Origin of the sequence: Staphylococcus sp. HMSC36A10, from assembly GCF_001838845.1 — a bacterium.
Lineage (GTDB): Bacteria > Bacillota > Bacilli > Staphylococcales > Staphylococcaceae > Staphylococcus > Staphylococcus aureus.
Genome location: NZ_KV839130.1, coordinates 92,289 through 149,959, shown reverse-complemented (window position 1 = coordinate 149,959; position 57,671 = coordinate 92,289). Strand labels below are relative to the sequence as shown.

Below are 57,671 nucleotides of genomic sequence, written 5' to 3'. Positions count from 1 at the left end.
CTTTTTTATTAACAATTGCATATCCACGCAACATTGTATTAGTTGGACTTAAATTGTTTAAGTTTTCTACTTTATTTTTCAAATCATTTTTATAACTTAATATCTTAGAATTCAATAATTTAACAAGTTGGTTTGTCAATTGAAGATTATTTTGTTGTTCTTGATTAACACTACTTAGTAATGCTTTTAAATTATAACGTTGTTGCAACAGCATTAATCGATGTCTCTGTTGTTCAAAAGTTGCCTGAATTTGTTGTTTCAGTCTCTTTTCTAAATCATCTCGACGTTGTATCTGTTGATCATACAATAAAGTTGGTTGTTTAAACTTGTAATACGATGACAAATGTTCAACATGTTTACGTTGTTGTTCTAAATGTTTCTTGATGAAACGAGTCAATGTAAACTGATATTGCTGTATTTGTTGCAGCAATTCATATTGGTCTGGTGTTGCAATAACAGCAGCTTGAGTTGGAGTCGCAGCTCTGATGTCTGCAGCAAAATCACTTAATGTAAAGTCTGTTTCATGACCTACTGCTGATATAATCGGTGTCTTACAATTATATATTGCACGGACGACAGCTTCTTCGTTAAAATTCCATAAATCTTCTATGGATCCACCGCCTCGACCTACAATAATGGTATCTACACCTAAACTATCTGCATATTCAATTTTTTCAATAATGTCGTCCTTTGCTTTTTCACCTTGAACCAAAGTACTAATTTGTATTTGTTCAGCTAATGGAAAACGACTATTTATCGTTGAATGGATATCTCGAATTGCGGCACCTGTACTCGCTGTTAAAACTGCAATTTTTTTAGGAAACTTAGGTATTGATTTCTTATTCGCTTTATCAAAACAACCTTCTTCAGTTAATTTTTTCTTTAATGCTTCTAATTTTTGATATAAGTTCCCTATACCATCTAATTGCATTTTATTTACATAAATTTGATAGTTTCCACGACGTTCAAAAACAGAAACACGTGCTTCTAATAAGACTTCATCTCCTTCTTTAGGTTCGAAGTTTAATTTAGAAGCACTACCTTTGAACATCATGGCACTTATAACGCTTTCTTTATCTTTCACATTAAAGTATAAATGACCACTTGAATGCTTTTTGAAATTTGAAAGCTCACCTTTAATCAATACAGATTGGAGATGTGGATCTTGATCAAATTTATATTTAATATATTTCGTTAAAGCTGAAACACTTAAATAATCTGACATATAACATCACTCAATTTTATTTTTTTATATTACTCAATACACCATTTATAAATTTATAATGATCATCATCACTAAATTGTTTTGTTAATTCAACTGCTTCATTCATTACGACTTTAGCAGGTGTATCACTGTGTAATATTTCATATGTTGCCATTCTTAAAATAATACGATCCGTTTTTAATAAACGTGCAATAGTCCAATCTTTTAAATAAGGACTAATTGTCTCGTCTAATACAGGTTCGTGATCTTTAACGCCAGAAACTAGCCAATGAATAAATTCGAAGTCTAAATCTGGATTATCGTCTTTAATAAAGCTTATCGCTTCATTTATCGTTAAATCACTGTCCTTCATTTCTAATTGAAATAAAGTTTGAAAAGCTTGCACTCGGGATTCTTTACGACTCATTTTTAACTCCTTCAAACGTTTGTATTTTTCTTTATTTAATTACTGAATTAGGTATGACATTACTTTTCAATAACGATTTGTGTAATGTGAATATTAATTTGCTTAGGTTCTATCGCTGTCATATTAGAAATTGAATTAAAAATTGACGTTTGAATTTTGTTTGCAGTTTTTGAAATATTAACACCATGTTTTAATGCACAATATACATCTATATATATGCCATCTTCTTTACTCTCGATTTTTAAATCACGGCTTAAATTTTTACGACTAACTTTTTCTAAATTTGTTTCTTTTAATTCAGCAAAATGGCCAGTGATGCCTTCGACTTCCGAAGTAGCTATACTTGCAATAACAGATAGCACTTCTGGCGCTATTTCTACTTTACCTAATTTTGAATTTGAATAATCAGTTACTTTGACCATGGATTGACCTCCTATTAACCTTCATCATTCATAATGCTATTTTGCTCTAAAAAGTTTGTATTAAATTTACCGCTTCTAAATATATCGTTATTCAATAATTTAATATGGAATGGAATAGTTGTATCAATACCAAGAACCACAAATTCACTTAATGCACGAATGCCAGCCATAATCGCTTCATCTCGTGTCGGTTCATGTATGATTAATTTCGCTACCATCGAATCATAATATGGCGGTATCGTATAATTAGTATAACATGCTGACTCTATTCGAACACCATATCCACCTGGTGCAAGATATTGCTCAATTTTACCTGGTGATGGCATAAAGTTCTTGTAAGGATTTTCAGCATTAATTCTAAATTCAATTGCGTGTCCTGTTAATTTAATATCTTCTTGTTTATACGGTAACACGTCACCCATAGCAACCTGTAATTGTAATTTAACTAAATCAATTCCTGTTACCATTTCAGTTACAGGATGTTCTACTTGAATACGTGTATTCATTTCCATAAAATAAAATTTATTATCATTTAAATCATATATAAACTCAATTGTTCCCGCATTTTCATAATTTACAGCTTTCGCTGCACGCACTGCGGCATTTCCCATTTCACGACGTGTTTCATCATCTAAAATTGGGGAAGGTGCTTCTTCCACTAATTTCTGCATACGTCTTTGAATTGTACAATCACGTTCTCCTAAATGAATTACATTACCATAGCTGTCCCCAACAATTTGGATTTCAATATGGCGGAAGTTTTCGATGAATTTCTCCATATAAAGTCCACCATTACCAAATGCAGTTTGAGCTTCTTGTTCTGTCATTCGGAAGCCAGTTTCAAGTTCTTTTTCATCACGAGCAACACGAATACCTTTTCCGCCACCACCAGCAGTAGCTTTAATGATGACCGGATAGCCAATTTTTTTAGCGATTTTCTTAGCTTCTGAGACGTCTTTCATTAAACCATCACTACCAGGAACAACTGGAACATTGGCTTTGATCATTTCTGCCTTAGCAACATCTTTGATACCCATTTTTTGGATAGATTGATAACTTGGTCCAATGAACTTCAATTGGCATGCTTCGCATAATTCTGCAAAGTCAGCATTTTCAGCTAAAAAGCCATAACCCGGATGAACGCCATCACAACCTGTAGAAGTTGCAATAGATAAGATGTTCGGAATATTTAAATATGAATCTTTAGACAAAGTGGGACCTACGCAATATGCTTCATCAGCAATTTGAGTATGTAGCGCATCTTTATCCCCTTCAGAATAGATTGCAACAGTTTGGATGCCTAAATCACGACAAGCGCGAATAATCCTAACTGCGATTTCACCGCGGTTTGCAATTAAAACCTTTTTCATTATTTCACCTTAAATAACGGTTGGCCATACTCTACCATTTGTCCGTCTTCTACTAAGATTTCAACAATTTCACCTGAAATTTCTGCTTGAATTTCATTAAATAGTTTCATTGCCTCTAAAATACACACTGTTGTTTCATTTGAAACAGTGTCCCCAACTTGCACATATGCTTCTTCGTCTGGAGATGGCGATTTGTAAAATGTACCTACCATAGGTGCATTAATTGTTTTGTGATTATCTGAAGTTGGCTTTGGAGCTTCAGTTTTATTGCTATCAGTTGATTGTACTTGAGGCATAGGCATTGCCGCAGCTTCAACTGGCATTTGTGAGATTTGTGGCGTGATAATCTCAGTTTCTTTTTCTTTCTTAAGCGTCACTTTGCCTTTAGTATCTTCAATATTGATTTCCGTTAAAGTTGATTTATCCAGAATTTCAATTAATTCTTTGATTTCTTTAAAGTTCATTATTACTGACTCCTTCAGTTTGTTTTCATCTACCCGTCTATTTTACTTGAGACAACTCTTCAATTCAAGCATGTTCATATTGCTGGCGACATTATAAGTCTATCCCAAAGATATAATAAAAACACATTTTAAATTAAAAACACTTGTGTATTTATTACTTAACATTGACTCATCTTAACTCTTGATTAAAAATTTTATGCATTCAGTTAAACATATCAATGTTATTTTTATTAGCTATTATGTTTAATCCTCAACAATATGATATGTAGATATATACCTTTACTCATGTCTATGTTTTTTCACTACCAATTAGACGATTCGTTTTATATTTTAAAAATTATTTTAAAAATAAAAAGCCTCATATCAGCATATAACCTATAATCATTTTAGGCAATAGCTTTATGAGACTTATTTAGAATATCTTACGTTAAATCAGTATAGTGAATACAAGCTATTTGTTAACAAATTAGAGATTATCCTCTTGAAATGTAGCTTCCATCACCAGTGTTGATAATTAAAACGTCACCTTCGTTTACAAATAAAGGTACATTTAATGTATAACCAGTTTCAACAGTTGCCGATTTAGTAGCACCAGTTGCAGTATCACCTTTAATACCAGGTTCTGTTTCAGTTACTGTTAATTCAACAGTTTTAGGTAATTCAACACCGATAGTTTCACCTTCGTATGTTTGAATTTGTACTTCCATACCTTCTTTTAAGTAATTCAATTCTTCTTTTAAGTAATCACTTGAAAGTTCTGTTTGTTCAAAGCTTTCATTATCCATAAATACATGATTATCTCCGTCAGCATATAAATATTGCATGCGACGATTTTCAATCATTGCTGGTTCAACTTTTTCACCAGCTCTAAACGTTTTCTCTTGAATTGCACCAGTTCTTAAATTACGTAATTTTGAACGAACGAATGCTGAACCTTTACCAGGCTTTACATGTTGGAAGTCTATAACTTTCCAAATAGCGTTATCAACAGAAATTGTTAAACCTGTTTTAAAATCATTAACCGAAATCATTCAGTTTCCTCCTCATTTTACACGCTTATGTTAAAACTATAAGGTCTTTTGTGCATTTAGTAAAGACTTGACAACCATTTTCTGTAATTAAAATATCATCTTCTATTCTTATACCGCCCAAACCTTCTATATAAACACCAGGTTCTACTGTAACACAGTTGTTAACTTGAAGTTTATCTTGTATCGTACGAGCCAGCATTGGCCCTTCATGGATTTCTAAACCAATACCATGTCCTAGTGAATGTCCAAATTCTTTTCCATACCCTTTTGACTCTAAATAGTTTCTTGAAATGGCATCAGCTTCTGCACCAGTCATGCCAGGTCTAATCTCATTAATTGCTTTCATTTGAGATTCAAGTACTATTTGATATATTTCTTTCAGTTTAGGATCTGGTTCTCCAATAGCAAATGTTCTAGTAATATCTGAACAATAGCCGTTATAATACGCGCCAAAATCTAATGTAATCATGTCGCCTTTTTCAATAATTTTGTCACTTGCAACACCATGTGGTAATGCACCTCTATGACCAGATGCTACAATCGTATCGAATGATGGTCCATCTGCTCCTAATTCTAGCATTTTACTTTCTAATATTGCCTTTAATTCTTTTTCAGTCATACCTGCTTTTACAACAGTTAAAATATATTCATATGTTTCATCAACAATATTAGCTGCTTTTTGAATTAAAGCAATTTCCTCAGCATCTTTGACGTCTCTAATTTTATCTACAGTATTAGAAATGCTTATTAATGATATACGGCTTTTATTTAATTCAAGGTATGTATCATAACTTACATGGTGCCCCTCAAAACCTACATTTTCAAAATTTTCTTGGTGTAGCAATTCTTTAATCTCACCAATAATAGTAGATTTACGATTAATAATTTCATAATTTGGCGCTTGCTTAGTTGCTTGATCAATATATCTAAAGTCTGTTATCAAATATTGTTTATCTTTAGATATGATAAGTGCTCCACTGGTACCAGTAAAACCTGATAAATATCTTCTATTGTAATCCGAAAGAATGATAATCGCATCTAAATGTTTTTGTTCTAAAATACGATGCACTTGTGTTATTCTGCTCATCTTATTACCTCCTAGTGAAACGTTTGTGCATTTCAACTTTATACATTAAAATAATATCATAATGAGGATAAAAAATAATAGATATTGATTTTAGGGAGATAGTAATGAAAAAATTGGTTTCAATTGTTGGCGCAACATTATTGTTAGCTGGATGTGGATCACAAAATTTAGCACCATTAGAAGAAAAAACAACAGATTTAAGAGAAGATAATCATCAACTCAAACTAGATATTCAAGAACTTAATCAACAAATTAGTGATTCTAAATCTAAAATTAAAGGGCTTGAAAAGGATAAAGAAAACAGTAAAAAAACTGCATCTAATAATACGAAAATTAAATTGATGAATGTTACATCAACATACTACGACAAAGTTGCTAAAGCTTTGAAATCCTATAACGATATTGAGAAAGATGTAAGTAAAAACAAAGGCGATAAGAATGTTCAATCGAAATTAAATCAAATTTCTAATGATATTCAAAGTGCTCACACTTCATACAAAGATGCTATCGATGGTTTATCACTTAGTGATGATGATAAAAAAACGTCTAAAAATATCGATAAATTAAACTCTGATTTGAATCATGCATTTGATGATATTAAAAATGGCTATCAAAATAAAGATAAAAAACAACTTACAAAAGGACAACAAGCGTTGTCAAAATTAAACTTAAATGCAAAATCATGATAGGAGTCTTTTAATGCGTAATATAATATTTTATCTTGTACTTATTATTGCTGCGATTGGATTAGTAATGAATCTAGATGCCTTTATTTTTTCAATCGTCAGAATGTTAGTCAGCTTTGCTGTAATAGCTGGTATTATTTATCTGATTTATTATTTCTTCATCTTAACTGAAGACCAACGCAAATATCGCAAAGCGATGCGTAAGTATAAAAGAAATCAAAGAAGAAAATAGATAAAAAAATGGAAGCACTTGTAGGTAAAATAGTCTACGTGCTTCCATTTTTTATTCTAAAAACTACTTTCTAAACATCCATTCATCTGAACGATATTTTTCAGTTAATTCTTCCACTTCTGCCAATTGAGCTTCTGTTAATTCAAGTGGCTTTAATTCTATATTTAAACCTTTCTTAAAACCTTTCTCGAAAGCTTCTTCCATTTGACTAATAGTAATGTGTTTATCTGAAATATCATTGATGGCAACTGCTTTTTCAACGAATGCCTCTTTCATTTTTAATTTTAATCTTTCATTTTTATAAATAAACATATCAAACAGTTCATCAATATCAATATCTTGTAAAATCGAACCGTGTTGGAGGATTACGCCCTTTTGTCTCGTTTGAGCACTCCCAGCAATCTTACGGCCTTCAACAACTAGCTCATACCAACTTGGTGCATCAAAACACACTGAACTTCGAGGTTGTTTTAATTTTTGACGCTCTTCAGGCGTTTTAGGTACCGCAAAATAAGTATTAAATCCTAAGTTTTTAAATCCTTCTAATAATCCTTGTGAAATCACTCTGTACGCTTCTGTAACTGTAGAAGGCATATTCGGATGCGATTCAGGCACAATCACACTGTAAGTTAACTCTTTATCATGTAGCACCCCACGGCCACCAGTTTGACGCCTTACGAGACCAAAACCTTTCTCTTTAACCTTATCAATATCAATTTCTTTTTGTAGCCTTTGGAAATACCCTATTGATAATGTTGCAGGATTCCATGTGTAAAAACGTATAACTGGATCAATTTCACCTCTAGAGACAAAATTTAATAACGCTTCATCCATTGCCATATTATAATATGGGTCTTTACTTCCTGTATTAATAAAATTCCAAGTTTCAGTCATATTCAAGAACTCCTATCAGCAAAATGTATAATATTTGATTCGCTAATTAATCAATTTAACTAAATGAATAATAATTGTAATTCTTTAGTGAAATATTTTGATAATTTGACCTAACAGTCTTATAATTATATTATCGTTTAATTAGGGAGGATGCAAGATGAGTGCTAGTTTGTACATCGCAATAATTTTAGTTATAGCAATTATTGCTTATATGATTGTTCAACAAATTCTTAACAAGCGAGCTGTTAAAGAATTAGATCAAAATGAATTCCATAATGGGATTAGAAAAGCTCAAGTCATCGATGTTAGAGAGAAAGTTGACTATGACTACGGTCACATTAATGGGTCTCGCAATATTCCTATGACAATGTTCAGGCAACGATTCCAAGGATTAAGAAAAGACCAACCGGTATACTTATGTGATGCCAATGGGATTGCTAGCTATAGAGCCGCTCGTATTTTGAAAAAGAATGGATATACAGATATCTATATGTTAAAAGGCGGCTATAAAAAATGGACTGGAAAAATAAAGTCTAAAAAATAGTTTTTGTAAATTTAATATACGATTTAATAAAATCTGAGTGTTAATTGATCATCAATAACAATACTCAGATTTTAATTTTTTAACAAAGTCTGTTACTATATTTCTCTAGCTTCACTGATCATTAAACTTAGTTTCAGCATAATAAAGAAAGTTCAGCTCATTTTCAATACGATTCAATTACCGCAATCTAAAAAATGAAAAGACAATTTCTATGAAAGAATAATACCAAACCCTAAGAGTTATTACTTCGGTTTAGTTTTCTTGTTTAAATAGAAATTGTCTTTTTCAATTGATTTTGAAACCATTATCCTTAAATCTTCATACAAAGTTAGAATAATAATTCTCGGAATATGTGTTTAATACTTTATTTTTCCTGTTTAAGATTTTCAAACTTTAATATTGGTTTACGAGCAGCTGTAGCTTCGTCTAATCGATCAATCACAGTTGTATGTGGTGCTTCTAGCACTTTATCAGGATCATTTTTAGCTTCTTCAGCAATACTAATTAATGTATCGATAAAATAATCAAGTGTTTCTTTAGACTCTGTCTCAGTCGGTTCAATCATCATACCTTCTTCAACATTTAATGGGAAGTATATTGTTGGTGGATGTACACCGAAATCTAATAATCGCTTAGCCATGTCTAAAGTACGTACACCAAATTCTTTTTGACGCACACCACTTAACACAAACTCGTGTTTACAATATTGTTTATAAGGTATCTCAAAGTGTTTAGATAAACGTGCTTTAATATAATTCGCATTAAGAACCGCTGCTTCAGAAACCTCTTTAAGTCCAGTTGCTCCCATAGTTCGAATATACGTATAAGCTCTTAAGTAAATACCAAAGTTACCATAAAATGGTTTTACACGTCCGATAGAATTTTTAATGTCATTATCATATTTAAATTTGTCGCCATCTTTAATAACCATTGGCTTTGGTAAGTAACTTGCTAGTTCTTTTACTACACCGACTGGACCTGAACCAGGACCGCCACCACCATGTGGACCAGTAAATGTTTTATGCAAGTTTAAATGAACAGCATCAAATCCCATATCTCCTGGGCGAACTTTGTCCATAATAGCGTTTAAATTCGCACCATCATAATATAATAGACCCCCAGCATTATGGACGATTTCACGGATTTCCATAATATTTTTTTCGAAAATACCTAAAGTGTTTGGATTAGTTAACATAATAGCTGCTGTATTTTCATTTACAACACGTTTCAAGTCATCAATATCAACTTCGCCACGTTCGTTTGATTTTACAGTAACTGATTTAAATCCTGCAAATGAAGCTGAGGCTGGATTCGTACCATGCGCAGAATCTGGCACAATGACTTCATCACGATGACCTTCACCATTATTCTCATGATAAGCTTTAAATATCATCAATGCAGTCCATTCACCATGTGCGCCAGCAGCTGGTTGTAATGTCACCTCATCCATACCAGTAATTTCTTTTAATTCTTCTTGCAAACTATAAATAATTTCTAATGAACCTTGAACTTGGTCTTCATCTTGTAATGGATGTGATTCACTAAATCCTGGTATTCTAGCAACCTTTTCATTAATTTTAGGGTTATACTTCATCGTACATGAACCTAATGGATAAAATCCGTTGTCTACACCGAAATTTTTATTTGAAAGTTCAGTATAATGACGTACTAAGTCTAGTTCAGCAACTTCAGGAAACTCCGCTTTGTTTTTACGAATAAATTTATCATCTAACAATGACTCAACAGAATTTGTTTTAATATCACTTTTTGGTAATGAATATGCATATCTGCCTTCACGAGATCTTTCAAAAATTAATGGACTTGATTTACTAGTCATTTAACTCACCAGCCTTTTCTACAAATGTATCGATTTCATCTTTTGTTCTTAATTCAGTTACAGCTATTAACATGTGATTTTTAAAGTCGTCTGAAACAACACCTAAATCAAAACCACCGATAATATTGTACTTCACTAATTCCTCGTTAACTTGTTGAATTGGTTTGTCAAATTTGACTACAAACTCATTGAAAGATGTACCATCTAATACTTCAAAACCTTTTTTAATAAATTGCTGTTTAGCATAGTTAGCATGTTCTATATTTTGAACTGCAATATCATAGATACCTTGTTTACCAAGTGCTGACATTGCAATTGATGACGCTAGAGCATTTAATGCTTGGTTAGAACAAATATTAGATGTCGCTTTATCACGTCGAATATGTTGTTCACGTGCTTGTAATGTTAATACAAAGCCACGATTACCTTCATCATCTTGTGTTTGACCGACTAATCTACCTGGCACTTTACGCATTAACTTTTTCGTCGTTGCAAAATATCCACAATGTGGCCCACCGAATTGAGCAGGAATTCCGAATGGCTGAGTATCACCTACAACAATATCTGCACCAAATGAACCTGGAGGTGTAAGTAATCCCAATGCTAATGGATTTGCATATACGATAAATAATGCTTTTTTATCTTCAATAAAGCTATGAATCTTTTCAAGATCTTCAATTGAACCGTAGAAGTTTGGATATTGTACTGCAACAGCTGCTGTTTCATCATCCACTGCTGCTTCTAATTTTTTCAAATCTGTAACAGTGCCATCTAAATCGATTTCCACTACTTCGAATTCCTTACGCGTCTTAGCATAAGTATGAAGTACTTGTAATGCTTGATAATGTAAACCTTTTGAGACTACAATTTTATTTTTCTTTGTTTGACTAAATGCTAAGATACATGCTTCAGCAAAGCTAGTCATCCCATCATACATAGAAGAATTTGCTACATCCATATCTGTTAATTCACAAATTAAAGTTTGGAACTCAAAAATGGCTTGTAATTCACCTTGAGAAATTTCCGGTTGATATGGCGTATATGCTGTGTAAAATTCTGATCTTGAAATCATAGCATCCACAACTGATGGCGCGTAATGATCATAAACACCAGCACCCAAAAATGATGTATGCGTTTCTTTAGTGATATTCTTGCTTGCAATGCGATTTAATCTTCTAAGTAACGTTGTTTCCGCTTCGCCTTCAGCAATATTTAAATCTCTATTTAATAAAATGTCACTTGGTACATCACCGAATAATTCTCCTATAGATTTTGCACCAATTGTTTGTAACATTTCTTGCTTGTCTTTTTCAGTTAAAGGTATATAACGATGACTCACAATGCACACCCCTTTTTAATTATTTATCAATTTGATTTTTCTTAACAATTTTCGCTTTTAATTGACGCTTACGAACTTGAACAAGCAACTCTCTACCCATTTCAAACTCATCTCTTTTTATCATTGCAAGTGCAATTGATTTTCCTGATGATGGAGACTGTGTTCCTGAAGTTACTTCTCCAATAATATTTCCATCTAAATCCATAACTTCATAACCAGTTCTTGCAATTCCTTTTTCAAGTAATTCTAATCCCACTGTTCTTCTTGGTGCACCATTTTCTTTTTGATCTTTTAATACAGATTTACCAATAAAATCAGCATCAATTAATGGTTTACTTGCAAAAGCGATACCACCTTCATATGGTGTAATTGATTCAGTTAAATCTTGTCCATGTAATGGCAATCCAGCCTCTAATCTTAATGTATCACGAGCGCCTAACCCACATGGCATAACATTATACTCTAATAAACCATCCCAAATTTTTTCAGTATCATCGATATTACAATAAATTTCAAACCCATCTTCACCTGTGTAACCTGACTGAGATAAAATGACGTTTGCTCCAAATAATTTGACACCCTGTTTAAATTCAAACATTTTCATTTCAGTTACATCTTCATCAACTAATTGATTAATTAAATCTCTAGCTTTTGGTCCTTGTATTGCTAATTGACCATATTGGTTTGATACATTTTGTACTTCAACATCAAATTTCTCTTTGTGTTTTAAAATCCAATTAAAATCTTTTTCAGTATTAGCAGCATTAACAACTAATAAATAATTGTCGTCAGCTAATTTATATATTACTAAATCATCAATAATACCGCCTTCTTCATTACATAAAGCAGTATATAATGCTTTTGAAGTAGTTAAATTATCAGTATCATTTGATAATAAATATTGCACAAACTGACTAGCATCTTTACCTGTTACTTCAATTTCACCCATATGACTAACATCAAACAGGCCAATTTCGTATCGAACAGCATTATGCTCCTCTTTAATACTTGAAAATTGAACAGGCATCGCCCATCCTCCGAATTCCACAATTTTTGCACCTCTATCAACATAATTTTGATATAAAGGTGTTTGTTTTAAATCACTTGACATTGAAATACCCCCTTAAAATTATAAAAACAGGATAGCAATCGCTACCCTGTTTATAAATCACCAATTCAGGAACGCGTTACAGTATTATCCTTTTGCCTGAGAGTTTCGTAATAAATTACTTGCACCTTCGGCGATAGAGTCTTAACGCTCTATTCTCTCTAATACTGATCACTCGCTTTTATTAAATTTAGCAATTCATAATATATTTCTGAAATTGATAGCAAATGACTATCAAATTTCTTGAATGCGATTTCATTATATCTTAAAATCCGTGAGCAATACAAGTCATTTAACTGCGTGATTGTCTTATTATTTGCATTAGGTCGATGTGGGTCATCATTGATTCGACTATATATAATATCAATATTACAATCTAACCAAATAATGTTTTTTTGATTTTTCAAAAAATTAAATGCCTCTTCACTTTCAATAATACCACCACCAGTAGCAATTATATCTGCAGTGTTAATACATTCTTGCAAACATGTGAACTCTAAATTCCTGAAATGTTGTTCACCATGTTTACTAAATATTTCTGGTATTGTTAACTTATACTTTTCTTCGATATATGAATCTATATCAATAAATGATAAATTTTGCTCATCTGCAACGTATTTACCAATCGTAGATTTACCGGTACCCATGAAACCAATTAAAATTATTGGTGATTTATCATGATTCATGCGTTTTCCCTTCTTTCAATAACAAAACAATCTTATAGTTATAGTCAGTTTCTATATTATATAATGTCTTTAATTTTAAACTATATTGACTGATATAAAAAGTGAAAATGGAAAAATAAATTGCTGTTAGCATCAATAAGAACGGCGTAACATATCCTTTTTCTTTATATAAATCAAAATTAATAAATTATTTCACATCCTTTTTAATAGTACTCATTTAAATACTAGTAAGTTATACATAAATAGTTTTAGTCTGCACATTTGTACCGACTTTAACTGTTATCGTTATTTTAATAATGGATTTATAGTAGATATTTGCAGTAAATGCTGTAACATTATTAATCATTGTTATATTTCCTCTGTCATTTACAACTTTAATAATTTTATTATTTATTAATTTGTATTCGATCATTTCTTCACCTTTATGTAAAATGATACGCTGTTGCCTAATTTCAATATCGTTTCTATCTACTCCTTTAAAATCCTCTAGAATATCTCTTGAGAAAAATTCGAAATCTACATTTGTTAATTCCCTACTTTCAATTAGAAAAGTTTTGCTAAGTCTAATTAAGTCTGGAACAATTAGTAAAGTTATACTTATAACCATCATCGCTACTAACATTTCAATGAGCGAAAAAGCTTTGACATTAATACTGTATACATGTCTTTTGATAAGAAGTGGTATTTTTTGAAATAGCACAAATTTGTTGGTCACTTTGCTTAATATCATACTTCCCTATAGTTACCCCCTTCTTAAGTTCTTCTTTATTAATTTTAGATACAGTCGTCAAAATTACTTTAGAAGCATCAATTGTTTGTAGTTTATGGTTTATACTCGCTTGCATTTGATTCATCATTGGTATCAATAGTAATGTAATCAATCCAATTAGCAAAAATCCAGCCATACTATCTATTAAGAATGATCCTTTACACTTATAGCTTTTCATAACGAATTCTTCCTTTTTCAATATGGAATATTATTCTATAAATTGAATTGTTATTGTCAATTGTTATACTACCAAATTTATTGATATTCCCTTTTTTATCAAAGGCAATAATATCAACTTTTGCAACATTAATTATTTTGCCTACTTTTAATTTTAGAAATCGTATTTTATTATTCTCTATTACTTTAATAGTGTCACTGTTTTCATAAAATCTAACATTGATATATCCTTGATTTGCTATAGCTTGCGACTTAATATAATTCAATTCAGTAATAAAAGAAATGATATTTGCCTCATCATCTATTACTCTAAGATTGCTTAATCCTTTAGATGTCATTGTCAAAAGTAGAAATATACTGATTAACATCATTACCACAAGCATCTCAATCATAGTAAATGCTGACTGCTTTCTAATTTGCAACTGCTTCTCCATTACTAATTGTTATTGTCTCTCCTGATTTACATGTCTTTTGTGCTTCTTTTATAAAACCATCTGCAATTAAGTCTTCAATAGACGATGGATTTCTATTATGTTTCAATGCATACGCTTCAATTTGACTATTAACCATTTTTACCTGTGCATTACAACCTGTTGATTGTATGTGAGCAGTTTGTTTAGCAATATTTGGAATGATTAAAATTAATAATAAACTGATGATTAATAACACTAATAGCATCTCTATCAATGTAAACGCTTGAGTTTTCTTAAGAAATTTAAACATATATTAACCTCCATTATTTTATACTTTGCATCATTTGAAACATTGGTAACATAATTACTAAATAAATTGCGACAATAAATAAACCTAAAATCAAAAATAAAATAGGCTGTAAAAACTGAGTCTGTTTTATCGCTTTATCTTCTATTTGTTTTACTAATATTTGCGAATATAACTTTAGTTCTACTTCTAGCTTCCCTCTCTTTTCACCTTGTAGCACAAACTTAATTAATTGAGGCTTAAAGCATTTTAGTTTTTCTAAAATTTGAGGCAAACCATATCCCATTTCTGAATAAGTTAATAAGTATTTACCTAGAAACTGTCTAAATGGATCACTACTATGGTTAATATAAACGTCTACTATTGATTGAAGTGTAATACCATTTTTATAAAACAACACTAATTCATTAGTTACAAAATAAGTTTTAAATAATTGGAAATAGCCTGATATTAGCGGTAGTTTCATCACAAAGTTTATCTTATTGAGCATATTTAAATTGTTATAAATTAATTTCATAATAATAGCCAACATAGATACTATTATGAGCATTACTACAATTATAGTAGGTAAGCTGGTAATGAAAAAAGACAATGTTTTTTGAAAAGAAGATAGTTGAATATTCATAGAAGTATATAATTGTTGAAACTGTGGAATTACTGTGAGGTTTAATATAATAATCATAGCAATAAAGATAGAAACTAGTATTAAGGGGTATTGCAGTGTCTTTAACAATCGTTGTTCTGACTTTCTATTCACTTTCATATAATTTACGGTTTCTTCTAGAACGTCTATAATATTGCCAAATCTTTCTGCCAAATATACTTGCATGACGATAGTATCGCTATAACCTATCAGTGATAATATTTGATTGCATGGTGCACCATTTGAAATTTCACTTAGAATGGTGGTACCTAATTGCTTATTTTTATATGTCATTTGAAGATTTAAAAATTGAAAACTTTGATACAGAGTGAAACCATATTTCAACAAATTACATAAATTTGAAAGTAAGTCGATTTGTTGGGCCTTACTTAATTGTCGCTTCTTAGAATGTAGTTTAAATGTATTTATCCATTGTAGTTTCACAAATGACACCTGCTTTTGTCATATCATCAAGTTTATCTTCTAAGTTCTTAAATGATGATGGTAATGAATGATTATGGGAAAAGAAATATCGGAGTTGTTGCTGAGATAGAATTTCACATACTAATTGTCGCTGTTGCTTAATAGTAGTTACAAGTCGTTGGTTTATAATTAAGTTAGTTGCCTGTATCAATTCTTGTACAGAAATGCCCATTTCTAATAGCCTTAAAATAGCACCTTTACAATCAGTTGCATGCAATGTAGTCAGAACAAGGTGACCACTTAAACTAGCCTGTATAACACACTTGGCAACATCTTTATCTCTGATTTCACCTATTAAAATAACATCAGGATCACATCTTAAAATAGCTTTAAACGAATTTACATAGTTAATGCCAGCTTTATCATTCACATTAATTTGGACGATACCAGGAATTTGCATCTCTACAGGATCCTCTATAGAAATTACATTTAAATTCAAGGCTTTATTCGCGTATGAGACCATTTGATACATTAATGTACTCTTTCCTGAACCAGTTGGCCCACTAAACAATAGTAATCCTTGTTTCTTATTCATGAGGTGTTTAAAATCATTGAATTTATAAGTTGATTTCTGTTGTTGAAAAAATTGAGGTACAATTCTGATAACACAACTTTCTTGGCCAAGTGACAATGGTAAAGTTGATATTCTCAAAAAATATATTTTATTGAAATGGTAACTATATCGACCGCTCTGTGCGACTTGCTGTGTAGAAACATCAAGCCCAGCTTGAAACTTCATATAAACTAATAACTTTTGATAAATGCTATTCCCAATTTGTTCATACTGCTCCAAGTTATCATTAATTCTAAATTTAATACTTACTTCATTTTTAACTGGAATAAAATGTACATCACTCGCTTTCATTTCTATCGCTTTATTAATTATTTCTTGAAATAGAATCTTCAAAAAAACACCTCCTACATATAATCACGTAGGAGGTGTTTTTATTACTTCAATTTAACCGTGTAAAAATGGATTTAATTGTTCATCATCAACCGTCGTATATGGACCATGTCCAGGGAATAAAGGTAAATCGCCTTCTAATTCAAATATTTTATCTTGAATAGAATCAACTAGCGTTTCATAATCACCTTTATATAAATCTGTACGTCCGATTCCATTATTAAATAATGTATCTCCAACAACTGCGAATTCATCGAACACATATGTTAAACTTCCTGGTGAATGTCCAGGTGTGTGTAACACATTAAACTTAAATCCTTCTATTTCTGTGTTACCTTCGTTTAACTTTTCAGGAGTTACCTTACTTGTAATAATTGGTAATCCATATTGCTTAAATTTATCTGCCCCATTTTTAACGGGATCTTTTAGAAAATCAAACTCTGCTTCATGCATATAAACCGGGACATCGAATCGATCAACTATATCATCGACTGCTCCGATATGATCAAAGTGTGCATGTGTTAATAAAATAGCTTTTAACGGTTTATTTATTTGGTTTAATTTTTTAATAATTTTTTCACTTTCACCTGAAGGGTCAATCAGAATAACAGCTTTGTCATTTTCGATGAAATACGTATTAGTATCAACTAAGCCTAAAGTTAAGCTTGAAATCCTCATAGGTTTTCACCACTATTTTCTAAATGTTTTTGTACTGATGTTAGTTTATCATTCATTTTTCTAGATTTGTCTCGTCGGTCATCAATACGGATATTTGTACAAACTCTACTTAAACCTTTATCAAAAGGTAATTCATGTATCACTTGCACAACTTCTAATACATCGCTTAATTCACCTTCAATTAGAGTATTCATTGGTGTTAATTGAAAATCAATTTTACCCATTGCTTTATATTCTTGAAGTTTTTTCTGAATATCTGCAATATATTTACTAACACTCGGACCTTCCGTTCCAACTGGAATAACAACCACATCAACAATAGCCATTATTTTACCCCCTCTTTATCTAATACATAGGTCTTGATTAATCCTGCTGCTCCTGTAATACCTGCATCATTACCTAATTTCGCTTGTACAATTTCAGTTTCAAATTGAGCAGGTGCAAATGTTAAATTATGATATTCTGTTTTAATATTTTCAATTAAAATAGGTCCTGCAGTAGACATTCCTCCACCTAGAACGATATATTTCGGATTACTTGTAACACTAATAATACTACATAAATATCCAATATAGTTTGCAACCTTTTCAGTAATGAAAATACAGAATTGGTCACCAGCTTTTGCCGCATCAAAAACAGCTTTTGCTGTAACCTTATTTTCTTTAATCAATTCTAATATAGAAGATCTAAACGTCAACTTCGGATAGTAGAAGTTAACTAAGTTAACAACGCCTGTCGCTGAAGCAACTGTTTCAATACATCCAGAACGACCACAATTACATTTAAATCGTTGATCGAAGTCTGCTCTAAAATGACCTATTTCTGCGCCAGAGCCATTATGACCATGTACGATTTCACCATTTGAAATAATTCCTCCACCTAGACCTGTACCAAGTGTGATGGCAACAACATCATCGGCACCTTCACCAGCACCTTTGTGTTTCTCCCCTAAAGCAGCTATGTTAGCATCATTATCTACATACACTGGACAATCAACGAATTGTTCAAAAATCTCACGTACATTAACTTTTTCTGGCCAATATAAGTTTACTGCTCCATTTACTGTACCTTTTTCAAAGTCAACAGGACCTGGTACACCAATACCTACGCCAAGTACATTTGAAAAATTATAATTATTTTCATTTACTTTTTCAACAAACGAATCATAAATTCCTTTCAAAAGTGTATATCCTGTACTATCAGATGTATCAGTGTGAATAGACCATTTATGTAATTGTTCTAATTCAGGTGTGAAAATACCTAATTTACAAGTCGTCCCGCCTACATCAGCTGCTAAAATAATTTTTGTCATTTCTGTTCATTCCTTCTCTGATTAATTATCAACGTACATTTCAAATATTCTTCCTTAGATAACAGTTCATATTGATACAATGATGAAATCTCCTGTTGAATCATTTCGTACATATCTTCTGGATTTTTAAAATATATTAGAAATCCGTAACTTTTCAATAACTGTTGTACATCATAAAAGTTATTTATTTTTCGACTCATTTGATTTAGTCAACTCTTTTTCTAAGTTAATATAATCTGTATTTTTAGGGTCTGCATTTAATGCTTTACGCACATATTTTAATGCTTTTTCATCATCATTTAATGAACGATTTGCTATCGCTAACTCAAAATTTAATAAACCTGATTTAGGAAACATTCTAAGTCCTCGCTCCCATTCTGTCATACCTTCAGACTTAGAATTGATAGTAGCCATAATCATACCACTTAAATAATATGTTTGATCATCGGCATAATTTTTATTTATTGTCTGCTTCACAATATTTTGAGCATTATCATAATTACCACTAGTCATATCATCTTTGATCAATTTATTATAAATATTATCTTCTTTAATTGTAAAAATTCTAATTTGAAGTGCAATAAATATAACAAGCATACCAATTAGTAAAATCCAAAAAATATTACGATTCACTTTATAGTAATAGCCAATTAAAGTTATTAATAAACCACCAATGAATCCTCCAATATGCGCCACAATATTTATATTTGACATAAACAGAGAAACACCAACTAATATCACTAATGCAATTAATAACTGTCCCAACATTTTTTTGTTAAATGTTTTTGAAACATACATCATCGCAAAAATTGATCCAATCAGACCAAATATAGCACCACTAGCCCCAACTGAAATTGTAGTCGTATTAAATGATAGTGATACAAAGTTTCCAAACAACCCTGCAATAAAGTATACAGTTAACATCCGCCATGAACCAATAATTGCTTCGACTATTTTACCAAAAATAAATAATGAAAGCATATTCATAAGTATATGTTCAAAACTAAAATGTAAAAACATCGATGTAACAATTCGATACCATTCACCATGTACGACATTAAAATGCACTAACCCGCCAACATCTAATAATTTTACATCCGAAAAATTATTTAAATATAAAATCATACATAACCATATTAAGACATTTACAAATATTATTGTGTATGTTGCCGGTGAAAATTTCTGCATATATTTATCTAAAAAGTTATCGGTTAATACTTTGCGTTTATAGAACATATATGTCTTTTTATCATTATCTTCTGAAATAAGTCTAGCCAAAAATATATTCGGCATATGCTTTATCAAATCTTTTGTGTGTCTTATAACATTGAATTTAATTCTAATTGGCGAAACTTCATTTAATTGTTCTTCTGAAAATTCCGATTCTGTAAAATAATAAAATTCAAAACTTTGTGGTTCGAAAGAAATAAAATTTGCTATTTCATCTTTGTGTTCAAGCACTTTCGCTTTGTCAAAACGTATTTCTTGGGTAGACTTGATATGTTGTTTAAAAATGACTACTTGTTTTTTTCTTTTATGGGCTAACCAAATTTCTTGGTCATCTTTTTCCCTACTGACAATATCAAAATTCAAGTACCTAATCCAATAATATATTGTTTTCCAAAATTGTTTGTCTATGTTCATTTAGTCCTCCACTATGCTGATTGATATATAATCAATTTATCGACTGGTTGATCGAATGATTCCGGTTCAAATGATGTTATTTGAAAATCGTATAATAAGCTTATTGTCTTTGTCTGATAATTAGCTAAAAACCTGTCGTAATAGCCACCACCATACCCAATTCTATATCCATCGTCTTGAAATCCAACACCAGGAACAACAATTAAATCTAGGTTATTCGTTGTTTCACCTTTTGAAGTTGGATAGTAAATCCCCTTATTATCGACATCAATATCTTTGAGATTAAATATTTCTTTAAAAGTCATTTGATGATTTAAATAATCCATTTTCGGTACAAAAATACGTTTATGATCCATTAAGGCTTGTTCAATAATAGAAAAAGTATCTACTTCATGATTAAAAGAAAGAACTAGCGCAATTGCGTTTGCTTCTTTGTATTCTTCAGTTGCAAAAAATTGATTTCTTAACCATGTGTCTGCTTTTCGCTTTTCAGCTTTATTAAAATTCTTCATTTTATGTAAAATGTATTTTCTAATCTCATTTTTAGTCACATTATCACCCACTTTATTCAATTCTATTATATCGTTAATAACAATACATGTCATTATGTTGTCATGATGAATTATGCGACAATTCTAAAATTTATTATTTCAATTGAAAATCTTTTATCATTTCATACGTGTGCATAATTAAAAAGGTGAAACCTCTTATTTTGAGATTTCACCTTTTTTATTGTTAATTTAAATTTAATTTTAATGATTATTTTGTTTCACGGTGTAAAGTTTGTTTGTTTTCACGTGAACAGAATTTCTTCATTTCAACACGTTCTGGATTATTTCTTTTGTTCTTAGTTGTAATGTAGTTTCTGTCACCACATTCCGTACAAGCTAAAGTTACGTTTACGCGCATGGTTATTCCTCCTTATCATTTCTAAATACGACTTTATTATTATACCAACATCTATAATATTTGCAAAGTTAAAATTTTACAACCATGCGCTACACAATCGTCAGGTTAAATTTTATTTGTCTTTGTCTTTATTTTTATCATCTTTACCTAACTGCTTAAAGTAGTAGTTAATTACATCTCTACCTAAGTCTCCACCTGTTAACCATGGTGGTGGTACAGGCTGATTTGTATATACAATTGAAAACGCTAATTTTGGATCATCAATTGGCGCGTATCCTATATAAGTAGAGTTAACTCTTGGCTCTCCGTTTTGGAACACTTCAGCGGTACCCGTTTTACCAGCAGTAGGTACTACTGTATCTTTAAAACTAACATATCCAGTACCATCTTTATCATTAAATGCCATTTTGAATCCTTCTTGAATTTGTTTGATTTCCTTTTCAGTATTATTAACCTTGTTCAAGACAGTGCCATTAATTTTCTTCTTGAGTGGACCAACCTCATCTTTATTAGTTGATTCATGAATCGTTAATCCAATGTGTGGCTGTATTCTATAACCATCATTCGCTATAGTTGAAACATATTGTGATAATTGTAATGGTGTATAGGTATCATATTGACCAATTGATAAATCTAGATAATTACCTGGATTATTTGTTAATGGTTCGATTTGACCTCTTGTTTCATTTGGTAAATCTATCCCTGTTTTCACACCTAAGCCTACTTGATTTAATCCTCTTCTAAGCTTTTGGGCAGGTGAACTTATATCTGAAGGTAAAGCCATACCAGAATAATAAGGGTCTCCCGCTAATTTTAATGCTGTTTTAAACATATATACGTTTGATGAATGCATCAAAGCTTGCTTATCATTAATAGATACATGCCCGTTTTTATTGAAGTATGATCGTTTTGTCAAACCACCTTGGAAATGTAATGGTTCATCGACCATTGTTTCTCCAACTTTGATAGCTTTATTCTGATAACCAGCTAATAATGTTCCACCTTTTACAGAAGATCCAACCGCAAATTGAGAAGTAAACGTACCAATGTCATAATCAGTCATTTTACCACTCTTATTAATCTGCTTTCCGGCAAGCGCAAGAATGTCTCCATTTTTAGGATTTTGTACAACCATCATAGCATTATCCATATCTTTTGCACCTTGGCTGCGAAGCTTCTTAATTTGTTTATCTAATAATGCTTCTACTTCTTTTTGAAGATCTATATCGATCGTTAATTTCAAATCTTGACCGCGAGCGCCAGGATTTAACACTTCTGAAGATGTAACTTTACCAGATTTGTCCGTTGTGTATTTCATTTCTTTCTTCTTACCACGCAATACATCTTCATATTGATATTCTAGGTAAGATTTTCCAACACGATCATTGCGTGAATATCCTTTGGATAAGTAATGTTCTGTCAATTCTTTTGGAATACCTTCAGCAGGTGTCGATACATCTCCGAATATACCTCTTAAAGTATCGCCATATGGATATTTTCTATCCCAATCCATAGACGTGTTAACACCTGGTAATTTGGAAAGTTGCTGAGAAACTGCTGCATACTCTTTTTCACTGACATCTTCATTTTTTATCATTTGTGGATCTAAAACTGTTCCTGCATTCATCTCTCGAAAAATAGCTAAAACTTGTAAATCTTTAGAAGACAATTCATCTAATTGTGATTTTCCGATTTTCGATAACAGTTGTTTATCATATTGATCTTGTTTAATACTTCCATCTGCTAACATAGCTTGTTCTTTTGTCATCATTGCTTTTGCTTTTTTAGGATGCAACTGAATCCAGAAATCTTTCTTATCACGTTCTGTAATTTTCTTAGTATCCATCTTGATTAGCTTTGATAACTTTTCAGCCGTATCCAACATTTCCGATTGTGTTGTTTTTCGACCCCTAGTATATGTAATAGCCATTTTAGAAGCATTATCAACTAAAACTTTCCCATTTCTGTCTAAAATACGACCTCTTGGCACAGACTCATTCACTGTAATGTTTTCATCATTTTTTATAATTTGTTTATAATGTGAGCCTTGTGCGATTTGTAAATAACCTAAACGTAGTACTAGTACTGCAAAAATAAATACAATCACACCAAATATAAAGTTAATTCTCTTGTTAATTGTATTTTGAACGATTTCATCATTTGATTTTTCTTTTAGTCTTTTTAACAAAACTACCTACCTCTATTCAAAGTCTTTCACTTTAAATCATATATGAATTTAGAAATTATTTCTATCTTTTTGACAAAAAAATAACGGTCTCATTTAAGAGACCGAACAAGTAATCATACTTTATTTTGTTGCATTATATAATTCGTCAACTTTTTCCCAGTTAACTACATTCCAAAATGCGCCAATGTAGTCAGGGCGTTTATTTTGATATTTTAGGTAATAAGCGTGTTCCCATACGTCTAAACCTAAAATAGGTGTTTTACCCTCAGTTAATGGATTATCTTGGTTTGGTGTAGTCACAATTTCTAACTGGCCATTGTTTACGACTAACCAAGCCCAACCTGAACCAAAGCGTGCAGCTGCTTTGTCAGCAAATTCTTTTTTAAATTCTTCTAAAGAACCCCATTGTTCTTTAATTTTTTCTACTACAGTACCTTTTTCTTCTGAGTTTGGTGAAAGTAACTCCCAGAATAATGAATGGTTTAAATGTCCACCGCCATTATTACGTACAGCAGTTTGGATGTTAGCTGGTACACTGTCTAAATTAGCAACAATTTCTTCAATAGATTTAGATTCTAAATCTGTACCTTCTACTGCAGCATTTAATTTCGTAACATACGTGTTATGATGTCTGTCATGGTGAATTTCCATAGTTTCTTTGTCAAAATGTGGTTCTAATGCATCAAATGCGTATGGTAATTTTGGTAATTCAAAAGCCATAAATAATCATCCTCCTAAAATGTCTGTAAGTAAATAATAACAAGCAGTGACTGGTTCAACAAAGAATTTGCTTAAATTCTACTACTTATTATTTTCTCTACTCATTTAATATAACTCAAATCAAAAATAATTAAACATTTTGTATATAAAAAGTTAACAGATTTGCCATAAAATCATACGAACGGAGTATGAAATGAACCATTATCTTCTATAATTTAAAAAATGAGATTTATGCATACATCTGACCAAATGTGCATAAATCTCATTTCTTTATATTAATCTTGGCAAGACTCACATACACCATAAACTTCAAGTTTGTGTTTGTGAATATTAACACCAGGTAGTGATAACTTTATCTGATCTATTGGACAATAATCTATTACCTTTGTATCTCCACACTTTTCACAGATAAAATGATGATGATGATGGTTTGTACAAGCGATTCTAAACTTCATTTCACCATCAAGTTCTGTATTTTCAATAATCCCTAAATCTTTAAATAAGTGCAGGTTTCTATATATTGTGTCGAATGAAATTCCAGGATAATTTTCATCCATAACTTGTTGTATATACTTTGCGTTTATATACTTATCTTCTTCGACAAAAATATCTAACATATCTTTACGTTTATCTGTATATTTTAAACCGTTCTCTTTTAAAATTTTAATAGCATCATTTGTATTCATTGATATTAGCTCCCTTTTTAAACTTCATTCGCATTTTCTGATAAGCCATTGTAATCATAAGTAAAATAACAAGTAGAACTACAATTACACCACCCGGAGAAATGTCCATATAGAAAGCTAGGACTAAGCCTAATATTACTGATAATTCACCTAAAAATACACTTAGTAATATCAATTGCTTAAAACTTTTTGTTATTCGCATACTTATTGCAATTGGTAACGTGATTAACGCACTTACTAACAGTATCCCTACAACACGCATTGAGGCAGAAATAACCATCGCTACAATAACAATAAATAAAAATTGAATCCATTTAGGAATGCCAATGACTTTACTATATTCCTCATCAAATGACAATATAAATAATTCTTTATAAAACAATGTAATAAACAGAACAACTATGATGGCAATGACAATAATCGTTGTTAAATCACTTATATTCACTGCGCTTATTGAGCCAAATAGCAATCCAACAATTTCTTGATTGAACCCATCAGCTAATGAAATGAAGATTGCACTCAAGGCGATACCAGCACTCATTATAATTGGAATAGCAATTTCTTGGTAAGCAGTGTATGACGTTCTTAATTTTTCAATTAGAAGCGCACCTACTATTGCGAATAAGATTCCAAACCACATTGGATTAATAAATACTAGTGTTGGCATAATAGTAAGTAAAAACATACCGAAGGATATACCACCTAAAGTTACATGACTTAGAGCATCAGCTATAAGTGATAGTCGTCTAACAACGATAAAAGCACCGATTAGAGGCGCAATAAAACCTATCAAGATACCACTAATTAAAGAGTACCTCATAAAATCAAAATTCAATAATGCATCTATCAATTGTGACACGCCTTTCCATTTTAAATAAACTCAAATCTTTATTAATTACAACATTCTCGATTATGCTGATGATCGACAAAACGTACAGGATGTCCATAAATTTTTGAAATTTCAACTTCATCAAGTGATTTAAACTCATCAGTTGTACCATGGAAATGCAAATGCTTATTTAAACATGCTACTTCAGTTGCAGTATCTGCTACAACACCGATATCATGAGTAACTAAGATAATGGTGATACCTTCTTGTTTTAATTGATCTAAAGTATTATAAAATTCACTTACATGTTTTGCATCAATACCATTCGTTGGTTCATCAAGTACTAATACTGCAGGTTCTGAAATCAATGCTCGAGCAATCATTACACGTTGTTGTTGACCACCTGATAATTCTGCTATATTTTTATGAATTAAATCACTTATATTCAGTCTTTCTAGTACTTTAATCACTTTTTCATTATCTTTGCTATTAAATGTTTGGAAAAGACGTTTTGTCTTTGTTAATCCGCTTAAAACAACTTCTTTAACACTTGCTGGGAAACCTGAATTAAAGGCATTTGCTTTTTGTGATACATAGCTTAATTTAATTGATGTTTTCTTATTTTTAAAATCAATACCTTCAACAAAAATCTCACCACTTTGTAAAGGTAATAACCCTAGAATCAACTTCAATAATGTTGATTTACCAGCACCATTTGGTCCAACAATTGCTAAAAATTCACCTTTATTTATTTTAATGTTTATATTTTCTAACACTTTTTTATGATCATAGTAGTAATTGACATTTTTCAATTCAAAGACTGGTGTCATCGTATTCTCACCTCGCATTCAACTATACAACTCCTAGTAACATATGTAAACAGTAATGTTTACGACTCAAAATTAGACAAAATAAAGAGATATGCCCCCTTCAAGTTTTATTTATCGCATTTCTTGAAGAGAGCATTATCATTTTATTGTTGCATAACCTTATTTTTTAATTCTGGGTCAAATTGCTGTTGTTTTAACATTTCAATTTCAAGTTTATATGGCGGTTTTTTATTTTTCTTATCTTCACCAACATAAGGTGTTTCTAAGATTTTCGGAATATCTTTAAAACTATCATGATGCACAATGTAATTTAATGCATCAAAACCAATGTAACCGAAGCCAATATTTTCATGTCGGTCTTTTTGAGCGCCACGGTCATTTTTAGAATCATTGACATGAACAACTTTGATTCTGTCGACTCCAATAATTTTATCAAATTCATTTAATACGCCATCAAAGTCCTCTTTCACATTATATCCAGCATCATGCGTATGACATGTATCAAAACATACTGATAAACGTTCGTTATTATGAACTCCATCAATAATACGTGCTAACTCTTCAAACGAGCGACCAATCTCTGTACCTTTACCTGCCATCGTTTCAAGCGCAATACGTACATTATTGTCATTCGTTAAAACTTCATTTAATCCTTCAATAATCTTATTAATTCCGGCATCAACACCAGCTCCAACATGCGCACCTGGATGTAATACAATATCTTTAGCGCCTATAGCTTGCGTTCTTTCAATTTCTTGTTGCAAGAAATCTACACCAAGATTAAACGTTTCTGGTTTGGTTGTATTTGCAATATTAATGATGTATGGTGCATGAACAACAATATTAGATAAGCCATATTTTTCCATCACTTCATGACCTTTAGTTATATTTAAATCTTCAATACTTTTACGGCGCGTGTTTTGAGGTGCACCAGTATAAATCATAAATGTTGTTTCACCATATTCATGCGCTTCTATAGCAGAACCTTCTAACATCTTTTTACCACTCATTGAAACATGTGATCCTAATAACATAAAACACACCTAACCTTTTTTGTTTTGCTTACGTTTTTGTCTATTTTGCTGCTTACTAAATTGCTTACGCTCTTGACGTTTCATTTTTTCAACTTCTTGTTTAAATTTCTTCTTATAACCTGGTTTAACTTTGTTTTTAATTTTACTTCGAACTTTGTTCTTCACTTGATTAGTTAAATGGTCATCTTTGCGCATTCTTGCTTGACGCTGATTGTGCGCTTTAACTTCTTTTAACTCACCATCTTTAATATCAACAGTATTGAATACAAAACCGCGATCTTCTATTAATGAAATATTGTGTTCTTCATCAGGACTATAAAGCGTAATTGCTACACCTTTATAATTCCCACGACCAGTTCGTCCGACTCTATGCGTAAAGAAGTCAATATCATTTGGCACATCAAAATTGATGACATGACTAACACCTTCAATATCAATACCACGAGATGCTAAATCGCTGGCAATAACGTATTGGAATTCTAAATTACGTATACGTTTCATTTGTTGTTTACGTTCACGTGGCGTTAAACCACCATGAATCATACCAACTTTAATACCAGCTTCATTTAGTGAACGTGCTAAATCATTTGCATTATCTCTACTATTGCAGAAAATAATACATAAGTATGGATTTAGTATATCAATTAAATTTAAAGTTTTTTCAACTTTAGCTGCACCTTTAGTAGGTATTAAAAAGAATTCGATGTTCTTTTTATTTTGTTTTTTACTGTCGACAGCTACATATTCTGGATGACTTAAATATTTATTTAAAAATGGTTGTAACTGTTGTGGAATTGTAGCACTAAACACCGCAATATTTGCATTATCTTCCAATCTTGCAGCAATGTAATCTACATCTTCAATTAATCCTAAGTCAATCATAAGATCCGCTTCATCAATAACTAAATATGATGCTAAGTGCACATGTAAATGTCCCGTTTTAGCTAAGTCATTAATTCTAGTAGGGGTGCCTATAATCAATTGTGGTTGTGCATTACAACGTTGTCTATCTTTCTCTATATCTGTACCACCAATAAAAACTTTAACTGAAACACCAGCTTTAAATTGGCTTAAATGGTTCGCTGCATCGTATAGTTGTTGTGCAAGTTCTCTTGTTGGTGCAACTACGATTGCTTGTGGTTCTTTTATTTCACTATCAATTAACTGCATTAATGGTAATAAAAATGCATGAGATTTCCCTGTACCCGTTTGAGATTGACCAATTAAATTTGTTCTCTTTAGTATTCTTGGAATAATTCGATTCTGAATTTCAGTTGGTTTTTCAAAATTAAGGTCTTTCACAGCGTCAATTAAACTAGATTCTAGATTAAATTGTTCGAATGGATGTTTTGCCATGATTTGGCCTCCTTATATGTTCATCTTTACTATTATAAAGTATAAATGTGCTATTTTAAATAAAAATATTAAAACCTCGAAATTTCAAAATTTAGAAATCCCGAGATTTTAGTTTAAATATATTGAAATGGATCTGTATTAATTGTAGATGCTTCAACATCTATATTTATTTTTTCTGTATTGAACCAATTCATTAGTAACGTTTTTAAACCTTCTTTCATCACATATTCGCTGTAATGATTAATATCAATTAAATTCACACCATGAATTTTAGCATCTAAGGCATCATGATGTTTAATATCACCTGTAACAAAGACATCTGCGCCTTGTTGGACAGCTTGATATTCATATCCAATACCTGAACCACCAATAATTGCAATACGTTTAATTTTCTGATTAGACTCACCAACAAAACGGACACTTGGGATATTTAATTTAGATTTAATATCAGCTGCGAAATCTTCCAATGTCATTTGATTATCCACTTCTGCCATAACGCCAAGTCCATAAAGGGATGTTTGTTTTATCTCAATAAAATCAAATACCGGTGTTTCATATGGATGGTATTGTTTAATTAATTGCTCAGCCCTTGACTTTTGATATGCATCTATCATAAATTCAATTTTAACTTCATCTACATATTCAATTTTATCAATTTGTCCTATTGTTGGATTAGCTTCACCAACTGGTTTGAATTGCCCTCTTCCTTCACTTTCAAAGAAACAATATTCATAATTACCTTCTTGCGCTAATCCATTTTCACTAAGCTTATCTTTAAATGGTCCAACATTATCCTTAGGTATATATGTTTGAACTTTATAGTATACATCTTGTTGATTATTTATTATTGAAATGTTCTTCAAACCCATCGCCTTCGCCAACATCATATTGACACCATACGGATTTACATCTAAATTTGTATGCATCGCTATTAAATTAATGTCATGTTGAATTAGTTTTCTAATGATCAAACCATAACCATTAGCTTTTAATGATGTTACGCCTTTAAAGATTAGAGGATGATGACTAATAATAGTATTATAACCTTTTTCGATTGCTTCATTTACTACTTCCAACGTGCAGTCTAATGCTGTTAAAACACCAGTAACTTCAACATCTTCATCACCTATTAACAATCCTACATTATCCCAAGATTCAGCAGTACTAAATGGCACATGATGATCTAACAATGTCATTAAATCAGCTATTTTCATTACTATAACACCCTTTCAATTACAGCAATTTCGTCATTAATTTGAGCTAAACGTTGATGATGTTGTTCAGTATTGAGTTTCGATTTAATATGATAAAGTGCTTCTAACTCTCTTTGCCATTTTTTTATAAAATATTCATTTTTGTTGTTCAGCAATTTTGGTCCGAATTTCAATTCATCAGATGATAGCTCTATTAATTGTGTAGAATATTCTGCTACAACAATTTCATAAATATGGCCTTTTTCTTCCATTATTATTTCATCAATTATTTCATAATTCAATTGTTGTAATGTTTGTCTTAAATTTTCAGTTTGGATATTACTTTGTAAAATCAACCTTGGATGTTGACTTAACTTATCTTGCCCATCTTTTAAAATTTTAGCAATAAGTGGTCCGCCCATACCACAAATTGTGATATTATCGATTACGTCCTCAGGATGAATAACACTTAAGCCATCCCCTAAACGTACATCAATTCTATCTACTAATTGGTTTGCAGCTACATTTTTCACAGCAGCTTGAAAAGGGCCTTGAATAACTTCTCCAGCAATACCGCATTCGCATAAATGGTTTTGAATTGCATAGATTGGCAAATAAGCATGATCTGAGCCAATATCCGCGATTGTACCTTGTTTTAAAAATCGACTTACCGTCGTTAATCGGTTATTTAACGAAATCATTTTATTCTCCTTTATGAAAAAAGAGGTTGAACATTATTCAATGTACCAACCTCACTCAAGTTAAATCTTAATCTAAAAATAAATAAGCGCTTATTCATGTCTTGGTATCAATCATTAAAATTGATATAAATTAATCCATAAAGTCTTTCAAACGTTTACTACGACTTGGATGTCTTAATTTTCTAAGTGCTTTTGCTTCGATTTGTCGAATACGTTCACGTGTAACACCGAAAACTTTACCAACTTCTTCAAGTGTTCTTGTTCTGCCGTCATCAAGACCAAATCTTAATCGTAATACATTTTCTTCTCTATCAGTTAATGTATCAAGCACATCTTCTAATTGCTCTTTTAATAATTCATAAGCTGCATGATCTGAAGGACTTTGTGCTTCCTGATCCTCAATAAAGTCTCCTAAATGACTATCATCTTCTTCACCAATTGGTGTTTCTAATGAAACAGGTTCTTGCGCAATTTTTAAAATTTCACGAACTTTTTCTGCTGGTAAATCCATTTCTTCACCAATTTCTTCTGGTGCTGGATCTCGACCTAAGTCCTGTAATAATTGACGTTGAACACGAATTAATTTATTAATTGTTTCTACCATATGCACAGGGATACGAATCGTACGTGCTTGGTCAGCAATTGCACGAGTGATTGCTTGTCTAATCCACCATGTTGCATATGTTGAAAACTTAAATCCTTTGTTAAAGTCAAATTTTTCAACAGCTTTAATAAGACCCATATTACCTTCTTGGATTAAATCAAGGAATAACATACCACGACCTACGTATCTTTTAGCAATACTTACAACTAAACGTAAGTTCGCTTCTGCAAGTCTTGATTTTGCTACTTCATCACCTTGTTCAATACGTTTGGCTAATTCGATTTCTTCTTGTGCACTTAATAAGTTAACACGCCCAATTTCTTTAAGGTACATACGAACTGGGTCATTTATTTTAACACCTGGAGGGGCACTAAGATCACTTGGATTCAGTTTCTCGTCAGTATCTGAACTATCTTTTTCATTAACTAGTGAAATATCATTATCATTTAATTGATCAAAGAAATCATCCATTTGATCAGAGTCGATATCAAAATTCTGAAGTTTTTCAGCAATTTCTTCATGACTTAAATGACCCTCTTTTTTACCTTTTTCAATTAATTGCTTCTTAACATCTTCTAATGTTAATGTCGGATCAATTGTTTGTTTTTTAATTTTAACTGTATTATCAGACATGAAACGGCCTCCCGATTTTAAATATGAACATTCGAAATTTATTCAATATTGCTATTTTAAACTAAATTCTTAATTAATTCATCCATATTTTTAATTTTATTTTACAAATTGGAACTAATCCCAATATTTATTTTTCAATAGTGTTGTTTAAATGCGGTAACTATCATTTACCCTTATACATTTTGACATAATCATTATTCGTATTATTCTTTAAAATCACATGCTACATGCGTTCTTTATTCTTAGCAACAATTTGCTGTAAATAGTATTTTTGTAATTCTACATCGCCAATCCTTGTAGCTTCCCTTAATTTATGATTCAATGACTCAATTGTTTCTTGTCCTTTTTCATTAATAACATTGACATAATCATCAATTTCATTTTCATATGGTTCGTCATTCAAATTATATTGTTCTAAGCTAATTAGTGTTTCTCTCAACTCATTTGAATTAACATACTGCACAGCATCACTGATATTATATTGATCATTTTCCGCATAAAAATCATGTAAGACTTCGAATACATATTTAAAATGCTGATTTGTGAAGTTATCCTTATCAACACTTTCATAATAATTTAAAAATGTATCTTTATCTCTCATTAAATGTTTTAAAAATGCTCGCTCCGCTTTTTCTTGACGGCTCAAATTGTCAAATTGTGCCATACCAATTGGCTCAGGTTCAATATAACCGCCATACTCATCTTCTGGATAATAATTGGCTGGTGCTTGATTGAATTGTATTTCGTTAGCTAATTGCTCAGGACTAACATTGAAAAATGGTGCAACATCATTTATAGCCTTTTGTTGCAAAATCGATGATTTCATAAGCGAAATATCATGACTTAGTTCTTTCAAATAACGTTCATATGAAAGGTCATTATGTGCAATTTCATCTTTTAATATACTCACTTTATAATGTGCAAATGACTTTTTGTCATTTTTTACAAAAGCAGTAAATGCGTCGTTGCCATACTTACCAATGTATTCATCAGGATCCATGCCAGATGGCAATTGTATAACAAATACATTTAGCCCTTGCTGTAATAAATGTTGACCTGTTTTAAGTGTTGCTTCACTACCCGCAAAATCCCCATCAAACATTAATGTTATATTTGATGTTAACTTTCGTATAAAGGTAATATGTTCATCTGACAACTGTGTACCCATTGTTGCAACAACGTTTTTCAAGCCAGCAGTATCCGATTTTATAACATCCATAAAACCTTCTAGTAATACAATTTCATCTAATTTTCTAATTGATTTACGTGCTTTATCTAAGTTATATAACAACTTTCTTTTTTGAAAGATAGGCGTTTCAGGACTATTTAGGTATTTTGGTTCTTGACCGGTATATGTTCGACCTGAATATCCAACAATTCTTCCTTGCGCATTTTTCAAAGGAAACATAATACGATTTCGAAATCTATCGTAATAACTGAAATTTTCTTCGTTACGTGATAATAATCCGGCTTCATATGCTAATTCAATATCGTAACCCTTTTTTTGAAGAAAATCATGACAAAAATGTGAGCTATCGGGTGCAAAGCCAATGCCTCGCTCTTTAATAAGCGCATCTGTAAAACCACGTTCTTGTAAGTATGTTAATGCTTGTTCGCCTTCGACTGTCTTTGTTAAAGCGTAATAATAAAATTCTTGTATTAACTCATGCATTTCAATCATTTGTAAATCATCAGAAGCAATTTGAACATTTGAGTTAGATTGTGTTGCCTCAATATCTACAGCAACATTAACTCTATCACCTAATTCTTTAACCGCTTCAACAAATGATATGTCTTTAATTTCTTGAGTAAATTGAAAAACATTGCCACCTTTTTTACAACCAAAACAATGACAAATTTGTTTATCTTCAGAAACTGTAAATGAAGGTGTCTTTTCATCATGAAAAGGACACAAACCTATATAATTGCGTCCTCTCTTTTCTAATTTTACATATTCACTTACCAAGTCTAAAATGTCGGTTTTATCTTTTATTTCATTAATAATCGATTGATCTATTCGCAAATTAAATCACCTATTAAGCATTAGTTATACTATTATACCTAATTTTCGACAAAAATGAAATCATTTCGATTTATTTTGTTCAATATAATGGATTATATCGTTTGCTGTTTCTTCGATTGCTTTTTGAGAAACATCAATGACAGGACATCCAATTTCACTTACGATTTCTTCAAAGTAATTCAATTCTTCTTGAATTCGTGCTTCTGTTGCATATCGAGCTGTGTCACCTAGTCCTAATTGTTTTAGTCGCTCTTTTCTAATGCGATTTAATTTTTCTTCACTTATTTTAAGTGCGATACATTTCTTTGGATCAATATCATATAAGCCATCTGGCGGTGTCACTTCTGGTACAATCGGTACATTCATAACTTTGTAACTCTTATGCGCTAAATACTGAGATAATGGTGTCTTTGAAGTTCTCGAAATACCAAGTAAAACAATATCAGCTTTAGGTAATCCTTTAGGATCTTTACCATCATCATATTTAACTGCAAACTCTATCGCATCAATTTTCTTGAAATATGCATCATCTAATCTATGAACGATACCTGGCTCATTATAAGGTTTTTCTTCAACCGAAGCTGATAATAAATCCATTAATGGCCCCATGATATCGACAGACTTCAATTGGAATTCTGCTACTTTCTCACTCATATATTGCTTCATTTCAGGTTTAATAAGTGTATAAACAATGATAGCATTTGTATCTTTTGCAACTTGAATCACTTCATCAACATCTTCAAAAGATTCAATATATGGATATCTTAATAATTCATTTTTACATTGCTTAGGATTGAATTGTGAAATACCTGCCCTAGCAACTAACTCTGCCGTTTCACCTATAGAATCTGAAGCTACGATAATTTTAATTTTTTCCATTACTTCTCACCTATTCTTTATATAATGCTACTAATAACTTAGCTATTGTTGTTTTGGAAATTCTTCCAATTACTTCATACTTTTGATTATCTTTTTTTCTTACAATTGGAATCGAATCAATTTCTTTTTCAATCATTCTATCTGCTGCGTATATGACTAATTCGCTTTCCTCTAAATAAGTGACATTAGGCATACGTGTCATATTTACACTGATAGGTACTGTATGAATATCTGCTCCAATCATTGAAGCTCTTAATAAATCTTTTCTTGAACACACACCAACAAAATCGTTATCTTCATTAATAATAAATAATGTACTTACATCTTCTAAAAAAATTGTACAAATAGCGTCATAAACTGTTGTATTCTCTCTTAGCACAACAGGTTGAGACATATAGTCCTTAACCTCAAATTGTCGAAGTTTTTCATTAAAAAATTTACCTTTTGATTTACCTGAATAATAATATCCAACTCGGGGACGCGCTTCTAAAAAACCTGACATTGTTAATATCGCTAAATCTGGTCTAAGCGTTGCTCTTGTTAAATTCAACTTATCTGCTATTTGTTCACCAGTAATGGGTCCTTTAGTTTTAACAATTTCGATGATTCGTTCTTGTCTTTGACTGAGTTCTATAGGTCTTCACCCCTTTTTTATTCACTTATTATTATACCGATATTTCTTTCATGTCACAAACACATTAATTTTACTTGCCTTTAAATAATCTATCAATTAGAATAAACGTACAGCGAGTTAAGGATAGTGTAAGCTTAACAATAAGATTGGCGCAACGAATCATTTTAAAATAAAAGCGAGTGACTACACTAATTTGGGTGGAACCGCGGGTTAAATACGTAACTTATTTTGTATTATATACAATTTAAAATATTAACTCGTCCCATGGAAGTAAAGCATATTTACTATGCTGTTATTTTCCATGGGGCGTTTTCATGTATGAGGAGAGGTAATTATGGCAAAAGATATGGATACAATTGTTTCATTAGCAAAACACAGAGGTTTTGTGTTCCCTGGTAGTGATATTTACGGTGGTTTATCAAACACATGGGATTATGGTCCTTTAGGTGTTGAATTAAAGAATAATGTTAAAAAAGCTTGGTGGCAAAAATTCATTACACAATCACCGTTTAACGTTGGTATCGATGCTGCAATCTTAATGAATCCAAAAGTATGGGAAGCTTCAGGACACTTAAACAACTTCAACGACCCAATGATTGATAATAAAGATAGTAAAATTCGATATCGCGCTGATAAATTAATTGAAGATTATATGCAAGATGTTAAAGGTGATGAAAACTTCATTGCCGATGGTTTAAGTTTTGAACAAATGAAAAAAATTATTGACGATGAAGGTATTGTTTGTCCTGTAAGTAAAACTGCTAACTGGACTGAAATTCGCCAATTCAATTTAATGTTTAAAACATTCCAAGGTGTAACTGAAGATTCTACAAATGAAATTTTCTTACGTCCTGAAACAGCACAAGGTATTTTTGTAAACTATAAAAACGTGCAACGTTCAATGCGTAAAAAATTACCATTTGGTATCGGTCAAATTGGTAAATCATTCCGTAATGAAATCACTCCAGGTAACTTCATTTTCAGAACAAGAGAATTTGAACAAATGGAACTTGAATTCTTCTGTAAACCTGGAGAAGAAATCGAATGGCAAAATTATTGGAAAACTTTTGCAAGTGACTGGTTAACAAGCTTAAATATGAGCAGTGAAAATATGCGTTTACGTGATCATGATGAAGATGAATTATCTCATTACTCAAATGCAACAACTGATATTGAATATAAATTCCCATTTGGTTGGGGTGAGTTATGGGGTATCGCAAGTCGTACAGACTTCGACTTACGTAAACATGCTGAACACTCTGGTGAAGATTTCAGATACCATGATCCAGAAACGAACGAAAAATATATTCCATATTGTATCGAGCCATCACTTGGTGCAGATCGTGTAACATTAGCTTTCTTATGTGATGCATATGATGAAGAAGGCGTTGAAGGTAGTAAAGATGCACGTACAGTTTTACACTTCCATCCTGCATTAGCACCATATAAAGCAGCGATTTTACCTTTAAGTAAGAAATTATCTGGCGAAGCGATTAAGATTTTTGAGCAATTAAGTTCTAAATTCTCAATCGATTTCGAGGAATCACAATCTATCGGTAAAAGATACCGTCGTCAAGATGAAATCGGTACACCTTATTGTGTAACATTCGACTTTGATTCATTAGAAGATAATCAAGTTACAGTACGTGACAGAGATTCAATGGAACAAGTTCGTATGCCAATCTCAGAGTTAGAAGCTTTCTTAACTGAAAAAACAAAATTCTAATTAAAAAGACTCTCCACCATATGTGGTGGCTATATAATTTATAAAAAGAGATACTGGTTAGTAAAATTGCCAGTATCTCTTTTCTATTCGAAAAAGGTATTCAAATAAACACATCTATGTGGCTACTTGAATACCTTTTATTATTTTATGTTATTGTTCCAATCTTTTTAATTGGTTGATTAGTTTCTGACTTTTAAAAAACATACCTGCATATTCACGATATAACATTAAAATGATATCTGACATTTCATCAATAATTTCTTGATGGATATTCAATGAATTCATTTTATCTATCGGTAATTTTTGTAATACATCTAATAAATATAGTGTTTTATTCGATAATATAACTGCATGTACATCTTTAGAAGCCTCTTGCCTTGAAATCGCACCGTCAAACTTAAAACTATAACCTATTAAATCTGCTTGTGTGTCATTACCACTCACAGCACAGCGATTAAATGATGCAGTAAAACCAAATCGTTTCATACACTTTAACATAACTACGACTGACATTAACTGTGCAGATGTACCTGATTCTATTTTTTCAAGAACAAATTGTAATAATTGATAGTTATATGGTGCAATGTCACCTTCATCCATTGAGCGCTCAATAGTTTCAGCTGCCAGAGACGCATAACTGCTTACGAAAAGGTCCATTTGTAATTTATAATGTTGACTAATAACATCTACAGAATTTAACGTTCCCATACCTCGCCACTGATTGTAAATAAACAAACCATAAACAAACAATTGCGTTTGCGCTTGTAAACCCGTCTTAACTTTTTTAGCACGCCTAGCCATAAGTGGTACTTTTGCACCATGCTCATTTAAAATCGTGATAATTTTATCAGATTCACCATAATCAACTGCTTTGATGATAATCCCTTTTTGGCGCATTAACAATTATCTTCACCACTTTTAAGATTAATCTTGGTCTTCAACATAACCAATTTGGCGAATAAAGTTAACTTTGTTTCGCCAGTCTCTTTGAACTTTGACCCATAATTCTAAGTAAACTTTAGAGCCTAGAAGCATTTCTATATCACGTCTCGCACGTTTCCCTACTTCTTTTAACTTTTTACCGCCTTTTCCAATGACAATTCCTTTTTGCGAATCTCTTTCAACATATATAGTTGCTTCGATATGAACACGATCTTCGCTTTCTTTAACCATACGGTCCACATTAACACCAATCGCATGAGGGATTTCTTCACTTGTAAGATGAAGGATTTTTTCACGAATGATTTCACCCACTACAAATTGTTCAGGATGGTCTGAAATTTGATCATCTGGATAATATTTAGGTCCTTCGGGTAAATACGTCTTTAAAACATCAATAAAATGATCTACATTTAGCCCTTCTAATGCTGAAATAGGTACAATCTCTGTAAAGTCCATATAACTTTGATATTCTTCAATCTTTGGCATTAATTCATCTGGATGCACTAAATCTATTTTATTTAATACTAAAAATACTGGTGTCTTAACATTTTTCAACATTTCTATAATATATTCATCACCTCGTCCAATTTCCTCATTGGCATTAACCATAAACATGATTGCATCTATCTCAGATAATGTATTTTTAGCGACTTTCATCATATAGTCACCTAATTTGTGTTTAGGTTTATGAATACCTGGCGTATCAATGAATATAATTTGCGCGTCATCTCTTGTCATAACACCTTGAATTTTATTTCTAGTTGTTTGAGCTTTATCGGACATGATTGCTATTTTATGGCCGATCACTCTATTAACAAATGTTGACTTCCCTACATTTGGTCTACCTATAATTGAAACAAATCCTGATTTATGTTCTGTCATTTATTCTAAATCCTTTCCTGAAAATCCAAATGGTAGTAACTCTGCGACTGTCATCATAACCATATCTCCTTTATGATTTGTCATATACACAGGCATATCATCATCACATAATTCCTTTAAAACTTGACGACATGCACCACAAGGTGATGACGGTTTATCTGCATCTACGGTTACAGTTATTGATTCAAAATCACCTGGTCTGTATCCTTGAGAAATTGCCGATACCAAACTAGCTCGTTCAGCACATATCGATAATGGATAAGAAGCATTTTCTACATTGGTACCATAAAAAGTTCTACCGTCTTTCGTTTTTAAATAAGCTCCTACTTTAAATTGACTGTATGGCGAATATGATTCTTGTTGTGCTTTTCTAACTTCTTGAAAATAATGAGGTTGATAACTCATATATGCCTCCCTAAAATAACGCTATAAAATGTGGTAAAAATACTATTAAACCTATAATAAATGCTAATATTGAAACTATAAGTACACTAAAAGCCGCTATATCTTTTGCGTATTTAGCTAAATCATGATATTCAACGGTCACTAAATCGACAACATATTCAATAGCAGTGTTTAAAGCTTCAACAGTGAGAACTAATGCAATAGCAATGAGTATAAATATCCACTCAATACGATTAATATTTAGTACGAGACCAAAGACAATAGCAACAATCATTGCAAACACATGTAAAAGAAATTTATAGTCTTTTTGAATTAAGATTTTCAGCCCATCAAGTGCATATTTAAACCTTTTCATAATTAGCCTCGTGTTAATCCATATGCGTTTAATATTGTATCTTGTCGACCAAACATTTCCTTTTCATCCGCTTCAGTCATATGATCATAACCTAATAGATGCAAAAATCCATGTAATGCTAAAAATCCTAATTCTCGTTCAAAAGAATGTCCGTAATTGTTTGCTTGTTCTTGCGCTACATCCGTACAGATAATTATATCCCCTAAAACACGTGGTATATCAAGACCACTAAAATCAATCTCTGGCTCATCTTCTTCTAAAGCAAATGAGATTACATCTGTAACTTTATCTTTATCTCTATATGTTCGATTAATTTCTTGTATTTCTTGTTTATCTACAAATGTAACAGAAAGCTCAGCATCGTCTTCTATATGCTCTTCTTTTTTAGCAAATTCTAATAAATCTTCAATTTGTTTATACCACGCATCTTTAACTAAGCCTGTGTGATCGCTAAAATCTATCGTAAACATTTAATTCTCTCCTTCATAATGTTCAATGATCTTACTTACCAATGGATGTCTTACTACATCGCTCTGATCTAATTTCAATATACTTATACCTTTAACGTTGTGTAACCTACTGACCGCTTCCTTAAGTCCACTTTTAACACCTTTAGGTAAATCGATTTGAGTTTGGTCACCAGTAACTACCATTTTTGAGCCAAAACCTAGTCTTGTTAAAAACATTTTCATTTGCGCATGTGTCGTATTCTGCGCCTCATCAAGAATTACAAATGCATCTTCTAATGTTCGTCCGCGCATATATGCAAGTGGCGCTATTTCGATAATGCCTCTTTCAATAAATCGCTCTGTTTGTTCACGCCCAAGAACAGTATATAGACCATCATATAAAGGTCTTAAATATGGATCTACCTTTTCTTTCAAATCTCCTGGTAAAAATCCAAGTGACTCTCCTGCTTCAACAGCAGGTCTTGTTAATACAATACGTTTAACAGCACCTTTACGGAGTTGCTTTGCTGCATAAACTACAGCTAAGAATGTCTTACCTGTACCAGCAGGACCTATACCAAATACTAAATCATTATTTTTCATGGCATTAACATATATACGTTGCCCCATCGTTTTCGCACGAATCGTCTTACCAAATGCATCTTTAGTTATCTCTTCATCATATAAATCTAACAGATGTTGAATTGTGTTATTATGCGCCATTTTAATAGCTGCTTCAACATCTTTAATTGTAATATTATTACCTAAATCAATAACCTTCAGCAAATTGATTAATACTGATTCCGCTTTTTCTACGTTTTCTATTTTTGTACCTTTAACGGCAACTTCTTGTCCTCTTGCATGGATGACAACATCGAAACTCTCTTCAATTGCTTTTAAATGTTCATCATTATTTCCAATTAAAGCTTGAGATTGATTCATATCGTCTATTTGTATAATTCCAGGCATACACGCGCTCCTTTTCATATATCATTTATATTCATTCTATGATGCTTTAATATCTACTTAATTATATCATGCAATTGATTGATTTAAACATCTTTGCATTGACTTACTCATTTTTCTTTAATTTAAAATAATCATTTATACTTTTCACCTTGTCATAAAAGCAGATTCAATTTTAGACTAATCAATTTTTTGTTGTAATTTAAATAACTAATATTTCTCGAAAGATTCTCTTTGTTTTTCAATTTTTCTTAACGTAAAAAAACAAGCAACTACCATTACGATAGTGCTTGTTTTCAAAAAATTTTATAATTGTTTTGGTTTAGCTAAAATTTCTGACCATATCATACCATTGATTACTTCATCTTTATCAAATTGGAACGCTGATTTAGTCAAATCTTTTTCGACATTTTGAGAATTAAGCAACTGCTTTAATTTCAAACGTTTTGTACGTTCAGATAAGTATTTATCCTCAATAATATCTCTAGCACGTTTTTCCATTTTAGCAATTTGCTTTTCTTTTTCTCTATCAATGTCAGTACGAATCGTTTTAATATCATCTCTAAGTGATTTTTCTAATTGACGTCTAATTTCGTCAGAATTATCTTGTCTAGAAGGTCTATGTTTCTGCTCCACCGGTTCTGCTTTAGGCACTGTAATTGGTTTCTCTGTCATCGGTTTTGTTTCTGGTTGTTTTTTAGGTGCCATAGGTTCTACAACAGGTTTCGATTTAGGCTCTTCCTTTGGAAGTTCATCGAATAAAGGTGGTAACGTATCATCATATTTTCGTTTCGATGATTTCTTTTCTTCTTCATTTAATTCTTCACTTATTTCTTTAAACGTTCGCTCAATTTCTTCAAAAAAGCCACCTTTTTTTGGTTCATTATCGGTAGATGTTTTTTGAGGTGGCTTTTGATTTTGTCTATCTTTATGACTATTTTCGCGCATAGTAGTAATGATAGAAATGATCACTGATATGACAAAAATTAGAATACCGACACTCATTTAATCACCTCTCGACTTAATGTTCAGGTGACTCATCATCACTTTGATCAGTTCGTTTATTAATTGCATTTCTCATGCCTGTATCAGCTTCGATATTTTTCAAATTATAATAATCTTTAACACTGATATTACCTGAACGTAATGCTTCAGCCATAGCTAATGGTACTTCAGATTCGGCTTCAACTACTTTAGCATGCATTTCTTGTACACGCGCTTTCATTTCTTGCTCAGTTGCTACAGCCATAGCTCTACGTTCTTCAGCTTTTGCTTGTGCAATATTTTTGTCTGCTAATGCTTGTTCAGTTTGTAAGTCTGCACCAATATTTTTACTAATATCAACGTCAGCAATATCAATTGATAAAATTTCAAATGCAGTACCTGAATCTAAACCTTTGCTTAAAACTGTTTTAGAAATATTATCTGGGTTTTCAAGTACTTCTGTATGATGCTTACTAGAACCAATTGTTGAAACGATACCTTCACCAACACGTGCGATGATTGTTTCTTCACCAGCACCACCAACAAGTCGAGCAATATTAGCTCTAACTGTGATACGAGCTTTGGCTTTCACTTCAATACCGTTCATTGCTACACCTGCGATAAATGGTGTTTCAATGACTTTAGGATTAACAGACATTTGAACCGCTTCTAATACGTCACGTCCTGCAAGGTCAATTGCAGCAGCACGTTCGAAAGGAAGATCAATGTCAGCACGTTGTGCAGCAATATTAGCGTCAACAACTCTGTCAACATTTCCTCCTGCTAGATAATGCGATTCTAATTGGTTTGTTGTTAATGCTAGTCCTGCTTTATGCGCTTTAATTAATGGCGCTATAACTTTTCTTGGAGATACACGACGTAAACGCATACCAACCAATGTACCTATACCAACATGAACGCCAGCTGCTAACGCTGAAATCCATAAACCAATGGGTACAAATGAGAATAAAATAAGTAATGCAACTACTATAATAACTGCTATTACGATAAAACTTAAACTAAACATGGTATCGCTCCTTTTAATTAATCTACTTCCCTCACAACTACTCTTGTTCCTTCAACTTCAAGGATTTTTACCGTTTTATTGCGTAAAATAAAGTTGCCATCTGAAACAGCATCAATACGTTCATTTTCACAAAAAATAATCCCTGCAGGTCGAAGATCTGTAACTGTTTGAGCAGTCTTTCCTACGAGGTGCGAGCGGTTATCATGAGAATTGTAACCTGACTCAGAATTAGTTGAATCTTTTAAGATAACTTTATCCAAAAACGGAATCTTTCTGTTGAAAATCTTCACTAATATCACCCATTCTACAATCGTTAAAATCAAGGCAACGATAACATTCGCAAGCATAAATAGCAAATTATCACCGAGCGTTGTTATGCTTATAGTTATCAGTATCATGCCAATAATACCAATTACTGCACCAACTACAAATAATTCAATTACAACTAATATAACGCCAATTGAGAATATTAAGATAGAATGCATATTGACATTTCCTTGGATTAGAAATCCCAAAAATAAAATAAGTAATGATAATGTGGCGATAATACCAGCTGCATTGATTTTTTTAGAGTAAAGTTGATATACAAATCCTAAGAATGTCAAACAGGTTAATATTAACGTAAAAATAGGTTGAACAATTATATTACTAACTTGTTCAACCCAAGTATCTCCAGCCGTTGATTCCAAGATAGTTGTCATTTGTAAAAAATTATTATAACTCACAATTTCACCTCGCCCTCACATTAATTATACATGAAATTGAATATACTTTATAGTTATAAGAACCTATAGAATATCAATTTGATTATTTATAAACTATATAACTTTTTTTAATTAAAAATTGACAACAAAAAAACATCACATATTAGTGTAAGACACTAACTTGTGATGTTTGTTTTATATAATTAATATTCGTGTTGAGGGAGTCAACAGAGGTATTAATTATTTGAATTTACGTTTACGTGCAGCTTCTGATTTCTTTTTACGTTTTACGCTTGGTTTTTCGTAAAATTCACGTTTACGTACTTCTTGGATTGTTCCACTTTTAGAAACTGAACGTTTAAATCTACGTAACGCATCTTCAAGTGATTCATTTTTACGTACTACTGTTTTAGACATCTGTATTTCCCTCCCTCCAAATATCAACGGAACTTTATAGTCAATTGCACAGTAAAACTATGCATTTATAAGTATAATATATCTGTAATTTATGGTCAATTAGTAAATTGTTTTTTATTTGAAACATATTTCACATCAAAATCACAAAGACTTTTAGATTTTGTTCTAAAAATCTCTTAATAATTTATTTAATGAGAAGAGTTGCTTATATAGTAAATTGTGAAGCCGTTAAAACAACGTTACAAAACCTATATCTTTAATACGGAACCTTATGGTATGAATCAAGGAATACTTAAACTAAAACTTCTCTATCAGATTTATTTGTTGCGAAATCAACAACTTTAATTGCTTGCCCTTCATTTAATGGATAATTTGCTTGCGTAATTTTAACTTTTACAATTTGACCTATGAGTGATTCGTCACCTTCAAATTGTACTTTCATATAATTATCTGCATATCCAACTAATGTGCCTTCTGTGTCACCCTGTTCCTCAGGAATTACTTCAAGCACATCTTGATCAAATTTAGACGCATATAACTTTCCGAGTTGATTGCTTAGCGTAATTAACTTATGCACCCGTTCATTTTTAATTTCTTCATCAATTTGGTCATCCATTCTTGCAGCTGGCGTGCCAATTCTAGGAGAATAAGGGAAAACATGCAGTTCAGAGAACTTATGCTTTACGATAAAATCATATGTTTCTTGGAACTCTGCTTCAGTTTCACCTGGGAAACCAACAATTACATCACTCGTAACTGCCAAGTCTGGTAAAGCTTTATGCAATTTTGTTAATCGTTCTGAAAATCTATCCATTGTATACTTACGTCTCATACGTTTTAATACTGTATCTGAACCAGATTGTAATGGAATATGCAAATGACGCACAACTTTTGTTGAACGTTCTAAAACGTCAATTACTTCATCTGTAAGTTGACTTGCTTCAATTGAAGAAATTCGAATTCGTTCTAATCCATTAATCGTTTCAAGATCACGTAATAATTGGGCCAAGTTATAATCTTTTAAATCTTGACCATATCCACCTGTATGAATTCCCGTCAATACAATTTCCTTATATCCTGAATTCACTAGTTGCGTCGCTTGTTCAACTACTTTTTCCGGATCTCTTGAACGCATTAAGCCACGAGCCCATGGAATAATACAGAATGTGCAGAAGTTGTTACAACCTTCTTGAATTTTTAATGACGCACGTGTTCTATCTGTAAAATATGGGACATCTAATTCTTCATATTTACGATTTTTCATGATATTTCCAACACCATTAATTGGTTGGCGTTCTTTACGGAATTCATCAATGTAACCTAATAGTTTATGTCTATCTTGTGTACCAACTACTACATCGACACCAGGAATTTCCATAATTTCAGCTGATGAAGTTTGCGCATAACAACCTGTTACACAGATTACAGCATCAGGATTTTGTCTTATTGCACGTCTAATTATTTGACGACTTTTTTTATCACCTGTATTCGTTACTGTACAAGTATTAATAACAAATACATCAGCATTCGCTTCAAAGTCAACGCGCTCATAGTTTGCTTCTTTAAATAATTGCCAGATTGCTTCAGTTTCATAATGGTTTACTTTACAACCTAATGTGTGAAACGCAACTGTTGACATAAATATTCACCCCATTAATTCTTTTTCATAACTTATTGCACTTAACGCATACAATGGCGCAGTTTCTGCCCGTAAAATTCTCGGTCCAAGACCAACAACTGTACTAGTATTACTAAATAATGAAATTTCATTTTCTGACAAACCACCCTCAGGACCAAAAATCATCAACACTTTATCCTGAGCCTTGAATTGTTGTAAAGTTTGCTTGAAATTGCTTAACTCACCATCTTTTGCTTCCTCTTCATATGCAATAAGAATATAGTCATAATTATCAATAGTATCACAAATTAATTTTAAATTCGACTCGAATTGAATAGATGGAATCACTAAACGATAGCTTTGTTCAGCAGCTTCTTTAATTATTTTTTGCCAACGCTCTATCTTTTTGGCAACTTTTGCCTCGTTTAATTTAACAATTGAACGTTCCATGCTCACAGCTATAAATGATGAAGCACCCAATTCAGTAGCTTTTTGTAGCAACCACTCATATTTGTCAGCTTTGATTAGTCCACTGCAAATCGTAACATCAACTGGCAATTCTGTATTAATATTTTGTTTTTCTTTTAAATCAACTGCAATTTTATCACTTGTTATATCAGCAATTTCACATAAATAAACTGTTTGATCATTAAAAGTTAAAATAATTTTACTACCAACATCATATCTCATTACATTTGTTATATGATGAATATCTTCTTTTTTTGTAATAAAAAAACGCTGACTTACATCAGCGTTTTGGTCTATGAAATAACGTTGCACATTATTCACTCACTTTCTGGCCAACAAGACAAACCCAACCGTTGTCATGTTGTTCTGAAATAATTTTAAAACCTACACGCTCCATATGTGACTGTATACCTTCATACTTCTCTTTTATAATACCAGAAGTAATAAAATAACCGCCTTCATTTAGAGTATTATAAGCATCTTCAATCATTTCATCAATAATATGCGCTAAAATATTTGCTATTACAATATCAAATTTTTCTGTTTCGTCTTTCAATAAGTTACCTGGAACAGCTTCAATTAACGTTTCACAATGATTTCTTCTGAAGTTTTCTTTAGCTACACTCACTGCCATTTCATCAATATCCAACGCTTTAATACGTTTTACACCGATTAGATGACTTGCAATACTTAATATACCTGAGCCAGTACCAACATCAATTACTGAATGCTGTGGCAATACATATGTTTCTATTGCCTTCAAACACATACTTGTAGTCGGATGATCACCTGTTCCAAAAGCCATACCTGGGTCGAGCTCAATGCAAAGCTCTTCATCCGCTTCTTTAGCATATGTTTCCCAACTAGGAACTATTGTGAACTTCTTCGACGCTCGGAATGGATGGAAATAGTTTTTCCATTCATTTTCCCAATCCGTCTCTGCAATAATTTGCTCACTGAATTGAACGTTATGTTGATCAAGTTCATCTAAATTTAATAACTCATCTTTAATTTGCTGTCGCAACTTATCATCATAAGTCATTTCATTAAAATAGGCTTTCAATCTTACTCCCTTATCTGGATAATCCTCTTTTTTCAAAGCGTAAATTTCACCGTATTTATCTTCTGGTTGGTTAATTAAATCATCTGAATCTTCTATCACGACACCATTTGATCCATGATTTTCAAGTATATTGGTAGCCAATTCTACTGCTTCATGATTAATAATAATTGAAAGCTCTGTCCAGTTCATACTTTATTCTCCCTTAAAGAATCTTTTTGCTCTATCTTTAAAATTCGAAGGTTGTTCATTAATTTCTTCACCATTTAATTGGGCAAATTCTTTCATTAGTTCTTTTTGTCTATCTGTTAATTTAGTAGGCGTTACTACTTTAATATCAACATATAAATCTCCGTATCCATAGCCATGAACATTTTTTATACCCTTTTCTTTTAAGCGGAATTGCTTACCTGTTTGTGTACCAGCAGGGATTGTTAACATAACTTCATTATTTAATGTTGGTATTTTTATTTCATCGCCTAAAGCTGCTTGTGGGAAGCTAACATTTAATTTGTAATAAATATCATCACCATCACGTTTAAATGTTTCAGATGGTTTAACTCTAAATACTACGTATAAATCACCAGCAGGTCCTCCATTCACGCCTGGAGAGCCTTCACCAGCTAATCTAATTTGTTGTTCATTGTCGACACCTTCAGGTACTTTCACTTCTAATTTAACTGTTTTATTTTCAGTACCTTTTCCGTGACATGTTGGACAAGCTTCTTCAAATTCTTGACCACTTCCATTACATTTAGGACAAACTTGTTCAGTACGAACTCTACCTAAAATTGTGTTTTGTTCTACAGCTACATGACCAGCGCCATTACAGTAACTACAAGTCTTTTTACTTGTTCCAGGCTTTGCACCATCACCATGACATGTTTCGCATGTTACATCTTTACGGATTGAAATTTCTTTTGTTGTACCAAATACCGCTTCTTCAAATGTTAATGTCATTGTATACTGAAGATCATCACCTTTTTGCGGTGCATTTGGATCTCTTTGTCTGCCGCCACCGAAGAAAGAGCTAAAGATATCTTCAAAACCGCCGCCACCGAAGCCACTAAAACCGCCAAAGTCAGAGCCATTGAATCCTTGTCCACCAAAACCTTGTGGACCATCATGTCCAAATTGATCATAGCTTGCGCGTTTATTATCATCACTTAAAACTTCATAGGCTTCAGAAATTTCTTTAAACTTTTCATCTGCACCTTCTTCTTTGTTAATATCTGGATGATATTTTTTCGAAAGCTTTCGATACGCTTTTTTGATTTCATCTTTTGAAGCATCTTTACTAATGCCTAAAACTTCATAATAGTCTCTTTTGGCCACAGCTATCTCTCCTTTTCTTAATTAACTCATATAGTTTAACGTAATATGTCATACTATCCAAATAAAAAGCCAAAGCCAATGTTCTATTGACTTTGACTTTTCAGATCATGACAACATTCTAATTGTATTGTTTAATTATTTTTTGTCGTCGTCTTTTACTTCTTTAAATTCAGCATCTTCTACAGTACTATCGTTGTTTTGACCAGCATTTGCACCTTGTGCTTGTTGTTGCTGTTGAGCCGCTTGCTCATATACTTTTGCTGATAATTCTTGAATCACTTTTTCAAGTTCTTCTTTTTTAGATTTAATATCTTCTATATCTTGACCTTCTAAAGCAGTTTTAAGAGCGTCTTTTTTCTCTTCAGCAGATTTTTTATCTTCTTCACCGATATTTTCGCCTAAATCAGTTAAAGTTTTTTCAACTTGGAATACTAGACTGTCAGCTTCGTTTCTTAAGTCTACTTCTTCACGACGTTTTTTATCTGCTTCAGCGTTAACTTCAGCATCTTTTACCATACGGTCGATTTCTTCGTCTGATAATGAAGAACTTGATTGAATTGTAATTCTTTGTTCTTTATTTGTACCTAAGTCTTTTGCAGTTACATTTACAATACCGTTTTTATCGATATCAAACGTTACTTCAATTTGAGGTTTACCACGTTCAGCTGGTGGAATATCAGTCAATTGGAATCTACCAAGTGTTTTATTATCCGCAGCCATTGGACGTTCACCTTGTAATACGTGTACATCTACTGATGGTTGATTATCTACTGCTGTTGAATAGATTTGAGATTTAGATGTAGGAATCGTAGTGTTACGTTCAATTAACGTATTCATACGTCCACCTAAAATTTCAATACCTAAAGATAGTGGTGTTACGTCTAATAATACTACGTCTTTAACGTCACCTGTGATAACGCCACCTTGGATTGCAGCTCCCATTGCTACTACTTCGTCCGGGTTTACTCCTTTGTTAGGTTCTTTACCGATTTCTTTTTTGACAGCTTCTTGTACTGCTGGAATACGAGTTGATCCACCAACTAAGATAACTTCATCGATATCTGAGTTTGTTAAGCCAGCGTCTTTCATTGCTTGGCGTGTAGGTTCCATTGTTCTTCTAATTAATGAATCTGATAATTCCTCAAATTTAGAACGAGTTAAGTTTACTTCTAAGTGTAATGGACCGTTTTCACCAGCTGAGATAAATGGTAATGAGATTTGAGTTTGTGATACACCTGATAAGTCTTTTTTAGCTTTTTCAGCAGCATCTTTCAAACGTTGTAATGCCATTTTATCTTGAGATAAGTCTACGCCATTTTCTTTTTTGAATTCTGCAACTAGGTAGTCAATAATTACTTGGTCAAAATCATCACCGCCAAGTTTGTTGTCACCGGCTGTTGATAGTACTTCGAATACACCGTCACCTAATTCTAGGATAGATACGTCAAATGTACCGCCACCTAAGTCAAAAACAAGAACTTTTTCATCTTTATCAGTTTTATCTAAACCATATGCTAATGCTGCAGCTGTTGGTTCATTAATGATACGCTCAACTTCTAAACCAGCAATTTTACCAGCATCTTTAGTTGCTTGACGTTCAGCATCGTTAAAGTATGCAGGTACTGTAATTACAGCTTTGTCAACTTTCTCACCTAAATAGCTTTCAGCTGTATTTTTTAAGTTTTGTAAAATCATAGCTGAGATTTCTTGTGGTGTGTATGATTTACCTTCAATATCTACTTTATAATCAGTACCCATATGACGTTTAATAGATTGAACAGTGTTTGGGTTTGTAATAGCTTGACGTTTAGCTACTTCACCAACTTGAGTTTCTCCATTTTTGAAAGCTACAACAGATGGTGTTGTACGTGAACCTTCAGGGTTTTGAATTACTTTTGGCTCATCGCCTTCTAATACTGTTACACATGAATTTGTTGTACCTAAGTCTATACCAATAATTTTACTCATAATAAAATTCCTCCATTTAATCATTAAATTAATTTAATTTTAAACAATGTCTTTTCGCCAAATTTAAGTTATTGGTTTACTTTGACCATTGATGGTCTTAATACTCTATCTTTAAGCTTGTATCCTTTTTGTAGTTCTTGAGTGATTTCGCCAGATTCAAAATCAGGGTTATCATCTTGAACTACAGCTTGGTGAATATTTGGATCAAATGCTTCACCTTCAGTTTTAATAACTTCAAGACCATTATCTTTTAGTGCGTTAATCAAACTTTCATGCACCATTTGTACACCTTTTTGAAGAGATTTAAAAGTCTCATCATCACCTTCAATTTGAAGTGCACGTTCTATATTGTCTATTGCTGGTAAAATATCTGTTAACACACGTTGTGCTTGATATGTTTTATTTATTTCATTTTCTTTTTGAATTCTACGCTTATAATTTTCAAACTCAGCGTAGAGCCTTAAATATTTCTCTTCGTTTTCATCTGCTAATTGTTGAAGTTCATTAATTTTTTGATCTTTTGGATCTATTTCTTCAATAACATTCTCGTCAGACGTTTCTTCTATTGCTTCATCTTGTAAATGACCTTTACTTTCTTCAGCTTGTTCAACTGAATCATCAATATTTTGTTTGACGTTTGTTTCTTCAACTGTTGATTCAGTGTTTTTTTCAACTGATTCGTCTTTATTTGTCATTTTCTGTCCTCCAATACTTTCTAATCCATCATTACCAAATTCTATTTAATAATTGAATGACATTTTGATAATGCATAGCTGTAGGTCCAATCACAGCGATTTGACCTTTTAACGTTTCATCAAAATGATATTGACTTGTTACAATTGAAATATCACTTAAGCTGTCATCAATTTCATTACCAATTTTTACATTAATATTTGGTGAAGATATATCTTGTAATAATTCTGCAATTCTATTTGATTCTATATATTGTAGAATGGGCTGAATTGAAGATACATTACTTTCATTCAATGCATCAATAAGTTTAACCTTTCCACCCATATAAATGCTATTACTTTGATTAGAAATATGATTATTCATCGTATTTAACAATTTATTGATAAATATTTCTTCCTGCTCTGATTGAACAAAAGAGACAATATCATCTTGTAAATTCTGATTAAACTCAGTTAGTTTGTTTGTAACAAAATTTGATATTGTATTTAGTTTGTCATTATTAAACGGTATGTCTGAAGCAAGATGTACATGCTCAACATGACCTGATGAAAATACGATAACCATTATAACTAAATTAGGATTAGCACGAATCAAGTGTACATTATTGATAATATCTTGTTTATGATTAGGATGAACAACTAAAGTTGTATATTGAGATATATTTGATAATTCATCTGCAAAATATGTCAATGCTGATGATACATCATATTGATTCTCAACTAACAATTGATTTAATCGTCTTAATTTATTTGTTTTTTGATGAGATGTTTGTTCAAGTAAACGATTGACATAATACCTAAAACCTAATTGTGATGGCGAACGCCCTGAAGAACTATGTGTCTTTTCGATATAGTTTAAATCTTCAAGCTGTTTCATCTCATTTCTAATTGTAGCAGGACTAACATTCAAGTTATGTCGCTCAATTAGTGTTTTAGAACCAACGGGTTGTCCAAAATCAACATAATCCTCAACAATTGCGTTTAATATACTCAATTGCCTATCTGTAATCATGTTTTCACCTCATTAGCACTCACTTATCTCAAGTGCTAATTATAATTTATCAAATTGGTCAAAGTAAGTCAATGTTAAAGACTCGAAATTTCAATTTTTTTTAATCATTTATTAGGAAAGCTTCAAAAACCTCATTACCTATGACTTTCCCTCGCTTTGTTAGTGCAATCGCATCGTTCTTTTCTACAATTAATTCCTTCTCTTTTAAATTATTTATTGTTTGACCAAAGACACTTTCAATAGATTGGTCAAACTTCTTTTTGAACCTACTACTACTCACACCTTCATTTAAACGCAAACCAAGAAACATTTCTTCTTCCATTCTCTCAGTCAAAGAAGGTTTATTTGATACTAAAATTGCTTTACTTTCTTTATTTATAGCTTTGATATAATGATTCACTGGATTGATATTCGTATAACGCACACCATCTACATAACCACTTGCACCTGCTCCAAATCCATAATATTCCTCATTAAACCAGTAAACCTTATTATGTTCTGATTCATGGCCATCTAATGCAAAATTAGATATTTCGTATTGATGGAAAGGAGATTGTTCTATCTTAGACATCAGCAACTGATACATGTCAGCACCTAAATCCTCATTAGGAAGTTTAAGCAACCCTTTTCTATACATATTATAAAATTGGGTTTTAGGTTCAAGTATTAAGCCGTAACTCGAAATATGTTGAATATCCATATCTAAAGCTAGATCTAAACTTTGTTCAAAATCTTCAATCGTCTGTTTCGGTAAATGATACATTAAATCTAAACTGATTGATTTAATACCTGCGTTTTTAGCATTTAACACCGAAGTGTAAATATCTTCAGTATTGTGCGTTCTACCTAAAACAGACAATAACTCCGGCTTGAATGTTTGAACGCCCATTGAAATTCTGTTTACTCCATATTTTTCTAATAGTTGGACTTTCTCTTTAGTTAACTCATCAGGATTTGCTTCAAATGTATACTCGCCTGTGATTGTAAACGTATCACGTATTGCTTTAAGTAATCTTTCCAACTGATTAATAGAAAGGGCCGTTGGTGTGCCGCCACCTACATACATGGTCTTTAAGTTCCTATATTTTGCTGTAGACATTTCTGTTATTAGTGCATCTAAGTACTCATCTACAGGTTGATTCTGTATAAAATATTTATTGAAATCACAATATGTACATATTCTTACACAAAATGGAATATGTATATATGCACTTTGTACCGTCATTTTAATGCCCCGCTTCTCAGACTGTTTATCCAATCGGCTATATCCTGTTGGACTATCTGCAATTATTCTTACTTTTAACTTTAACGTTTAATCAATGGTTGTCTAATATATCGATTCATTTTGATATTTATTCTTGTTTAGAGGGAGTGAGATAGAAATAATAAAGAACCACTAATGATTTATTATGTAGTGGCTCTTACACATTAGCCAGATGTAATATGTCCATAAAAATAAAATTACATGAGTAAAACTCATGCATAAGGGAGTGGGACAGAAATGATATTTTCGCAAAATTTATTTCGTCGTCCCACCCCAACTTGCTTTGTCTGTAGAAATTGGCAATCCAATTTCTCTGTGTTGGGGCCCCACCCCAACTCGCATTGCCTGTAGAATTTCTTTTCGAAATTCTCTATGTTGGGGCCCCATTGTTATAAGCTCATTTTAACTCTGTCGATGGCTGCCAATATAACATTGTAAAGCCCAGGACGTTAATTTATCCTAGGCTCCCTCTTTTTAGTTATTAAACTTTATTCATTGTAAATTGTTAATAAATTTTTAAAAAACTTATTCGTCATCCATTTTCAATACAGCCAAGAAAGCATCCTGTGGAATTTCAACATTACCAACTGCTTTCATCTTAGCTTTACCTGCTTTTTGTTTTTCAAGTAATTTACGTTTACGGCTTATGTCACCGCCATAACATTTAGCTAAAACGTTTTTACCCATTGATTTAATATTTGTACGCGCTACAATTTTTTGTCCTATTGCAGCCTGTACAGGTACTTCAAATTGCTGTCTTGGAATTAACGTTTTAAGTTTTTCAACTAATGCTTTACCACGTTCATATGCAAAATCTCTATGAACTATGAAGCTTAGCGCATCCACTTTATCACCGTTTAATAAAATATCCATCTTAACTAAATTACTTTCTTTATTTTCGATGAATTCATAATCAAATGATGCATATCCTTTAGTATTAGATTTAAGTTGATCGAAGAAATCAAATACAACTTCAGCTAAAGGTAATTCATAAACAATATTTACACGAATATCATCTAAATAGTCCATATTTATAAATTGTCCACGTTTACGTTGACATAATTCCATTACTGCACCTACATAGTCATTTGGAACCATCATAGTTGCACGAACATATGGCTCAAATATTTTATCAATTTTATCACGATCTGGCATTTGTGCTGGGTTATCAACCGTCACTTCTGAACCGTCCCTTAAAATACATTGATAAATTACAGATGGTGCTGTTGCAATTAATTCAATGCCAAATTCTCTTTCAATTCTTTCTTGAATTATTTCCATGTGTAACATACCTAAGAAACCAGTTCTATAACCAAAACCTAATGCTTGTGACGATTCAGGCTCAAATTCTAATGATGCATCATTCAATTGTAATTTTTCTAATGCTTCTCTTAAATCATTATAATTTTTGTTATCTATTGGGAACAGTCCGCAATATACCATTGGATTCATTTTCTTATAACCTTGCAATGGTTCTGATGCAGGTCTACTAGCTAATGTGATGGTGTCACCAACCCTAGAATCATCAACATTTTTAATACTTGCAATAATATAACCAACATCACCAACTGTTAATTCATCAACTGGAAGCTGCTTAGGTGTATTAATTCCAACTTCTGTTACTTCGAACTCTTTACCAGTCGCCATCATTCGAATTTTATCTCCGGCTTTAACAACACCGTCTACAATTCTTATCGATGAAATTACCCCTCTATATGGATCATACTCAGAATCAAATATTAACGCTTTTAGTGGTGCTTCTGGGTCGCCATCTGGAGCTGGCACAACTTCAACTATTTTCTCTAGTATCTCTTCAATTCCAATGTTAGATTTAGCACTTGCTAAAACAACATCGTCTTGGTCTAAACCTATCATATCTTCAATTTCTTGTTTCACGCGTTCAGGTTCTGCAGCAGGTAAATCAATTTTGTTAATAACAGGCAATAACTCTAACTCATTATCTAATGCTAAATAAACATTTGCTAATGTTTGTGCTTCGATACCTTGAGCCGCATCTACTACTAAAATCGCGCCCTCACAAGCTGCCAAAGAACGTGACACTTCATATGTAAAATCGACGTGTCCAGGCGTATCGATTAAATGGAATGTATAAGTATTTCCATCTTTAGCTTCGTACTTTAAACGAACTGCGTTTAATTTGATTGTAATACCACGTTCTCTTTCTAAATCCATTGAATCTAGTAACTGATCTTGCATATCTCTTGTTTCAACTGATTTGGTATTTTCTAAAATTCTATCAGCCAATGTAGATTTTCCGTGGTCAATATGTGCTATAATCGAGAAATTCCTTATATTCTCTCTTCTTTTTAAGCGTTGCTCATTATCCATTTTATCCTTCTCACTTTCATAAAATAAACCCGTATTATCTTTCGCATCTTTGATATAATAACGTTTTTAATAGGTAAATGCAAACGCCATAATCTTGGATGAACTTTGAAATTATAACAATCTTTATTTAAATACATACTTGCGATATGTTAATATGTTAATTACGTACTTATAATTATAAAACGTATTGATTGTGTTTCCAACACAATTTATTAAATCTGCAAAATTTTAAGCTAACCCCATCAAATAAATGATTGCACAACGGTTAGACTTTTGTTAAAATATTTCTTGTTGTAATCAAATAAAATTTTGATAAGATGAACTCACTTTTAGGAGGTGACAGAAATGGCAAATATCAAATCTGCAATTAAACGTGTAAAAACAACTGAAAAAGCTGAAGCACGCAACATTTCACAAAAGAGTGCAATGCGTACAGCAGTTAAAAACGCTAAAACAGCTGTTTCAAATAACGCTGATAATAAAAATGAATTAGTAAGCTTAGCAGTTAAGTTAGTAGACAAAGCTGCTCAAAGTAATTTAATACATTCAAACAAAGCTGACCGTATTAAATCACAATTAATGACTGCAAATAAATAATCTTTTTAAATAAAAGTTCAAGCGCATGCTTGAACTTTTATTTTTTATAAAGATAGAATGAATAATTCCAGTATTAACTGTTTATCCATATATGATGATTTAAGTTTATAATCAGTTTCCGCACAAGCATCTATAATATTCAATAATTCATCAAGTTGATAATGTCTTACTTGTCCTAACGCTAATTTTACTCTGTATGGATGTACGCCTATTGTTTTAGCAATTTGCTGTCCACTATATCCTTTTTGACTCAAAATCTTACATTGATAAAATAATCGGTAATTACTTGTGATTAGTGCAAGTAATTTAATAGGTTCTTCTTTCATAGTTATTAAATCTTTTACTAAATGAATTGCTTGTTCTTTCTTTCTTTTCTGAATGTATTCAGTCAGTAAAAATACATTTTGCTCTAAACTTCTATTAATAATTTGGTTAACATCCTGCTTATTAATTGTTGGTCTATCGCCTAAAAATAAAATCAACTTTTCTATCTCTTGTGAGACAATATTAAAGTTAATACCTGTCAACTCAATAAATAAATCTAATGCATCTCTTTTGATATCTTTGAAAT

Annotated in this window: 65 protein-coding genes and 1 riboswitch (2 of these 66 cut by a window edge); of the genes, 5 read left to right on the top strand and 60 right to left on the bottom strand. The window is 31.9% G+C overall.

Going from position 1 to position 57,671, the window contains the following annotated elements; all coding sequences use genetic code 11:
• The 7 genes from xseA to HMPREF3247_RS12775 form a co-directional block, all read right to left on the bottom strand.
• Positions 1–1,225: the 5' portion of an exodeoxyribonuclease VII large subunit gene (gene xseA, locus HMPREF3247_RS12805; protein ID WP_001286928.1), read on the bottom strand. Its footprint begins 113 nt before the window's first position; only the first 1,225 of its 1,338 coding nucleotides appear in the window; it begins with the start codon at positions 1,223–1,225; the stop codon falls past the left edge of the window.
• 16 nt (positions 1,226–1,241) lie between these two features.
• Positions 1,242–1,631 carry a transcription antitermination factor NusB gene (gene nusB, locus HMPREF3247_RS12800; protein ID WP_000087385.1) on the bottom strand — a complete coding sequence of 130 codons (390 nt, stop codon included), beginning with the start codon at positions 1,629–1,631 and terminating at the stop codon, positions 1,242–1,244.
• 59 nt (positions 1,632–1,690) lie between these two features.
• Positions 1,691–2,053, bottom strand: a complete 363-nt coding sequence (locus tag HMPREF3247_RS12795) for an Asp23/Gls24 family envelope stress response protein (protein ID WP_000241588.1) — start codon at positions 2,051–2,053, stop codon at positions 1,691–1,693.
• A 14-nt stretch (positions 2,054–2,067) separates the two neighbouring features.
• Complete coding sequence (gene accC, locus HMPREF3247_RS12790; protein ID WP_000756612.1) at positions 2,068–3,423, bottom strand: acetyl-CoA carboxylase biotin carboxylase subunit; 1,356 nt, start codon at positions 3,421–3,423, stop codon at positions 2,068–2,070.
• Complete coding sequence (accB, locus tag HMPREF3247_RS12785) at positions 3,423–3,887, bottom strand: acetyl-CoA carboxylase biotin carboxyl carrier protein (protein ID WP_001009520.1); 465 nt, start codon at positions 3,885–3,887, stop codon at positions 3,423–3,425. Before accB ends, accC begins: the two co-directional genes overlap by 1 nt.
• 473 nt (positions 3,888–4,360) lie before the next feature.
• A complete protein-coding gene (gene efp / locus HMPREF3247_RS12780; protein WP_000626504.1) occupies positions 4,361–4,918 on the bottom strand; it encodes an elongation factor P in 558 nt (185 codons plus the stop codon).
• 25 nt (positions 4,919–4,943) lie between these two features.
• Positions 4,944–6,005 carry a M24 family metallopeptidase gene (locus HMPREF3247_RS12775; RefSeq protein ID WP_000087110.1) on the bottom strand — a complete coding sequence of 354 codons (1,062 nt, stop codon included), beginning with the start codon at positions 6,003–6,005 and terminating at the stop codon, positions 4,944–4,946.
• A 104-nt stretch (positions 6,006–6,109) separates the two neighbouring features.
• Between HMPREF3247_RS12775 and HMPREF3247_RS12770 the strand changes: the two genes are divergently transcribed.
• Both HMPREF3247_RS12770 and HMPREF3247_RS12765 read left to right on the top strand, forming a co-directional pair.
• Positions 6,110–6,691, top strand: a complete 582-nt coding sequence (locus HMPREF3247_RS12770; RefSeq protein ID WP_000737686.1) for a hypothetical protein — start codon at positions 6,110–6,112, stop codon at positions 6,689–6,691.
• Between the two features lie 13 nt (positions 6,692–6,704).
• Positions 6,705–6,923, top strand: coding sequence for an SA1362 family protein (locus tag HMPREF3247_RS12765; protein ID WP_001244301.1), 219 nt, complete (start codon positions 6,705–6,707; stop codon positions 6,921–6,923).
• A gap of 63 nt (positions 6,924–6,986) precedes the next feature.
• Here HMPREF3247_RS12765 and HMPREF3247_RS12760 read toward each other — a convergent pair whose 3' ends face one another.
• Positions 6,987–7,817, bottom strand: a complete 831-nt coding sequence (locus tag HMPREF3247_RS12760) for a lipoate--protein ligase family protein (RefSeq protein ID WP_000141113.1) — start codon at positions 7,815–7,817, stop codon at positions 6,987–6,989.
• Between the two features lie 157 nt (positions 7,818–7,974).
• Here HMPREF3247_RS12760 and HMPREF3247_RS12755 point away from each other — a divergent pair, with 157 nt between their 5' ends.
• Positions 7,975–8,361 carry a rhodanese-like domain-containing protein gene (locus HMPREF3247_RS12755; RefSeq protein ID WP_001276571.1) on the top strand — a complete coding sequence of 129 codons (387 nt, stop codon included), beginning with the start codon at positions 7,975–7,977 and terminating at the stop codon, positions 8,359–8,361.
• 364 nt (positions 8,362–8,725) lie between these two features.
• On the opposite strand, the gene gcvPB is transcribed toward HMPREF3247_RS12755, so the two are convergent.
• The 31 genes from gcvPB to HMPREF3247_RS12600 all read right to left on the bottom strand — a co-directional run bounded on the left by gcvPB (position 8,726) and on the right by HMPREF3247_RS12600 (position 35,880).
• Complete coding sequence (gcvPB, locus tag HMPREF3247_RS12750) at positions 8,726–10,198, bottom strand: aminomethyl-transferring glycine dehydrogenase subunit GcvPB (protein ID WP_000202189.1); 1,473 nt, start codon at positions 10,196–10,198, stop codon at positions 8,726–8,728.
• Complete coding sequence (gcvPA, locus tag HMPREF3247_RS12745) at positions 10,191–11,537, bottom strand: aminomethyl-transferring glycine dehydrogenase subunit GcvPA (RefSeq protein WP_000019687.1); 1,347 nt, start codon at positions 11,535–11,537, stop codon at positions 10,191–10,193. The genes gcvPB and gcvPA overlap by 8 nt, the downstream gene beginning before the upstream one ends.
• Before the next feature lie 19 nt (positions 11,538–11,556).
• Positions 11,557–12,648 carry a glycine cleavage system aminomethyltransferase GcvT gene (gene gcvT, locus HMPREF3247_RS12740; RefSeq protein WP_000093349.1) on the bottom strand — a complete coding sequence of 364 codons (1,092 nt, stop codon included), beginning with the start codon at positions 12,646–12,648 and terminating at the stop codon, positions 11,557–11,559.
• Positions 12,649–12,722: 74 nt separating this feature from the next.
• A riboswitch (glycine riboswitch) is annotated at positions 12,723–12,820 on the bottom strand.
• Positions 12,807–13,331, bottom strand: a complete 525-nt coding sequence (locus HMPREF3247_RS12735) for a shikimate kinase (protein ID WP_001015119.1) — start codon at positions 13,329–13,331, stop codon at positions 12,807–12,809. Its footprint overlaps the riboswitch before it by 14 nt.
• Positions 13,321–13,467, bottom strand: coding sequence for a hypothetical protein (locus HMPREF3247_RS12730; protein WP_001789879.1), 147 nt, complete (start codon positions 13,465–13,467; stop codon positions 13,321–13,323). Before HMPREF3247_RS12730 ends, HMPREF3247_RS12735 begins: the two co-directional genes overlap by 11 nt.
• 96 nt (positions 13,468–13,563) lie before the next feature.
• The gene (locus HMPREF3247_RS12725) at positions 13,564–14,061 is read right to left on the bottom strand and encodes a competence type IV pilus minor pilin ComGF (protein WP_029642894.1); all 498 of its coding nucleotides are present in this window, start codon (positions 14,059–14,061) and stop codon (positions 13,564–13,566) included.
• Complete coding sequence (locus HMPREF3247_RS12720; protein ID WP_000844413.1) at positions 13,979–14,278, bottom strand: hypothetical protein; 300 nt, start codon at positions 14,276–14,278, stop codon at positions 13,979–13,981. Before HMPREF3247_RS12720 ends, HMPREF3247_RS12725 begins: the two co-directional genes overlap by 83 nt.
• Positions 14,265–14,711: a competence type IV pilus minor pilin ComGD gene (gene comGD / locus HMPREF3247_RS12715; RefSeq protein WP_001788899.1), complete on the bottom strand. Its 447-nt coding sequence runs from the start codon at positions 14,709–14,711 to the stop codon at positions 14,265–14,267. The genes HMPREF3247_RS12720 and comGD overlap by 14 nt, the downstream gene beginning before the upstream one ends.
• Positions 14,689–15,000 carry a competence type IV pilus major pilin ComGC gene (gene comGC, locus HMPREF3247_RS12710; protein WP_000472256.1) on the bottom strand — a complete coding sequence of 104 codons (312 nt, stop codon included), beginning with the start codon at positions 14,998–15,000 and terminating at the stop codon, positions 14,689–14,691. Before comGC ends, comGD begins: the two co-directional genes overlap by 23 nt.
• A gap of 13 nt (positions 15,001–15,013) precedes the next feature.
• Entirely contained in the window at positions 15,014–16,084 is a 1,071-nt protein-coding gene (gene comGB, locus HMPREF3247_RS12705; RefSeq protein ID WP_000776422.1) for a competence type IV pilus assembly protein ComGB, read from the bottom strand.
• Entirely contained in the window at positions 16,056–17,030 is a 975-nt protein-coding gene (gene comGA, locus HMPREF3247_RS12700; RefSeq protein WP_000697220.1) for a competence type IV pilus ATPase ComGA, read from the bottom strand. The genes comGB and comGA overlap by 29 nt, the downstream gene beginning before the upstream one ends.
• Before the next feature lie 51 nt (positions 17,031–17,081).
• Complete coding sequence (locus HMPREF3247_RS12695) at positions 17,082–17,705, bottom strand: MBL fold metallo-hydrolase (RefSeq protein ID WP_064129340.1); 624 nt, start codon at positions 17,703–17,705, stop codon at positions 17,082–17,084.
• Positions 17,702–18,031 carry an MTH1187 family thiamine-binding protein gene (locus HMPREF3247_RS12690; protein ID WP_001018871.1) on the bottom strand — a complete coding sequence of 110 codons (330 nt, stop codon included), beginning with the start codon at positions 18,029–18,031 and terminating at the stop codon, positions 17,702–17,704. Before HMPREF3247_RS12690 ends, HMPREF3247_RS12695 begins: the two co-directional genes overlap by 4 nt.
• Entirely contained in the window at positions 18,031–19,017 is a 987-nt protein-coding gene (locus HMPREF3247_RS12685; protein ID WP_000161314.1) for an ROK family glucokinase, read from the bottom strand. The genes HMPREF3247_RS12690 and HMPREF3247_RS12685 overlap by 1 nt, the downstream gene beginning before the upstream one ends.
• Entirely contained in the window at positions 19,014–19,217 is a 204-nt protein-coding gene (locus tag HMPREF3247_RS12680; protein ID WP_000087561.1) for a YqgQ family protein, read from the bottom strand. The genes HMPREF3247_RS12685 and HMPREF3247_RS12680 overlap by 4 nt, the downstream gene beginning before the upstream one ends.
• Complete coding sequence (locus tag HMPREF3247_RS12675) at positions 19,198–20,661, bottom strand: rhomboid family protein (RefSeq protein ID WP_001017867.1); 1,464 nt, start codon at positions 20,659–20,661, stop codon at positions 19,198–19,200. Before HMPREF3247_RS12675 ends, HMPREF3247_RS12680 begins: the two co-directional genes overlap by 20 nt.
• A gap of 11 nt (positions 20,662–20,672) precedes the next feature.
• Positions 20,673–21,212, bottom strand: coding sequence for a 5-formyltetrahydrofolate cyclo-ligase (locus tag HMPREF3247_RS12670; RefSeq protein WP_000164546.1), 540 nt, complete (start codon positions 21,210–21,212; stop codon positions 20,673–20,675).
• A gap of 208 nt (positions 21,213–21,420) precedes the next feature.
• Positions 21,421–21,570, bottom strand: a complete 150-nt coding sequence (gene rpmG, locus HMPREF3247_RS12665; RefSeq protein ID WP_001265709.1) for a 50S ribosomal protein L33 — start codon at positions 21,568–21,570, stop codon at positions 21,421–21,423.
• A gap of 112 nt (positions 21,571–21,682) precedes the next feature.
• Complete coding sequence (locus tag HMPREF3247_RS12660; protein WP_000919769.1) at positions 21,683–23,758, bottom strand: peptidoglycan D,D-transpeptidase FtsI family protein; 2,076 nt, start codon at positions 23,756–23,758, stop codon at positions 21,683–21,685.
• Positions 23,759–23,878: 120 nt separating this feature from the next.
• Positions 23,879–24,478, bottom strand: coding sequence for a superoxide dismutase (locus HMPREF3247_RS12655; protein WP_000863556.1), 600 nt, complete (start codon positions 24,476–24,478; stop codon positions 23,879–23,881).
• A 275-nt stretch (positions 24,479–24,753) separates the two neighbouring features.
• Positions 24,754–25,164, bottom strand: coding sequence for a Fur family transcriptional regulator (locus HMPREF3247_RS12650; RefSeq protein WP_001095260.1), 411 nt, complete (start codon positions 25,162–25,164; stop codon positions 24,754–24,756).
• Entirely contained in the window at positions 25,151–26,014 is an 864-nt protein-coding gene (locus HMPREF3247_RS12645) for a metal ABC transporter permease (protein ID WP_000564316.1), read from the bottom strand. The genes HMPREF3247_RS12650 and HMPREF3247_RS12645 overlap by 14 nt, the downstream gene beginning before the upstream one ends.
• A gap of 41 nt (positions 26,015–26,055) precedes the next feature.
• Positions 26,056–26,841 (bottom strand): metal ABC transporter ATP-binding protein, encoded by a 786-nt coding sequence (locus HMPREF3247_RS12640; protein WP_001213908.1) that lies wholly within the window; start codon positions 26,839–26,841, stop codon positions 26,056–26,058.
• A 125-nt stretch (positions 26,842–26,966) separates the two neighbouring features.
• Positions 26,967–27,857, bottom strand: a complete 891-nt coding sequence (locus HMPREF3247_RS12635; RefSeq protein WP_000924214.1) for a deoxyribonuclease IV — start codon at positions 27,855–27,857, stop codon at positions 26,967–26,969.
• 9 nt (positions 27,858–27,866) lie between these two features.
• A complete protein-coding gene (locus tag HMPREF3247_RS12630) occupies positions 27,867–29,213 on the bottom strand; it encodes a DEAD/DEAH box helicase (RefSeq protein WP_001062177.1) in 1,347 nt (448 codons plus the stop codon).
• A gap of 113 nt (positions 29,214–29,326) precedes the next feature.
• Positions 29,327–30,427, bottom strand: a complete 1,101-nt coding sequence (locus HMPREF3247_RS12625) for a Nif3-like dinuclear metal center hexameric protein (RefSeq protein WP_000683933.1) — start codon at positions 30,425–30,427, stop codon at positions 29,327–29,329.
• 2 nt (positions 30,428–30,429) lie between these two features.
• Positions 30,430–31,107 carry a TrmK family tRNA methyltransferase gene (locus tag HMPREF3247_RS12620; protein WP_000624580.1) on the bottom strand — a complete coding sequence of 226 codons (678 nt, stop codon included), beginning with the start codon at positions 31,105–31,107 and terminating at the stop codon, positions 30,430–30,432.
• A gap of 130 nt (positions 31,108–31,237) precedes the next feature.
• Positions 31,238–32,344 (bottom strand): RNA polymerase sigma factor RpoD, encoded by a 1,107-nt coding sequence (gene rpoD / locus HMPREF3247_RS12615; RefSeq protein ID WP_001283055.1) that lies wholly within the window; start codon positions 32,342–32,344, stop codon positions 31,238–31,240.
• 223 nt (positions 32,345–32,567) lie between these two features.
• Entirely contained in the window at positions 32,568–34,367 is a 1,800-nt protein-coding gene (dnaG, locus tag HMPREF3247_RS12610; protein ID WP_001217247.1) for a DNA primase, read from the bottom strand.
• A gap of 60 nt (positions 34,368–34,427) precedes the next feature.
• Positions 34,428–35,246, bottom strand: coding sequence for a pyruvate, water dikinase regulatory protein (locus HMPREF3247_RS12605; protein ID WP_000411298.1), 819 nt, complete (start codon positions 35,244–35,246; stop codon positions 34,428–34,430).
• Positions 35,247–35,256: 10 nt separating this feature from the next.
• On the bottom strand, positions 35,257–35,880 hold the full coding sequence (locus tag HMPREF3247_RS12600) for a transcriptional regulator CcpN (protein ID WP_001797828.1): 624 nt from the start codon (positions 35,878–35,880) through the stop codon (positions 35,257–35,259).
• Positions 35,881–36,214: 334 nt separating this feature from the next.
• On the opposite strand from HMPREF3247_RS12600, the gene HMPREF3247_RS12595 reads away from it, so the two are divergent.
• The gene (locus HMPREF3247_RS12595) at positions 36,215–37,606 is read left to right on the top strand and encodes a glycine--tRNA ligase (RefSeq protein ID WP_070866248.1); all 1,392 of its coding nucleotides are present in this window, start codon (positions 36,215–36,217) and stop codon (positions 37,604–37,606) included.
• 150 nt (positions 37,607–37,756) lie between these two features.
• On the opposite strand, the gene recO is transcribed toward HMPREF3247_RS12595, so the two are convergent.
• The 20 genes from recO to lepA form a co-directional block, all read right to left on the bottom strand.
• Positions 37,757–38,503, bottom strand: a complete 747-nt coding sequence (recO, locus tag HMPREF3247_RS12590; protein ID WP_001566664.1) for a DNA repair protein RecO — start codon at positions 38,501–38,503, stop codon at positions 37,757–37,759.
• 27 nt (positions 38,504–38,530) lie between these two features.
• A complete protein-coding gene (gene era, locus HMPREF3247_RS12585) occupies positions 38,531–39,430 on the bottom strand; it encodes a GTPase Era (protein ID WP_000134765.1) in 900 nt (299 codons plus the stop codon).
• On the bottom strand, positions 39,431–39,835 hold the full coding sequence (cdd, locus tag HMPREF3247_RS12580) for a cytidine deaminase (RefSeq protein WP_000121875.1): 405 nt from the start codon (positions 39,833–39,835) through the stop codon (positions 39,431–39,433).
• A gap of 10 nt (positions 39,836–39,845) precedes the next feature.
• Positions 39,846–40,190 carry a diacylglycerol kinase family protein gene (locus HMPREF3247_RS12575; RefSeq protein WP_000819532.1) on the bottom strand — a complete coding sequence of 115 codons (345 nt, stop codon included), beginning with the start codon at positions 40,188–40,190 and terminating at the stop codon, positions 39,846–39,848.
• A gap of 2 nt (positions 40,191–40,192) precedes the next feature.
• Positions 40,193–40,660, bottom strand: coding sequence for an rRNA maturation RNase YbeY (gene ybeY / locus HMPREF3247_RS12570; protein ID WP_000494135.1), 468 nt, complete (start codon positions 40,658–40,660; stop codon positions 40,193–40,195).
• Positions 40,661–41,608, bottom strand: a complete 948-nt coding sequence (locus HMPREF3247_RS12565) for a PhoH family protein (protein WP_001117767.1) — start codon at positions 41,606–41,608, stop codon at positions 40,661–40,663. It lies immediately after the preceding gene.
• A 303-nt stretch (positions 41,609–41,911) separates the two neighbouring features.
• Positions 41,912–42,610 (bottom strand): SPOR domain-containing protein, encoded by a 699-nt coding sequence (locus tag HMPREF3247_RS12560; protein WP_000110600.1) that lies wholly within the window; start codon positions 42,608–42,610, stop codon positions 41,912–41,914.
• Between the two features lie 16 nt (positions 42,611–42,626).
• A complete protein-coding gene (gene floA, locus HMPREF3247_RS12555) occupies positions 42,627–43,616 on the bottom strand; it encodes a flotillin-like protein FloA (RefSeq protein WP_000492114.1) in 990 nt (329 codons plus the stop codon).
• Positions 43,617–43,633: 17 nt separating this feature from the next.
• Positions 43,634–44,317, bottom strand: a complete 684-nt coding sequence (locus HMPREF3247_RS12550; RefSeq protein ID WP_001802667.1) for an NfeD family protein — start codon at positions 44,315–44,317, stop codon at positions 43,634–43,636.
• A 243-nt stretch (positions 44,318–44,560) separates the two neighbouring features.
• On the bottom strand, positions 44,561–44,737 hold the full coding sequence (gene rpsU / locus HMPREF3247_RS12545) for a 30S ribosomal protein S21 (protein ID WP_000048060.1): 177 nt from the start codon (positions 44,735–44,737) through the stop codon (positions 44,561–44,563).
• A 292-nt stretch (positions 44,738–45,029) separates the two neighbouring features.
• The gene (gene mtaB / locus HMPREF3247_RS12540; RefSeq protein ID WP_000108667.1) at positions 45,030–46,376 is read right to left on the bottom strand and encodes a tRNA (N(6)-L-threonylcarbamoyladenosine(37)-C(2))-methylthiotransferase MtaB; all 1,347 of its coding nucleotides are present in this window, start codon (positions 46,374–46,376) and stop codon (positions 45,030–45,032) included.
• Between the two features lie 6 nt (positions 46,377–46,382).
• Positions 46,383–47,135 (bottom strand): 16S rRNA (uracil(1498)-N(3))-methyltransferase, encoded by a 753-nt coding sequence (locus HMPREF3247_RS12535; RefSeq protein WP_001190118.1) that lies wholly within the window; start codon positions 47,133–47,135, stop codon positions 46,383–46,385.
• Between the two features lies 1 nt (position 47,136).
• Positions 47,137–48,075: a 50S ribosomal protein L11 methyltransferase gene (gene prmA, locus HMPREF3247_RS12530; protein ID WP_001104611.1), complete on the bottom strand. Its 939-nt coding sequence runs from the start codon at positions 48,073–48,075 to the stop codon at positions 47,137–47,139.
• 3 nt (positions 48,076–48,078) lie between these two features.
• On the bottom strand, positions 48,079–49,218 hold the full coding sequence (gene dnaJ / locus HMPREF3247_RS12525) for a molecular chaperone DnaJ (RefSeq protein ID WP_001119021.1): 1,140 nt from the start codon (positions 49,216–49,218) through the stop codon (positions 48,079–48,081).
• Between the two features lie 135 nt (positions 49,219–49,353).
• The gene (gene dnaK / locus HMPREF3247_RS12520; protein ID WP_000034716.1) at positions 49,354–51,186 is read right to left on the bottom strand and encodes a molecular chaperone DnaK; all 1,833 of its coding nucleotides are present in this window, start codon (positions 51,184–51,186) and stop codon (positions 49,354–49,356) included.
• Between the two features lie 68 nt (positions 51,187–51,254).
• On the bottom strand, positions 51,255–51,881 hold the full coding sequence (grpE, locus tag HMPREF3247_RS12515) for a nucleotide exchange factor GrpE (RefSeq protein WP_000182215.1): 627 nt from the start codon (positions 51,879–51,881) through the stop codon (positions 51,255–51,257).
• 31 nt (positions 51,882–51,912) lie between these two features.
• Entirely contained in the window at positions 51,913–52,890 is a 978-nt protein-coding gene (gene hrcA, locus HMPREF3247_RS12510; protein ID WP_000627140.1) for a heat-inducible transcriptional repressor HrcA, read from the bottom strand.
• Between the two features lie 100 nt (positions 52,891–52,990).
• Positions 52,991–54,115, bottom strand: a complete 1,125-nt coding sequence (gene hemW, locus HMPREF3247_RS12505) for a radical SAM family heme chaperone HemW (RefSeq protein ID WP_000218103.1) — start codon at positions 54,113–54,115, stop codon at positions 52,991–52,993.
• A 294-nt stretch (positions 54,116–54,409) separates the two neighbouring features.
• Positions 54,410–54,541: a hypothetical protein gene (locus HMPREF3247_RS15025; protein ID WP_257245485.1), complete on the bottom strand. Its 132-nt coding sequence runs from the start codon at positions 54,539–54,541 to the stop codon at positions 54,410–54,412.
• Between the two features lie 138 nt (positions 54,542–54,679).
• Positions 54,680–56,503, bottom strand: coding sequence for a translation elongation factor 4 (gene lepA, locus HMPREF3247_RS12500; protein WP_000368338.1), 1,824 nt, complete (start codon positions 56,501–56,503; stop codon positions 54,680–54,682).
• A 345-nt stretch (positions 56,504–56,848) separates the two neighbouring features.
• Between lepA and rpsT the strand changes: the two genes are divergently transcribed.
• On the top strand, positions 56,849–57,100 hold the full coding sequence (gene rpsT / locus HMPREF3247_RS12495) for a 30S ribosomal protein S20 (RefSeq protein WP_001274017.1): 252 nt from the start codon (positions 56,849–56,851) through the stop codon (positions 57,098–57,100).
• A gap of 44 nt (positions 57,101–57,144) precedes the next feature.
• On the opposite strand, the gene holA is transcribed toward rpsT, so the two are convergent.
• Positions 57,145–57,671: the 3' portion of a DNA polymerase III subunit delta gene (gene holA / locus HMPREF3247_RS12490; protein WP_001282568.1), read on the bottom strand. 448 nt of this gene lie beyond the right edge of the window; 527 of the gene's 975 nt are visible here — the last part of the coding sequence; its start codon lies beyond the right edge, outside the window — the gene reads right to left on this strand; it ends in the stop codon at positions 57,145–57,147.

What these genes read in the sequence shown, in the direction of transcription:
- nusB (WP_000087385.1), bottom strand. Translation starts at nt 1,631, where the DNA reads ATGAGTCGTAAAGAATCCCGAGTGCAAGCTTTTCAAACTTTATTTCAA.
- HMPREF3247_RS12795 (WP_000241588.1), bottom strand. Translation starts at nt 2,053, where the DNA reads ATGGTCAAAGTAACTGATTATTCAAATTCAAAATTAGGTAAAGTAGAA.
- accC (WP_000756612.1), bottom strand. Translation starts at nt 3,423, where the DNA reads ATGAAAAAGGTTTTAATTGCAAACCGCGGTGAAATCGCAGTTAGGATT.
- accB (WP_001009520.1), bottom strand. Translation starts at nt 3,887, where the DNA reads ATGAACTTTAAAGAAATCAAAGAATTAATTGAAATTCTGGATAAATCA.
- efp (WP_000626504.1), bottom strand. Translation starts at nt 4,918, where the DNA reads ATGATTTCGGTTAATGATTTTAAAACAGGTTTAACAATTTCTGTTGAT.
- HMPREF3247_RS12775 (WP_000087110.1), bottom strand. Translation starts at nt 6,005, where the DNA reads ATGAGCAGAATAACACAAGTGCATCGTATTTTAGAACAAAAACATTTA.
- HMPREF3247_RS12770 (WP_000737686.1), top strand. Translation starts at nt 6,110, where the DNA reads ATGAAAAAATTGGTTTCAATTGTTGGCGCAACATTATTGTTAGCTGGA.
- HMPREF3247_RS12765 (WP_001244301.1), top strand. Translation starts at nt 6,705, where the DNA reads ATGCGTAATATAATATTTTATCTTGTACTTATTATTGCTGCGATTGGA.
- HMPREF3247_RS12760 (WP_000141113.1), bottom strand. Translation starts at nt 7,817, where the DNA reads ATGACTGAAACTTGGAATTTTATTAATACAGGAAGTAAAGACCCATAT.
- HMPREF3247_RS12755 (WP_001276571.1), top strand. Translation starts at nt 7,975, where the DNA reads ATGAGTGCTAGTTTGTACATCGCAATAATTTTAGTTATAGCAATTATT.
- gcvPB (WP_000202189.1), bottom strand. Translation starts at nt 10,198, where the DNA reads ATGACTAGTAAATCAAGTCCATTAATTTTTGAAAGATCTCGTGAAGGC.
- gcvT (WP_000093349.1), bottom strand. Translation starts at nt 12,648, where the DNA reads ATGTCAAGTGATTTAAAACAAACACCTTTATATCAAAATTATGTTGAT.
- HMPREF3247_RS12735 (WP_001015119.1), bottom strand. Translation starts at nt 13,331, where the DNA reads ATGAATCATGATAAATCACCAATAATTTTAATTGGTTTCATGGGTACC.
- HMPREF3247_RS12725 (WP_029642894.1), bottom strand. Translation starts at nt 14,061, where the DNA reads ATGATATTAAGCAAAGTGACCAACAAATTTGTGCTATTTCAAAAAATA.
- HMPREF3247_RS12720 (WP_000844413.1), bottom strand. Translation starts at nt 14,278, where the DNA reads ATGAAAAGCTATAAGTGTAAAGGATCATTCTTAATAGATAGTATGGCT.
- comGD (WP_001788899.1), bottom strand. Translation starts at nt 14,711, where the DNA reads ATGGAGAAGCAGTTGCAAATTAGAAAGCAGTCAGCATTTACTATGATT.
- comGC (WP_000472256.1), bottom strand. Translation starts at nt 15,000, where the DNA reads ATGTTTAAATTTCTTAAGAAAACTCAAGCGTTTACATTGATAGAGATG.
- HMPREF3247_RS12695 (WP_064129340.1), bottom strand. Translation starts at nt 17,705, where the DNA reads ATGAGGATTTCAAGCTTAACTTTAGGCTTAGTTGATACTAATACGTAT.
- HMPREF3247_RS12690 (WP_001018871.1), bottom strand. Translation starts at nt 18,031, where the DNA reads ATGGCTATTGTTGATGTGGTTGTTATTCCAGTTGGAACGGAAGGTCCG.
- HMPREF3247_RS12685 (WP_000161314.1), bottom strand. Translation starts at nt 19,017, where the DNA reads ATGACAAAAATTATTTTAGCAGCTGATGTAGGCGGGACGACTTGTAAA.
- HMPREF3247_RS12680 (WP_000087561.1), bottom strand. Translation starts at nt 19,217, where the DNA reads ATGAGTCGAAAAATAAATAACTTTTATGATGTACAACAGTTATTGAAA.
- HMPREF3247_RS12675 (WP_001017867.1), bottom strand. Translation starts at nt 20,661, where the DNA reads ATGAACATAGACAAACAATTTTGGAAAACAATATATTATTGGATTAGG.
- rpmG (WP_001265709.1), bottom strand. Translation starts at nt 21,570, where the DNA reads ATGCGCGTAAACGTAACTTTAGCTTGTACGGAATGTGGTGACAGAAAC.
- HMPREF3247_RS12655 (WP_000863556.1), bottom strand. Translation starts at nt 24,478, where the DNA reads ATGGCTTTTGAATTACCAAAATTACCATACGCATTTGATGCATTAGAA.
- HMPREF3247_RS12650 (WP_001095260.1), bottom strand. Translation starts at nt 25,164, where the DNA reads ATGAATACAAATGATGCTATTAAAATTTTAAAAGAGAACGGTTTAAAA.
- HMPREF3247_RS12640 (WP_001213908.1), bottom strand. Translation starts at nt 26,841, where the DNA reads ATGCGAGGTGAGAATACGATGACACCAGTCTTTGAATTGAAAAATGTC.
- HMPREF3247_RS12635 (WP_000924214.1), bottom strand. Translation starts at nt 27,857, where the DNA reads ATGTTATTAGGATCACATGTTTCAATGAGTGGTAAAAAGATGTTAGAA.
- HMPREF3247_RS12630 (WP_001062177.1), bottom strand. Translation starts at nt 29,213, where the DNA reads ATGGCAAAACATCCATTCGAACAATTTAATCTAGAATCTAGTTTAATT.
- HMPREF3247_RS12625 (WP_000683933.1), bottom strand. Translation starts at nt 30,427, where the DNA reads ATGAAAATAGCTGATTTAATGACATTGTTAGATCATCATGTGCCATTT.
- HMPREF3247_RS12620 (WP_000624580.1), bottom strand. Translation starts at nt 31,107, where the DNA reads ATGATTTCGTTAAATAACCGATTAACGACGGTAAGTCGATTTTTAAAA.
- rpoD (WP_001283055.1), bottom strand. Translation starts at nt 32,344, where the DNA reads ATGTCTGATAATACAGTTAAAATTAAAAAACAAACAATTGATCCGACA.
- HMPREF3247_RS12605 (WP_000411298.1), bottom strand. Translation starts at nt 35,246, where the DNA reads ATGGAAAAAATTAAAATTATCGTAGCTTCAGATTCTATAGGTGAAACG.
- HMPREF3247_RS12595 (WP_070866248.1), top strand. Translation starts at nt 36,215, where the DNA reads ATGGCAAAAGATATGGATACAATTGTTTCATTAGCAAAACACAGAGGT.
- recO (WP_001566664.1), bottom strand. Translation starts at nt 38,503, where the DNA reads ATGCGCCAAAAAGGGATTATCATCAAAGCAGTTGATTATGGTGAATCT.
- era (WP_000134765.1), bottom strand. Translation starts at nt 39,430, where the DNA reads ATGACAGAACATAAATCAGGATTTGTTTCAATTATAGGTAGACCAAAT.
- cdd (WP_000121875.1), bottom strand. Translation starts at nt 39,835, where the DNA reads ATGAGTTATCAACCTCATTATTTTCAAGAAGTTAGAAAAGCACAACAA.
- HMPREF3247_RS12575 (WP_000819532.1), bottom strand. Translation starts at nt 40,190, where the DNA reads ATGAAAAGGTTTAAATATGCACTTGATGGGCTGAAAATCTTAATTCAA.
- ybeY (WP_000494135.1), bottom strand. Translation starts at nt 40,660, where the DNA reads ATGTTTACGATAGATTTTAGCGATCACACAGGCTTAGTTAAAGATGCG.
- HMPREF3247_RS12565 (WP_001117767.1), bottom strand. Translation starts at nt 41,608, where the DNA reads ATGCCTGGAATTATACAAATAGACGATATGAATCAATCTCAAGCTTTA.
- HMPREF3247_RS12560 (WP_000110600.1), bottom strand. Translation starts at nt 42,610, where the DNA reads ATGAGTGTCGGTATTCTAATTTTTGTCATATCAGTGATCATTTCTATC.
- floA (WP_000492114.1), bottom strand. Translation starts at nt 43,616, where the DNA reads ATGTTTAGTTTAAGTTTTATCGTAATAGCAGTTATTATAGTAGTTGCA.
- HMPREF3247_RS12550 (WP_001802667.1), bottom strand. Translation starts at nt 44,317, where the DNA reads ATGACAACTATCTTGGAATCAACGGCTGGAGATACTTGGGTTGAACAA.
- rpsU (WP_000048060.1), bottom strand. Translation starts at nt 44,737, where the DNA reads ATGTCTAAAACAGTAGTACGTAAAAATGAATCACTTGAAGATGCGTTA.
- mtaB (WP_000108667.1), bottom strand. Translation starts at nt 46,376, where the DNA reads ATGTCAACAGTTGCGTTTCACACATTAGGTTGTAAAGTAAACCATTAT.
- prmA (WP_001104611.1), bottom strand. Translation starts at nt 48,075, where the DNA reads ATGAACTGGACAGAGCTTTCAATTATTATTAATCATGAAGCAGTAGAA.
- dnaK (WP_000034716.1), bottom strand. Translation starts at nt 51,186, where the DNA reads ATGAGTAAAATTATTGGTATAGACTTAGGTACAACAAATTCATGTGTA.
- grpE (WP_000182215.1), bottom strand. Translation starts at nt 51,881, where the DNA reads ATGACAAATAAAGACGAATCAGTTGAAAAAAACACTGAATCAACAGTT.
- hrcA (WP_000627140.1), bottom strand. Translation starts at nt 52,890, where the DNA reads ATGATTACAGATAGGCAATTGAGTATATTAAACGCAATTGTTGAGGAT.
- hemW (WP_000218103.1), bottom strand. Translation starts at nt 54,115, where the DNA reads ATGACGGTACAAAGTGCATATATACATATTCCATTTTGTGTAAGAATA.
- HMPREF3247_RS15025 (WP_257245485.1), bottom strand. Translation starts at nt 54,541, where the DNA reads ATGGGGCCCCAACATAGAGAATTTCGAAAAGAAATTCTACAGGCAATG.
- lepA (WP_000368338.1), bottom strand. Translation starts at nt 56,503, where the DNA reads ATGGATAATGAGCAACGCTTAAAAAGAAGAGAGAATATAAGGAATTTC.
- rpsT (WP_001274017.1), top strand. Translation starts at nt 56,849, where the DNA reads ATGGCAAATATCAAATCTGCAATTAAACGTGTAAAAACAACTGAAAAA.